This window comes from Bradyrhizobium sp. BRP20 (genome assembly GCF_020194215.1).
GTDB classification, from domain to species: Bacteria; Pseudomonadota; Alphaproteobacteria; order Rhizobiales; family Xanthobacteraceae; genus Bradyrhizobium; species Bradyrhizobium yuanmingense.
The window spans coordinates 1-52,744 of the sequence record NZ_JADYVY010000022.1 but is presented as its reverse complement, the minus strand read 5'-3'; the positions used below and the strand labels follow the sequence as shown (position 1 = coordinate 52,744).

65 protein-coding genes and 3 pseudogenes (1 of these 68 cut by a window edge) are annotated in these 52,744 nt (G+C 61.9%); 29 read left to right on the top strand and 39 right to left on the bottom strand.

Going from position 1 to position 52,744, the window contains the following annotated elements; translation table 11 throughout:
- The 3 genes from I6F33_RS33360 to I6F33_RS33350 form a co-directional block, all read right to left on the bottom strand.
- A protein-coding gene (locus I6F33_RS33360) for a flavin-dependent oxidoreductase (RefSeq protein WP_225145354.1) crosses the window boundary here: on the bottom strand, positions 1 to 396 show its 5' portion. The gene continues 855 nt to the left of window position 1, outside the view; the window shows 396 of its 1,251 coding nt (coding positions 1-396); the start codon lies at positions 394 to 396; its stop codon lies off the left edge, out of view.
- A 305-nt stretch (positions 397 to 701) separates the two neighbouring features.
- Positions 702 to 1,538 (bottom strand): enoyl-CoA hydratase family protein, encoded by an 837-nt coding sequence (locus tag I6F33_RS33355; protein ID WP_036028952.1) that lies wholly within the window; start codon positions 1,536 to 1,538, stop codon positions 702 to 704.
- A 41-nt stretch (positions 1,539 to 1,579) separates the two neighbouring features.
- Positions 1,580 to 2,341, bottom strand: a complete 762-nt coding sequence (locus I6F33_RS33350; RefSeq protein ID WP_225145353.1) for an SDR family NAD(P)-dependent oxidoreductase — start codon at positions 2,339 to 2,341, stop codon at positions 1,580 to 1,582.
- A 211-nt stretch (positions 2,342 to 2,552) separates the two neighbouring features.
- Between I6F33_RS33350 and I6F33_RS33345 the strand changes: the two genes are divergently transcribed.
- The 5 genes from I6F33_RS33345 to I6F33_RS33325 are packed head-to-tail and all read left to right on the top strand — an operon-like array spanning position 2,553 to position 8,286.
- A complete protein-coding gene (locus I6F33_RS33345) occupies positions 2,553 to 3,350 on the top strand; it encodes an alpha/beta fold hydrolase (RefSeq protein WP_225145352.1) in 798 nt (265 codons plus the stop codon).
- Between the two features lie 12 nt (positions 3,351 to 3,362).
- Positions 3,363 to 4,652, top strand: coding sequence for an acyl-CoA dehydrogenase family protein (locus tag I6F33_RS33340; protein ID WP_225145351.1), 1,290 nt, complete (start codon positions 3,363 to 3,365; stop codon positions 4,650 to 4,652).
- A 2-nt stretch (positions 4,653 to 4,654) separates the two neighbouring features.
- A complete protein-coding gene (locus I6F33_RS33335; protein WP_225145350.1) occupies positions 4,655 to 6,190 on the top strand; it encodes a long-chain fatty acid--CoA ligase in 1,536 nt (511 codons plus the stop codon).
- Positions 6,187 to 7,275 (top strand): NAD/NADP-dependent octopine/nopaline dehydrogenase family protein, encoded by a 1,089-nt coding sequence (locus I6F33_RS33330; RefSeq protein ID WP_225145349.1) that lies wholly within the window; start codon positions 6,187 to 6,189, stop codon positions 7,273 to 7,275. Before I6F33_RS33335 ends, I6F33_RS33330 begins: the two co-directional genes overlap by 4 nt.
- Positions 7,276 to 7,278: 3 nt before the next feature.
- A complete protein-coding gene (locus tag I6F33_RS33325; protein WP_036007580.1) occupies positions 7,279 to 8,286 on the top strand; it encodes a 3-hydroxybutyryl-CoA dehydrogenase in 1,008 nt (335 codons plus the stop codon).
- Here the strand turns inward: I6F33_RS33325 and I6F33_RS33320 are convergent.
- From I6F33_RS33320 to I6F33_RS33295, 6 genes are all read right to left on the bottom strand, one after another.
- Entirely contained in the window at positions 8,268 to 9,314 is a 1,047-nt protein-coding gene (locus I6F33_RS33320; RefSeq protein WP_225145348.1) for a peptidase M29, read from the bottom strand. The two genes, I6F33_RS33325 and I6F33_RS33320, sit on opposite strands and share 19 nt — an antisense overlap.
- Before the next feature lie 32 nt (positions 9,315 to 9,346).
- Positions 9,347 to 10,114: an ABC transporter permease gene (locus I6F33_RS33315; RefSeq protein WP_225145347.1), complete on the bottom strand. Its 768-nt coding sequence runs from the start codon at positions 10,112 to 10,114 to the stop codon at positions 9,347 to 9,349.
- On the bottom strand, positions 10,111 to 10,896 hold the full coding sequence (locus tag I6F33_RS33310) for an ABC transporter permease (RefSeq protein ID WP_036028933.1): 786 nt from the start codon (positions 10,894 to 10,896) through the stop codon (positions 10,111 to 10,113). Before I6F33_RS33310 ends, I6F33_RS33315 begins: the two co-directional genes overlap by 4 nt.
- The gene (locus I6F33_RS33305; protein ID WP_128263354.1) at positions 10,893 to 11,738 is read right to left on the bottom strand and encodes an ABC transporter ATP-binding protein; all 846 of its coding nucleotides are present in this window, start codon (positions 11,736 to 11,738) and stop codon (positions 10,893 to 10,895) included. The genes I6F33_RS33310 and I6F33_RS33305 overlap by 4 nt, the downstream gene beginning before the upstream one ends.
- 94 nt (positions 11,739 to 11,832) lie before the next feature.
- Positions 11,833 to 13,527, bottom strand: a complete 1,695-nt coding sequence (gene ilvD / locus I6F33_RS33300; protein ID WP_036007591.1) for a dihydroxy-acid dehydratase — start codon at positions 13,525 to 13,527, stop codon at positions 11,833 to 11,835.
- A 74-nt stretch (positions 13,528 to 13,601) separates the two neighbouring features.
- On the bottom strand, positions 13,602 to 14,588 hold the full coding sequence (locus I6F33_RS33295; protein WP_225145346.1) for an ABC transporter substrate-binding protein: 987 nt from the start codon (positions 14,586 to 14,588) through the stop codon (positions 13,602 to 13,604).
- 159 nt (positions 14,589 to 14,747) lie between these two features.
- On the opposite strand from I6F33_RS33295, the gene I6F33_RS33290 reads away from it, so the two are divergent.
- Positions 14,748 to 15,656, top strand: coding sequence for an NAD(P)-dependent oxidoreductase (locus tag I6F33_RS33290; protein ID WP_057028660.1), 909 nt, complete (start codon positions 14,748 to 14,750; stop codon positions 15,654 to 15,656).
- Positions 15,657 to 15,663: 7 nt separating this feature from the next.
- On the opposite strand, the gene I6F33_RS33285 is transcribed toward I6F33_RS33290, so the two are convergent.
- From I6F33_RS33285 to I6F33_RS33265, 5 genes are all read right to left on the bottom strand, one after another.
- On the bottom strand, positions 15,664 to 16,227 hold the full coding sequence (locus I6F33_RS33285) for a flavin reductase family protein (RefSeq protein ID WP_036007598.1): 564 nt from the start codon (positions 16,225 to 16,227) through the stop codon (positions 15,664 to 15,666).
- A gap of 9 nt (positions 16,228 to 16,236) precedes the next feature.
- Complete coding sequence (locus tag I6F33_RS33280; protein ID WP_225145345.1) at positions 16,237 to 17,466, bottom strand: acyl-CoA dehydrogenase family protein; 1,230 nt, start codon at positions 17,464 to 17,466, stop codon at positions 16,237 to 16,239.
- A gap of 65 nt (positions 17,467 to 17,531) precedes the next feature.
- Positions 17,532 to 18,800: a CaiB/BaiF CoA-transferase family protein gene (locus I6F33_RS33275; protein WP_225145344.1), complete on the bottom strand. Its 1,269-nt coding sequence runs from the start codon at positions 18,798 to 18,800 to the stop codon at positions 17,532 to 17,534.
- 213 nt (positions 18,801 to 19,013) lie between these two features.
- Positions 19,014 to 19,442, bottom strand: coding sequence for a GNAT family N-acetyltransferase (locus I6F33_RS33270; RefSeq protein WP_109142999.1), 429 nt, complete (start codon positions 19,440 to 19,442; stop codon positions 19,014 to 19,016).
- Positions 19,443 to 19,505: 63 nt separating this feature from the next.
- Positions 19,506 to 19,673 carry a hypothetical protein gene (locus I6F33_RS33265; protein ID WP_225145377.1) on the bottom strand — a complete coding sequence of 56 codons (168 nt, stop codon included), beginning with the start codon at positions 19,671 to 19,673 and terminating at the stop codon, positions 19,506 to 19,508.
- On the opposite strand from I6F33_RS33265, the pseudogene I6F33_RS33260 reads away from it, so the two are divergent.
- A pseudogene (locus I6F33_RS33260) lies at positions 19,635 to 20,561 on the top strand (FAD-dependent monooxygenase); the annotation flags it as partial. The gene I6F33_RS33265 and the pseudogene I6F33_RS33260 overlap by 39 nt on opposite strands.
- A 196-nt stretch (positions 20,562 to 20,757) precedes the next feature.
- A complete protein-coding gene (locus I6F33_RS33255; protein ID WP_225145343.1) occupies positions 20,758 to 21,393 on the top strand; it encodes a hypothetical protein in 636 nt (211 codons plus the stop codon).
- A gap of 279 nt (positions 21,394 to 21,672) precedes the next feature.
- Here I6F33_RS33255 and I6F33_RS33250 read toward each other — a convergent pair whose 3' ends face one another.
- Complete coding sequence (locus I6F33_RS33250) at positions 21,673 to 22,116, bottom strand: hypothetical protein (RefSeq protein ID WP_346657222.1); 444 nt, start codon at positions 22,114 to 22,116, stop codon at positions 21,673 to 21,675.
- Between the two features lie 454 nt (positions 22,117 to 22,570).
- Positions 22,571 to 22,930, bottom strand: coding sequence for a hypothetical protein (locus I6F33_RS33245; RefSeq protein WP_225145342.1), 360 nt, complete (start codon positions 22,928 to 22,930; stop codon positions 22,571 to 22,573).
- Between the two features lie 163 nt (positions 22,931 to 23,093).
- On the opposite strand from I6F33_RS33245, the gene I6F33_RS33240 reads away from it, so the two are divergent.
- Positions 23,094 to 23,315 carry a hypothetical protein gene (locus tag I6F33_RS33240; RefSeq protein ID WP_225145341.1) on the top strand — a complete coding sequence of 74 codons (222 nt, stop codon included), beginning with the start codon at positions 23,094 to 23,096 and terminating at the stop codon, positions 23,313 to 23,315.
- Positions 23,316 to 23,361: 46 nt separating this feature from the next.
- Here I6F33_RS33240 and I6F33_RS33235 read toward each other — a convergent pair whose 3' ends face one another.
- The gene (locus I6F33_RS33235; protein WP_225145340.1) at positions 23,362 to 23,550 is read right to left on the bottom strand and encodes a DUF3606 domain-containing protein; all 189 of its coding nucleotides are present in this window, start codon (positions 23,548 to 23,550) and stop codon (positions 23,362 to 23,364) included.
- 137 nt (positions 23,551 to 23,687) lie between these two features.
- Here I6F33_RS33235 and ligD point away from each other — a divergent pair, with 137 nt between their 5' ends.
- The 4 genes from ligD (at position 23,688) to I6F33_RS33215 (ending at position 26,259) form a co-directional block, all read left to right on the top strand.
- On the top strand, positions 23,688 to 24,611 hold the full coding sequence (gene ligD, locus I6F33_RS33230) for a non-homologous end-joining DNA ligase (protein WP_225145339.1): 924 nt from the start codon (positions 23,688 to 23,690) through the stop codon (positions 24,609 to 24,611).
- Between the two features lie 298 nt (positions 24,612 to 24,909).
- The gene (locus I6F33_RS33225; protein WP_225145338.1) at positions 24,910 to 25,323 is read left to right on the top strand and encodes a hypothetical protein; all 414 of its coding nucleotides are present in this window, start codon (positions 24,910 to 24,912) and stop codon (positions 25,321 to 25,323) included.
- A 15-nt stretch (positions 25,324 to 25,338) separates the two neighbouring features.
- Positions 25,339 to 25,998 (top strand): SOS response-associated peptidase, encoded by a 660-nt coding sequence (locus I6F33_RS33220; protein WP_225145337.1) that lies wholly within the window; start codon positions 25,339 to 25,341, stop codon positions 25,996 to 25,998.
- Between the two features lie 84 nt (positions 25,999 to 26,082).
- Positions 26,083 to 26,259 carry a hypothetical protein gene (locus I6F33_RS33215; RefSeq protein WP_225145336.1) on the top strand — a complete coding sequence of 59 codons (177 nt, stop codon included), beginning with the start codon at positions 26,083 to 26,085 and terminating at the stop codon, positions 26,257 to 26,259.
- On the opposite strand, the gene I6F33_RS33210 is transcribed toward I6F33_RS33215, so the two are convergent.
- A complete protein-coding gene (locus I6F33_RS33210; RefSeq protein WP_167361686.1) occupies positions 26,237 to 26,410 on the bottom strand; it encodes a hypothetical protein in 174 nt (57 codons plus the stop codon). The two genes, I6F33_RS33215 and I6F33_RS33210, sit on opposite strands and share 23 nt — an antisense overlap.
- A 329-nt stretch (positions 26,411 to 26,739) precedes the next feature.
- Between I6F33_RS33210 and I6F33_RS33205 the strand changes: the two genes are divergently transcribed.
- Complete coding sequence (locus I6F33_RS33205; RefSeq protein WP_036007627.1) at positions 26,740 to 26,940, top strand: hypothetical protein; 201 nt, start codon at positions 26,740 to 26,742, stop codon at positions 26,938 to 26,940.
- Positions 26,937 to 27,161, top strand: coding sequence for a hypothetical protein (locus I6F33_RS33200; RefSeq protein WP_036043971.1), 225 nt, complete (start codon positions 26,937 to 26,939; stop codon positions 27,159 to 27,161). Before I6F33_RS33205 ends, I6F33_RS33200 begins: the two co-directional genes overlap by 4 nt.
- Here I6F33_RS33200 and I6F33_RS33195 read toward each other — a convergent pair.
- The 5 genes from I6F33_RS33195 to I6F33_RS33175 all read right to left on the bottom strand — a co-directional run bounded on the left by I6F33_RS33195 (position 27,155) and on the right by I6F33_RS33175 (position 29,212).
- On the bottom strand, positions 27,155 to 27,424 hold the full coding sequence (locus tag I6F33_RS33195; RefSeq protein ID WP_225111966.1) for a hypothetical protein: 270 nt from the start codon (positions 27,422 to 27,424) through the stop codon (positions 27,155 to 27,157). The two genes, I6F33_RS33200 and I6F33_RS33195, sit on opposite strands and share 7 nt — an antisense overlap.
- Positions 27,425 to 27,546: 122 nt before the next feature.
- Positions 27,547 to 27,795, bottom strand: a complete 249-nt coding sequence (locus I6F33_RS33190) for a hypothetical protein (protein ID WP_225145335.1) — start codon at positions 27,793 to 27,795, stop codon at positions 27,547 to 27,549.
- A 274-nt stretch (positions 27,796 to 28,069) separates the two neighbouring features.
- The gene (locus I6F33_RS33185) at positions 28,070 to 28,261 is read right to left on the bottom strand and encodes a CsbD family protein (RefSeq protein WP_036043977.1); all 192 of its coding nucleotides are present in this window, start codon (positions 28,259 to 28,261) and stop codon (positions 28,070 to 28,072) included.
- A gap of 331 nt (positions 28,262 to 28,592) precedes the next feature.
- Positions 28,593 to 28,784 (bottom strand): SANT/Myb domain-containing protein, encoded by a 192-nt coding sequence (locus I6F33_RS33180; RefSeq protein WP_225145334.1) that lies wholly within the window; start codon positions 28,782 to 28,784, stop codon positions 28,593 to 28,595.
- Positions 28,785 to 28,984: 200 nt separating this feature from the next.
- Positions 28,985 to 29,212, bottom strand: a complete 228-nt coding sequence (locus tag I6F33_RS33175) for a hypothetical protein (protein WP_225145333.1) — start codon at positions 29,210 to 29,212, stop codon at positions 28,985 to 28,987.
- A gap of 129 nt (positions 29,213 to 29,341) precedes the next feature.
- Here I6F33_RS33175 and I6F33_RS33170 point away from each other — a divergent pair, with 129 nt between their 5' ends.
- From I6F33_RS33170 to I6F33_RS33145, 6 genes are all read left to right on the top strand, one after another.
- Positions 29,342 to 29,539, top strand: coding sequence for a hypothetical protein (locus I6F33_RS33170; RefSeq protein WP_036028871.1), 198 nt, complete (start codon positions 29,342 to 29,344; stop codon positions 29,537 to 29,539).
- Positions 29,540 to 29,699: 160 nt separating this feature from the next.
- The gene (locus tag I6F33_RS33165) at positions 29,700 to 30,020 is read left to right on the top strand and encodes a hypothetical protein (protein WP_036028868.1); all 321 of its coding nucleotides are present in this window, start codon (positions 29,700 to 29,702) and stop codon (positions 30,018 to 30,020) included.
- 50 nt (positions 30,021 to 30,070) lie between these two features.
- On the top strand, positions 30,071 to 30,697 hold the full coding sequence (locus tag I6F33_RS33160; protein WP_036028865.1) for a hypothetical protein: 627 nt from the start codon (positions 30,071 to 30,073) through the stop codon (positions 30,695 to 30,697).
- A 207-nt stretch (positions 30,698 to 30,904) separates the two neighbouring features.
- Positions 30,905 to 31,090: a hypothetical protein gene (locus tag I6F33_RS33155; RefSeq protein WP_036007759.1), complete on the top strand. Its 186-nt coding sequence runs from the start codon at positions 30,905 to 30,907 to the stop codon at positions 31,088 to 31,090.
- A gap of 150 nt (positions 31,091 to 31,240) precedes the next feature.
- The gene (locus tag I6F33_RS33150; protein WP_225145332.1) at positions 31,241 to 32,527 is read left to right on the top strand and encodes an NRAMP family divalent metal transporter; all 1,287 of its coding nucleotides are present in this window, start codon (positions 31,241 to 31,243) and stop codon (positions 32,525 to 32,527) included.
- A 138-nt stretch (positions 32,528 to 32,665) separates the two neighbouring features.
- A complete protein-coding gene (locus I6F33_RS33145; RefSeq protein WP_225145331.1) occupies positions 32,666 to 33,880 on the top strand; it encodes a mandelate racemase/muconate lactonizing enzyme family protein in 1,215 nt (404 codons plus the stop codon).
- Positions 33,881 to 33,973: 93 nt separating this feature from the next.
- Here the strand turns inward: I6F33_RS33145 and I6F33_RS33140 are convergent, their stop codons facing one another.
- Together I6F33_RS33140 and I6F33_RS33135 are read right to left on the bottom strand one after the other, a co-directional pair.
- Positions 33,974 to 34,252, bottom strand: a complete 279-nt coding sequence (locus I6F33_RS33140; RefSeq protein ID WP_036007648.1) for a hypothetical protein — start codon at positions 34,250 to 34,252, stop codon at positions 33,974 to 33,976.
- A 295-nt stretch (positions 34,253 to 34,547) separates the two neighbouring features.
- Positions 34,548 to 34,757, bottom strand: a complete 210-nt coding sequence (locus tag I6F33_RS33135; RefSeq protein ID WP_036043996.1) for a hypothetical protein — start codon at positions 34,755 to 34,757, stop codon at positions 34,548 to 34,550.
- Between the two features lie 333 nt (positions 34,758 to 35,090).
- On the opposite strand from I6F33_RS33135, the gene I6F33_RS33130 reads away from it, so the two are divergent.
- The gene (locus tag I6F33_RS33130) at positions 35,091 to 35,507 is read left to right on the top strand and encodes a hypothetical protein (protein ID WP_036007763.1); all 417 of its coding nucleotides are present in this window, start codon (positions 35,091 to 35,093) and stop codon (positions 35,505 to 35,507) included.
- A gap of 72 nt (positions 35,508 to 35,579) precedes the next feature.
- On the opposite strand, the gene rocF is transcribed toward I6F33_RS33130, so the two are convergent.
- The gene (gene rocF, locus I6F33_RS33125) at positions 35,580 to 36,557 is read right to left on the bottom strand and encodes an arginase (protein WP_225145330.1); all 978 of its coding nucleotides are present in this window, start codon (positions 36,555 to 36,557) and stop codon (positions 35,580 to 35,582) included.
- A 261-nt stretch (positions 36,558 to 36,818) separates the two neighbouring features.
- Here rocF and I6F33_RS33120 point away from each other — a divergent pair, with 261 nt between their 5' ends.
- The 3 genes from I6F33_RS33120 to I6F33_RS33115 all read left to right on the top strand — a co-directional run bounded on the left by I6F33_RS33120 (position 36,819) and on the right by I6F33_RS33115 (position 38,512).
- A complete protein-coding gene (locus I6F33_RS33120; protein WP_225145329.1) occupies positions 36,819 to 37,079 on the top strand; it encodes a hypothetical protein in 261 nt (86 codons plus the stop codon).
- Between the two features lie 328 nt (positions 37,080 to 37,407).
- Positions 37,408 to 37,542, top strand: a complete 135-nt coding sequence (locus I6F33_RS38410) for a hypothetical protein (RefSeq protein ID WP_260343353.1) — start codon at positions 37,408 to 37,410, stop codon at positions 37,540 to 37,542.
- Between the two features lie 754 nt (positions 37,543 to 38,296).
- Positions 38,297 to 38,512, top strand: a complete 216-nt coding sequence (locus I6F33_RS33115) for a hypothetical protein (RefSeq protein ID WP_225133192.1) — start codon at positions 38,297 to 38,299, stop codon at positions 38,510 to 38,512.
- A 612-nt stretch (positions 38,513 to 39,124) separates the two neighbouring features.
- Here I6F33_RS33115 and I6F33_RS33110 read toward each other — a convergent pair.
- A complete protein-coding gene (locus I6F33_RS33110; RefSeq protein WP_225145328.1) occupies positions 39,125 to 39,313 on the bottom strand; it encodes a hypothetical protein in 189 nt (62 codons plus the stop codon).
- A gap of 189 nt (positions 39,314 to 39,502) precedes the next feature.
- Here I6F33_RS33110 and I6F33_RS33105 point away from each other — a divergent pair, with 189 nt between their 5' ends.
- Positions 39,503 to 40,336, top strand: a complete 834-nt coding sequence (locus I6F33_RS33105; protein WP_050992072.1) for a metal-dependent hydrolase — start codon at positions 39,503 to 39,505, stop codon at positions 40,334 to 40,336.
- A 5-nt stretch (positions 40,337 to 40,341) separates the two neighbouring features.
- Here I6F33_RS33105 and I6F33_RS33100 read toward each other — a convergent pair whose 3' ends face one another.
- The 5 genes from I6F33_RS33100 to I6F33_RS33080 form a co-directional block, all read right to left on the bottom strand.
- Positions 40,342 to 42,279, bottom strand: coding sequence for an adenylate/guanylate cyclase domain-containing protein (locus tag I6F33_RS33100; RefSeq protein ID WP_036007663.1), 1,938 nt, complete (start codon positions 42,277 to 42,279; stop codon positions 40,342 to 40,344).
- 456 nt (positions 42,280 to 42,735) lie between these two features.
- Positions 42,736 to 44,076 (bottom strand): adenylate/guanylate cyclase domain-containing protein, encoded by a 1,341-nt coding sequence (locus tag I6F33_RS33095; RefSeq protein ID WP_225111977.1) that lies wholly within the window; start codon positions 44,074 to 44,076, stop codon positions 42,736 to 42,738.
- Between the two features lie 587 nt (positions 44,077 to 44,663).
- Complete coding sequence (locus I6F33_RS33090; RefSeq protein WP_109145698.1) at positions 44,664 to 46,460, bottom strand: vanadium-dependent haloperoxidase; 1,797 nt, start codon at positions 46,458 to 46,460, stop codon at positions 44,664 to 44,666.
- A 408-nt stretch (positions 46,461 to 46,868) separates the two neighbouring features.
- Positions 46,869 to 47,849 (bottom strand): ABC transporter substrate-binding protein, encoded by a 981-nt coding sequence (locus tag I6F33_RS33085; protein WP_225145327.1) that lies wholly within the window; start codon positions 47,847 to 47,849, stop codon positions 46,869 to 46,871.
- A gap of 152 nt (positions 47,850 to 48,001) precedes the next feature.
- Entirely contained in the window at positions 48,002 to 48,229 is a 228-nt protein-coding gene (locus I6F33_RS33080) for a hypothetical protein (RefSeq protein WP_225145326.1), read from the bottom strand.
- On the opposite strand from I6F33_RS33080, the gene I6F33_RS33075 reads away from it, so the two are divergent.
- Both I6F33_RS33075 and I6F33_RS33070 read left to right on the top strand, forming a co-directional pair.
- Positions 48,176 to 48,868: a hypothetical protein gene (locus I6F33_RS33075; RefSeq protein WP_346657223.1), complete on the top strand. Its 693-nt coding sequence runs from the start codon at positions 48,176 to 48,178 to the stop codon at positions 48,866 to 48,868. The genes I6F33_RS33080 and I6F33_RS33075 overlap by 54 nt on opposite strands.
- Positions 48,869 to 49,445: 577 nt before the next feature.
- Positions 49,446 to 49,748, top strand: coding sequence for a hypothetical protein (locus I6F33_RS33070; protein WP_225145324.1), 303 nt, complete (start codon positions 49,446 to 49,448; stop codon positions 49,746 to 49,748).
- Between the two features lie 325 nt (positions 49,749 to 50,073).
- Here I6F33_RS33070 and I6F33_RS33065 read toward each other — a convergent pair whose 3' ends face one another.
- From I6F33_RS33065 to I6F33_RS33055, 4 genes and pseudogenes are all read right to left on the bottom strand, one after another.
- Positions 50,074 to 50,334, bottom strand: coding sequence for a hypothetical protein (locus tag I6F33_RS33065; protein WP_225111980.1), 261 nt, complete (start codon positions 50,332 to 50,334; stop codon positions 50,074 to 50,076).
- On the bottom strand, positions 50,244 to 50,741 hold the full coding sequence (locus tag I6F33_RS38545) for a tyrosine-type recombinase/integrase (RefSeq protein WP_346657221.1): 498 nt from the start codon (positions 50,739 to 50,741) through the stop codon (positions 50,244 to 50,246). Before I6F33_RS38545 ends, I6F33_RS33065 begins: the two co-directional genes overlap by 91 nt.
- Positions 50,738 to 50,968 (bottom strand): hypothetical protein, encoded by a 231-nt coding sequence (locus I6F33_RS33060; protein ID WP_225145323.1) that lies wholly within the window; start codon positions 50,966 to 50,968, stop codon positions 50,738 to 50,740. Before I6F33_RS33060 ends, I6F33_RS38545 begins: the two co-directional genes overlap by 4 nt.
- Positions 50,969 to 51,297: 329 nt before the next feature.
- Positions 51,298 to 51,633: pseudogene (locus tag I6F33_RS33055) on the bottom strand (EAL domain-containing protein); the annotation flags it as partial.
- Between I6F33_RS33055 and I6F33_RS33050 the strand changes: the two are divergent.
- A pseudogene (locus tag I6F33_RS33050) lies at positions 51,627 to 51,806 on the top strand (SOS response-associated peptidase); the annotation flags it as partial. The pseudogenes I6F33_RS33055 and I6F33_RS33050 sit on opposite strands and share 7 nt — an antisense overlap.
- Before the next feature lie 163 nt (positions 51,807 to 51,969).
- Here the strand turns inward: I6F33_RS33050 and I6F33_RS33045 are convergent.
- The 3 genes from I6F33_RS33045 to I6F33_RS38540 all read right to left on the bottom strand — a co-directional run.
- Positions 51,970 to 52,347: a hypothetical protein gene (locus I6F33_RS33045; protein ID WP_225111983.1), complete on the bottom strand. Its 378-nt coding sequence runs from the start codon at positions 52,345 to 52,347 to the stop codon at positions 51,970 to 51,972.
- 30 nt (positions 52,348 to 52,377) lie between these two features.
- Positions 52,378 to 52,560 carry a hypothetical protein gene (locus I6F33_RS33040; RefSeq protein ID WP_225111984.1) on the bottom strand — a complete coding sequence of 61 codons (183 nt, stop codon included), beginning with the start codon at positions 52,558 to 52,560 and terminating at the stop codon, positions 52,378 to 52,380.
- An 85-nt stretch (positions 52,561 to 52,645) separates the two neighbouring features.
- On the bottom strand, positions 52,646 to 52,744 hold a 99-nt coding region (locus I6F33_RS38540; protein ID WP_346656715.1), incomplete at its 5' end, for an IS3 family transposase.

The following is a 52,744-nucleotide window of genomic DNA, read 5'->3' as shown; positions in this document are numbered from 1 at the left end:
CTGCGAGAAGGCGCCGAGCCGGCAGCCGGTGTGAATCGCCTCACGGCCCAACCGCTCCTCTACGGCACGGTGGATGACGCCCTGAAGGCGGCCGCGATGGATCGAGAATTGCGGCACGTCGTGGCCGGCGTCGATGCCGCGAGCTTCGCGCCAGACCTCCTGGCCATGGCGGCTGAGATAATAGAGCTGATCGGTGCGGATCGCGACCTCGTCGAGCTTCTGCAGCAGGCCAAGCCCGGCTAACTCCCGCATCGCGTGCGGTAGCGTGTTGATGCCGACGCCGAGCTCGCGAATTGTGTCGGCCTGCTCGAAGATCTCGCAATCCAGGCCGCGCGAGCGGAACATCAAAGCCGTCGTGAGACCACCGATACCGCCACCGACGATAATCGCCTTCATCGCCCTAACTCCACTCGAACCGCAGGCAATGGGTTAAGGTCGCACGGGCGGTCACTCCGCCGCAAGCGGCTTTGTCGCCTCCGCCTTGAGCTCCGCCCTGGTCTTGGGCTTAGCCTTAATTCTCAGCTCCTCAAGATCCTGCCGGTCGCGCACGCTGTTGCGGAACCCGAATACATGCGCATCGGCGACATCATCGCGCGATTGGCGAGCTTCATCTCACGCAGGCGGCAATGAAATTATTTTAAACCTAAAATAATCCCCCGCAAGTCCCCTCGCTGGATTGGCTGCAGATAATTACGACCGGCTCAGTCGCCCCTGAAGACCGGTTTGACCTTGCTGGCGAAAGCCTCGAAGGCGCGCTCGAAATCCGCCGTTGTCATGCACAGGGCTTGAGCCACGGCCTCCGCCTCGATCGCCTCCTCCACCGACATCGCCCATTCCATGGCCAGCATCCGCTTGGTCATGGTGTTGGCGAAGGTCGGGCCTTCCGCGACCTGCTTGGCCAGAACCTGCGCCTGGGGCAGCACCTGCTCTGGCGTGACGATGCGGCTGAAGAAGCCCCAGCGCTCGCCCTCTTCCGCCGTCATGAACCGGCCGGTGTAGAGCAGCTCGGAGGCGCGGGACTGCCCGATGATCCGCGGCAGGATGGCGCAAGCGCCCATGTCGCAGCCGGCCAACCCCACCTTGTTGAACAGGAACGCCACCTTGGCCCCGCTCGCCGCAAGGCGCATATCAGACGCCATCGCGATGATCGCTCCGGCCCCGGCACAGATACCTTCGACCGCGGCTACGATCGGCTGCGGACAGGCCCGCATCGCCTTGACGAGGTCGCCGGTCATGCGCGTGAAGGCGGTCAGACCCTTGGTGTCCATCTTCACCAGCGGGCCGATGATCTCGAACACGTCGCCGCCGGACGAGAAATTGCCGCCGGCACCCGTCACGACGATGGACTTGACCGCGTCGTCGAAGGCGCAGGCGCGGAAGAAGTCGGTCAGTTCCCGATAGCTCTCGAACGTCAGCGGATTCTTTCGTTCGGGACGGTTGAGCGTGACCGTCGCAACGCCGTCGACCGCGGCGAGCAGGAAATGCTGCGGTGAGTAATCCGCAAGCGGCACGGTAACGGGATTGGCTGGTCTGCTCATGGGATCTCCTTGGCTTTCTTTTTCCGCGCCTGCCAGGCAGGCTAGACTTCGCCACCGGCCACTGCGATCGCCTGTCCGGTGATCGAGCTCGCGCCCTCCCCGCACAGCCAGAGAACCGCGTCTGCGACCTCCTGAGGCGTAACCAGGCGCCCTTGCGGATTGTGCTTCGCGAGCTCGGCAATTGCCTGCTCGCGGGTCCGGCCCGTCTTCTTCACGATGTTGTCGATGCTCCCGGCGACGAGGTCGGTGTCGGTGAAGCCGGGACACACCGCGTTCACGGTGACGTTGCTTCCGGCCATCTCGAGAGCAAGGGAACGCACGAGGCCGATGACGGCGTGCTTGGCCGCTGCATATGCGCTGACATAGGCGTAGCCCTTGAGGCCTGCGGTGGACGCTACCGCGACGATGCGGCCGTAGGGACGATCCTTCATGCCCGGCAGCACGGCCTGGACGGCATGCACGACGCCCATGAAATTGACATCCATCATCCGGCTGAAGAGCGCGCTGTCCGATTTCGCGAACGGCGCCGATTCAGCGCTGCCCGAGTTGGCAATCAGGATGTCGATCGGCTTGCGCGCACTTGCCCCGGCGATCGCGGCTTTCAGAGACGCTTCGTTCGAGACATCAGCGACAGCCGCAAAGTGCGCGGCGCCTGCATTGACCGCCTCGTCGAGAACCGCCGCGTTCCGGCCAAGCACGGTCACGGTCGCACCGGCGCCGACGAGAGCGGACGCGATCGCGCGGCCGATGCCGCGCCCGCCTCCGGTGACCAGCGCGTGCGGCGAATGCGGCAATCCGGACATGCGCTGGCTCCCTCGGATATCGTGACCAGTGTTCGATATATTTTAACCTTCAAGTTTTTGCAACGAAAGCGGCGCTTGGTCGGGGAATGATGCAGCATGAGCGACGGCCCGAAAATTGCTTTAAGTATAAAATTATCGCTTTCCATCTCCGAAAGGCCTGTTAGCATCGAGGGGCCCAGCAGAAGGATGTCGCGTGTCGCAGCCTGTGCCAATGATAACAAAGGACGGACGCTTCGCCTATGAAGCCGCGGGCGATCCGGACGCGATACCGCTGATCTTCCTGCACGGCATCGGCGGCGCGGCGCGGGCGTGGCGGCGGCAGCTTGCGACATTTGGCGACCGCTTCCGCGCGATCGCATGGGACATGCCCGGTTATGGAGGATCGGCGCCGCTTGCGAGCGTCAGTATCGCTGCCCTGGCGGAGGCGCTCCAGCAGTTCATCGAGCAACTCGGCGTCAGCAGACCTGTTCTGGTCGGCCATTCCATCGGCGGCATGATCGTTCAGAAGTGGCTGGTTCAATCCCCCAAGCTGGCACGCGCAGTCGTGCTGGCGCAGACCAGCCCTGCGTTCGGAAAGGCGGACGGCGACTGGCAGAAATCATTCATCGCAGCGCGACTGGGACCGCTTGATCGCGGGGAGACGATGAAGTCGCTGGCCCCCTCCCTGGTGAAGGAGCTCGTCGGCGACGATCCCGATCCGAACGGGATGGAGGTTGCCCGCGAATGCATGGGGATCGTGCCCGAAGCGAGCTATCGCGCCATGATGCTGGCTCTCATCGGCTTCGATCAACGCAGCACGCTCGGAAATATCTCCGTTCCCACGCTGTTGCTGTCCGGCTCAAAGGACAACAACGCGCCCGCGCCGATGATGGCAAAGACGGCGACCTATATCCCGGGGGCCGAATATGTCGAGCTGCCTGGCGTCGGCCATCTCGCCAATCTCGAACGCCCCGAGGCCTTCGACGAAGCTCTCGGCCGGTTCCTGAACTCTCTCGCGACCAAAGCCTAAGGTAACTGCGCGATGACCATGCAAGTCAGCAAGACGATTGGCGCGACCAACAAGGTCGCGCTGGATGCGCCGATCTTCGATCCTGTCGCATTCAGCCTGAGCGACGAGCAGGCCGGCATCATCACCCGCGCGAGAGAGATCGGCCAGACCGTCTTTGCCGGTCGCGCCGCCACTTACGATCGCGAGGCGACCTTCCCGACCGAAAATTACTGCGATTTGCATCGCGTCGGCCTGCTCGGCATTGCCGTGCCAAAGAAGCACGGCGGCCTCGGCGCGAATTACCAGACCTATGCCCTGGCGGCGGCCGAGATCGGCCGCTATTGCGGCGCCACCGCGCTGACCTGGAACATGCATGTCTGCTCGACCCTGTGGTCGGGTCCGCTCGCCGACGATCTGGACATGGACGCGGACACCCGTGCCGAGCACGAGCGGCGGCGCGCGGTGCACTACAAGCGCATCGTCGAGGACGGGGCGATCTATTCGCAACCCTTCTCCGAAGGTGGAGCTGCCGCTGCGGGCGGCGTTGCTTTTGGCACCGAAGCAAGGCCGGTCGCGGGTGGCTGGATCGTCAACGGCAAGAAGATCTTTGCATCGCTCTCGGGCCACGCCGACTATTACGGCGTGCTTTGCACCGAGATGGAGCAAGGCGAGAAGGCGTCGCGCCGCAACACGCTTTACCTGGCGATATCAGCCAAATCAGAAGGCGTCTCGGTCGTCGGTGAATGGGATCCGCTGGGCATGCGCGGCACGGTTTCGCGGACGCTGCTGTTCAAGGATGTGTTCGTTCCGGAAGATTCGGCGCTGATGCCGCGCGGCGTGTATTTCCAGGCAGCTCAGCGCTGGCCGCACATGTTCCTGACGCTGTCGCCGACCTATATGGGCCTGGCGCAAGCCGCCTACGACTTCACCGTGCGTTACTTGCGCGGCGAGGTCCCGGGCATGCCGTCGGTCAAGCGGCGGATGTACCCGACCAAGCAGATCGCGGTGGCGCAGATGCAGATCAGGCTGGAGCAGATCAAGGCAATCTGGTTCCAGGCCGTGACCGAGGCGCGCGCCAATCCGGGCAAGGAGCAGGTGCTGCGCGCCTACGCCGCGCAATATTCGGTGATGGAGGGCGCCAATGAGCTCGCCACGCTCGCGATCCGCACCTGCGGCGGTCAGGCCATGCTTCGCTCGCTGCCGCTGGAGCGGATCTATCGGGACAGCCGCTGCGGCTCGCTGATGCTGCCCTGGACCGCTGAGCTCTGCCTCGACCGGATCGGGCGCGAAGCGCTGTACGAGGCCGGTGAAACGGACGACTGACCGTGGACCTCTGTAGCCTGATCGACCGCAACGCGGCGTTCGCGCCAGACAAGACGGCCATTGCCTTCGAAGGGACGGGGCTGAGTTATGCGGCATTCGCCGCACGCATCGAGCAAACGGCCACGGCCTTGAAACAGGCGCTTGGCGTCGGCCGCGGCGATCGCGTCGCGATTCTAAGCCTGAACCGGCCGGATTATCTGGTTCTGCTTTACGCCTGTGCGCGCCTCGGCGCGATGCTGGTGCCGCTGAACTGGCGACTGGCCGTCGCCGAGCAGCTGTTCATTCTCAGTGATGCCGGCGCCAAGGTCCTGGTGCTCGAGCAGGCGTTTTCCGGGGTGCTTGCCGAGCTGGGGCAGACCGCGGCAGGGACATCCGTCGTCGGCCTCGACTTCACGCCGCCTCGCGGCACGGTATTCGAAGATTTGCTGGTCCGCGGTGACGGCACGAGCCGAAATCCACACACCGACCTCTCCAGCCCGCTGCTCATCGTCTACACGTCAGGCACGACGGGACGGCCCAAGGGCGCGGTGCTACGCCAGGAGGCGCTGTTCTGGAACGGCGTCATGAGCCAGCACATGCACAACATGACATCCGACGACCACGTGCTGACCGTGCTGCCGTTCTTTCACGTCGGTGGCCTCAACATCCAGACGACGCCGGCGTTGCAGCTGGGCGCGACCGTCACGGTCCATGCGCGCTTCACGCCGGACGCCGCGCTTGCGGCCATTGAAGGGGAACGGCCGACACTCACGGTGATGGTTCCTGCGATCCTTCAGGCGGTGAGTGAGCATCCCGCCTGGGCGACCGCTGATCTTTCCTCACTCAAGGCCGTCGCCACCGGCTCGACCATCGTACCGCCGCACCTGATCGAGCGCTTCGTCGCGCGCGACGTCCCGGTGCTTCAGGTCTATGGCTCGACCGAAACCTGCCCGATCGCCGTCTACACGCGGCTTGGCGGCGATCTTTCGCGCGCGGGATCGACCGGCCTTGCCGGCCTGTGCTGCGAGGCAAAAGTGATCGACCAGGCCGGCGAAGAACTGCCCGCGGGCACGCCGGGCGAAATCGCGGTGCGCGGTCCCAACGTGTTCTTTGAATATTGGGGAAACGACGCCGCAACGCGCGAGGCGCTGCAGGATGGCTGGTATCGCACCGGTGATATCGGCCTGTGCGATGCCGACGGCTATTTCTGGGTCCGCGACCGAAAGAAGAACATGATCATTTCAGGCGGAGAAAACGTCTACCCGGCCGAGGTCGAGCGCGTCCTGCTCGAACACCCCGACGTCAGCGAATGCGCCGTGATCGGCCGGCCGGACCCGCGCTGGGACGAGGTGCCGGTCGCCTATGTCATTGCGAGATCCGGCTGCCGGCTCGAGGCGGACGAATTGAGGGCGCATCTTCAGGCGCAACTCGCGCGCTACAAAATTCCGCGCGAGATCGTCTTCGTCAACGACCTGCCGCGGACGGCCCTGGGCAAGGTCCAGCATTTCCTGCTGAAGCAGCTTGATGCGCAGTCACGGGCGCAAGGAGAAGCATCTTGAAGATCGCAGTTCTGGGTGGGGGAAACGGCTCTTTCGCGGCCGCGGGCGATTTTGCGCTGTCGGGGCACGAGGTGCGGCTCTGGCGCCGCGATGCCGATCAGGTCGCAGCGCATCGCGCCGCCGGCTCGCGCATCCTGGTCAAGGATCACAACGGCCGTCATGACGTGAAGCTGGCGCTGGTCACGACCGACATCGCGGACGCCGTCGATGGCACGGAGTTGATCCTGTGCCCGGCTCCGGCCTTCGCTCAAGCAGATATCGCTCGCCTGCTCGCGCCGCATTTGCGGGACGGTCAGGTCGTGTTCCTGCCGCCAGCGACGTTCGGCTCGATGATCTTCGCCCAGGCGGCCCGAGATGCCGGCAACAATGCCAAGGCCAGCTTTGCCGAAACGGGCACACTCCCGTGGCTGACCCGCAAGCACGGACCCTTCGAGGTCGCGATCACCATTCGCGCCAAGCGGCTCCCCGTCGGCGTGTTCCCGCTTGACCAAGCGCCTCACGCGCTCGCTGTGATCGGACGCGCTTTCCCAGACGCGATCGAGGCGTGCGGAGACGCGCTGTCGGGCGCCCTGATGAACGCAGGTCCGATCATTCACCCGCCGTTGATCGTGATGAACGCAGGGCCGATCGAACATTTCGAGCGCTGGGACATTCACAAGGAAGGTACGCAAGCCGCGATCCGCCGGGTCACTGACGCGCTCGACGCAGAACGCATCGCGGTGCGCGAGGCACTCGGCTACGGCGCGCCACATTTCCCGCTGGCTCACCATTACGCGAAGGAAGGCGAGATCTGGATGTATGGCCGCGGCTCGCACGACCGGTTGACCGATTCCGGTGATTGGCGCGAGCGGATCGTGCTGACAGAGCACCGTTACATGCGCGAGGATCTGCGGCTTGGGCTGTCGCTGCTGGTGTCCGTCGCGGGCCTCGCTGGCGTGGACACACCGCTGGCCGAAGCGTTTCTGTCAATCGGCGGCGCGGTCTGCGGCGAAGATTTTGCGCGAAGTGGCCGAACGCTCCAGACGCTGGGACTCGGCGAGCTCAGCAAGGCTGAATTGCAGACGCTGCTCCGCAATGGATTCTGATCAATGACCAGTCGCATCAATATCGCCTGTCTCGGCGCTGGCCGCATGGGCCGGGGCATTGCCGTTGCCTTCGCGTATGCAGGGCACAGGGTCACGATGATCGATATCAAGGCGCGTTCCGCGGAGGACTTCACCAAGCTGGAAACGGACGCGCTTGGCGAAGTCAGGAAGACCTTCGCCAGCCTGTCAAAACTGGGGCTGCTGACCGACGCGGATGTCGATCCGCTGATCGCGCGGGTCTCGGTGGTGCCGGCGAGCCGGAGCGGCGCAGCGTTGGCCGAAGCCGGAATGATCTTCGAAGGCGTTCCTGAGGTGGTCGAGCTCAAGCGCGAGGTGCTGGGGGCGGCGGCAAAGCAGGTCGGCCCTGAAACGATCATCGCGTCGACGACCTCGACCATCCTCGTCGACGATCTCTCGGGCGCGATCGTGAACCCGCGCCGCTTTCTAAACGTGCACTGGCTCAACCCGGCCTATCTCATCCCGCTGGTCGAGGTTTCGCCCGGCAAGGCGACAGACCCGGCCGTCATCGACGAGGTCAAGACGCTGCTCGAAGGCATCGGGAAGGTGCCGGTGGTCTGCGCCGCCACACCGGGTTTCATCGTCCCGCGCATCCAGGCGCTGGCAATGAACGAGGCCGCGCGCATGGTCGAGGAAGGCGTCGCCAGCGCCGAAGAGATCGACAAGGCGATCCGTTACGGCTTCGGCTTCCGCTATGCCGTGCTCGGGCTGCTCGAATTCATCGATTGGGGCGGCGGCGATATCCTATACTACGCCAGCCGTTACCTCGAAGGCGCGCTTGGTAGCGACCGCTATCGCGCGCCGGAGGTCATTTCCCGCAACATGCATGAAGGCCGGATCGGCCTGCGCACGGGCGCCGGCTTCCTGGATTACTCCGGGATGGACGTCGATGCTTATCGCGTGAAGCGGTTGCAGGCCATGGTCGACCTGCTCCGGCACTTCGACCTCGCCCGGCCGCCCGTGCTCGATCGCGGCTACCCGAAGACGTCCTGAAGCACGCCTTCGCGGACGACCGCAACGCCGTCGAGCTCGATCGTCGTTCCCATCATCGGCAGGTCGAAATGTCCGGCCGTGTAGCGCCCTGCAAATTCATTCGCACCGGTCGAGAACAGGAAATTGCCGGGAACGGCCCGAATCTCTGTGCCGTTGGTGTCGCTCTGGTCATACATGGATAGTGCCTCATAGCGCGCACCGGGATTCATGCCGAAGCCGACATGCGACACGGCATAGGCTTCGCGATCGCCCCAGGCGGCCAGATAAGCGCGCATCATCGCGGCATCCGTGCCCTCGCCTTCGAGTTCCACGACATAGTCGTCCTTCAGAGTCATCTTCACCGGCGAGGTCAGGTAGCGCTTGAAGGTCAGGTTGATGTCGCCGGGCGCCATCACCAGGGTGCCGTTGATGGTCCCGCTCTTGGGAAAGCTGACGACGATGCCGCCGGGCCAATGCGCGAGCGTGCCGGGCTTGTCGGTCCAGCCCCACACACCGACCGTCGACGCGCCGACCATATCGACATCGAGCGCCGTGCCGGCCTTCGAGGAGACACGCATGCGCTTCGTTCCGCGCAGCATTTTGGCCGCCGCACGAACACGCTTTTCGAGCGCGGAATCCGGCACCATGCGCTCCAGCGCTTCGGGATGCTCGTTAGAGATCACCAGGATCCGCGCGCCGGCTTTGAGAATCTCCGGCGTCTCCACCGCATGCATCAGTCCTTCGATGGTGCAATCCACGACGAAGCCGGCCTGCTGAAGCGCCGTGATCACTGGACCAAGCTTTTGGATCGCCTCGCTCGCCCCGGTGGAGCGGACCGGAACGATATGCCGGTTACGCGGCGTCGGAATCACCACATGAAACGGCCGCGCGCCCATCCGCAGCAGGGCCAGCTCCGCGAGATGGACGTTCAACGCGCGTGACTGGGTCTCCGACAGGATCGCCGCGGTATCGCCGGCCTTGACGGCGCATCGCTCAAAGATCTCGCAAAACGCATCGATCCATTTTGCCTCGATACGATCAGCCAGCATGGTTCTCTCCCGGTCTTCAGGATTCTTGTTAGTTACGCTTCGGGGAAGCCCCGGAGCAAGTACGAGCGCACGGCTCCCAGCAGGCCGTTCAAGATCAAGCCCAGCAGCGAGATCGTGATCAGCGGCACGAACATGTCCACGGCCTGGAAGGTTCTGGCCGCAGTCACGAGGGCGTGCCCCAATCCGTCCGTCGACGTGATCATTTCGGCCAGAAACACCACGATGCAGGAAATGACAAGGCCAATCCGGCACCCGGTCAGGATCGACGGCATCGCTGCCGGCAGCACTACCTTGAAGAGGATTTCGTGGCGTGACGATCCCGCAGCCATAGCCGACCAGATCAGCTTCTGCTCGACGGTCGAGGCACCGTAATAGGTCGACAGCAGGATCGGGAAAAGAGCGTCGGCAGCCACTAATGTGATCTTCGATCCGTGGCCAAATCCGAGCAGCAGCAGCAAGGCCGGATAGAGCGCGACCTTGGGCAAAGGCGCCAATACGCGCACGATGGGCCGAACCACGGCGTTGATCGCCGGATTGGCGGCGGCGGCAATGCCGATGCTGACACCGAGCACGACAGCAATCGCGAAGCCGGCAAACAGCCTGATCAGGGTCGCCGCGATCTCGTGCTGGAACGTCGAGGTTACGAGTTGCTGGAGCAGCCGGCCGAAGACGTAGCCAGGCGGCGGCAGCAGAACTGCCGGCGCGAAGCCGAAAGATACCAAGCCTTGCCACAGCGCGATCACCAGTGCGATCGGAGCAATTCCAAGAACGAAATTAGGGGCGAGAAGCCGCGACATCATGAGAAGCTCAGCGGCATGTCGAACTGCGGCTCGGACCAGCGCACGAGCCTGGCACGAACCTTCTCGAAAATCGCGTCGAGGCAGATTCCCATCGCTCCAACGATGATGATCATCGCAAAGACGGTTTCGTATTGGCCCATGTCGAGCGCGTTGAACAGGATGTTTCCGGCGCCGGACTGACGGGCAATCATCTCACTGGTGATCATCGTGATCAGCGCCAACACCAATCCTGTACGACACCCCGTCAGAATTTCCGGCAGCGCCGCCGGCAGCACGATACGCACCAGGCGTTGCACCGGCGAGAGCCCCATCGCAGCGCCCGACCACAGCATCTTCTCTTCGACCGCCTTGGCGCCTTCGAAGCTGTGATAAATCACGGGCAGGCTGACGCCGAGGAAGATCACGAGCGTCTTCGTGATGTCGCCGACGCCGAGCCAGAGCATGATGATCGGCATCAAGGCCGCCTTCGGCACCGGATAGATCACCATCAGCAGCGGATTGAAGAAGGCCGCAATCGCGGCGCTACGTCCCATCAACAGGCCAAGCGGAATCGACACGAGCACGGCCGCGCCAAATCCCATCGCCATGCGCCGGAGCGAGGCCAGAATGTTGATCAGGGATTCCCTGTCGCCAAGGATGTCCGGAATCGCTCTCATCGCTCCAATCGCGGTCGGAAAGCTGTCATTCTTCAGCGCCAGTGACGCGACCTGCCACACCACCAGCAATCCGATGCAGGCGAGCACCGGGGCAGCGCGCTTGGTCATGCCGGCCGCCGACATCACGCGGGCGCTCCGGCTTCGTCGCTCTCGTCGAACATGCGCTCGATGTCGACGACGTACTTCTGGTAACGCGGATCGAGCAACAGCTCGTTGCGGCGGCGCGGCCGCGGCAGGTCGATGTCGATGACCTGCCGGATTCGCCCGGGCGATTTCGACATCATGACGACCTTGTCCGAGAGGAAGACGGCTTCGTCGACCGAATGGGTGACGAAAAGCACCGTCTTGCGGTCACGCTCCCAGATGTTCAGAAGATCGTTCTGCAGGCGCGTCCTCGTGTGCGCGTCGAGTGCCCCGAACGGCTCGTCCATCAGCAGCACTTCGGGATGGTAGGCAAGCGTCCGCGCCAGCGCCACGCGCTGCTTCATGCCGCCCGACAGCTCCTTGGGATAGAAGTTCTCGTAGCCCTTGAGGCCGACCATCTCGATCAGGGCCCGGCTCTGCGCTTCGGCCTCGGTGCCGCGAATTCCTTGCTGACGCGGCCCATACATCACGTTGCCGAGCACAGTCTTCCAGGGAAAGAGCGCAAATTCCTGGAATACCGGTCCGCGATCCGGACCGGGCCCCGTGATCGCCTGTCCCTTCATCTTCGCCGCGCCGCTGGTTGGACTGACGAAGCCGCCGACAATGTAGAGCAGTGTCGACTTGCCGCAGCCGGACGGACCAAGGATGGAGACGAAAGCTCCTTCCTCGATCGTCAGCGAAATGTCCGAAAGCGCAACATGATCCTTGCGTGCCGAGGTCTTAAAGACCTGCGACACGCGGTCGATCTCGATGATCGCGGAAGCCGGGTCTTGTTGCGTCACCGGTCTCACCCATTCGCTCGATCTCGCAGATACTACCGTCATCCCGCCTTCCGTCCCACTCGCACGAGGATTCAGCGGCATCAGCTTTGCAAGAAGCCTGCCAGACAGGCTGTCACTTTCGCGCCCGTGCGGTGCGTCATTCGAACCACGGCCATTCTGCCGGGCCTTCATGCGTCACGGCTCCGCCCGGCGCCTGCCCAACCAGCCGCGCATATTTTGCCAGCGCACCTGCGCGGTGGCGAGGCGGGCGCGGCTTCCAATCGCGTCGCCGTGCGGCGAGCTCCTGTTCCTCGAGCAGGACATCCATCCGCCGATTTGCGGCATCAATCCGGATTCTGTCACCATTCCGGACGAGCGCCAGCGGACCGCCAACAAATGCCTCGGGGGACACGTAGCCGATGCACATCCCGCGGGTCGCGCCGGAGAACCGGCCATCGGTGATCAGCGCCACTTTTTCACCCATGCCCTGCCCGTAGATCAGTGCGGTGACGCCAAGCATCTCACGCATGCCAGGTCCGCCGACTGGCCCTTCATTGCGGATCACGAGAACCTCGCCCGCCTTGTAACTGCGGTCACGAACGGCTGCGACGCAGGCTTCTTCATCCTCGAAAACACGCGCGACGCCTTCGAAGAATTGGCTCTTCAAGCCCGCCACCTTGATCACCGCCCCATCGGGACAGAGGTTACCCTTCAGCACCGCGACGCCACCGTCAGGCATGATCGGCGCGCGAGCCGTGTACACAACCTCTCCGTCGGGCGCGTTGGCCACACCGTACTCTTCGGCAAGTGTGCGGCCTGTGATTGACAAGCAGCCGCCATCGATATGACCGCTCTGGATCAGCTCGCGAATGATGACCGCAGCGCCGCCGATATCGTAGACATCCTTCGCCGTATACTTGCCTCCGGGGCGCAGATTGCCGATCAACGGCGTCCTGGCAAAGACCTCCCCCACGTCATCGATGCTGAATGCAATTCCGGCCTCATTCGCGATCGCCGGCAGGTGCAGCGCGGCGTTGGTCGAGCCGCCCGTCGCTGCCACAATCGCCGCTCCGTTCTCCAGGGATTTCCGCGTCACGATGTCGCGCGGCAGCGGCCCGCCGCGGTCCAGCATCTCCATGATCAGTCGGCCGGCGCGTCGCGAAATCTGCGCACGCTCGGAATAGACACCGGGCACCATCGAGACGTTGGGAATGGTCAGCCCCATCGCCTCCGATACCATGCCCATGGTGTTCGCGGTGAACTGGCCGGCGCACGCACCGATCGTCGGCAGGCAGGCGCGCTCGATGCGCTCGAGCGTGGCGCCGTCGATCTCGCCAGTCATGAAGCTGCCGACAGCCTCATAGGAATCGAGCACCGTCAGCGTACGTCCATCCACGCGCCCGGGCAGCGAGCTGCCGCCATAGATGAAGATGGATGGCACGTTGCAGCGGACCATTCCCATCATCACGCCAGGAAGGGTCTTGTCGCACCCGCCGTATCCGATCAGCGCATCGTAGGCCAACCCATGGACCACGGCTTCGATCGAGTCGGCGATCAGCTCACGCGAGAACAGGGAGAACTTCATCCCCTCATGATTCATGCTGATGCCGTCGGACACCGAAACAGTCGAGAACTCACGCGGTGTACCGCCGGCCTCCTCGATCCCGGTCTTGGCTGCAGCTACCTGGAAGTCGTGGGTCATGTTGCAGGGCGTCTGCTCACCCTTCATGCTGACGATGCCCACCATCGGCTTCGCAATCGCAGCGTCGTCGAGCCCCATGGCGCGCATGAATGCACGATGCGGCGCTCGGTCGAGGCCGTCTGTGGTGACTCGGGATCGCAACTTCTTCATATATGCATCTTCTTCGTGCAGCGTCCCGGATGGTCCGGAACGCCACGATGTTGGTTCGGTAATTCGCCCCGCTTCTATTGCAGCGGCGCGACGATCGACGGATGCTTGAACTGTGCGACATCCAGCTTCGGCAGCATTCCTGTTTCTGCATAGATATCCAGCATCTTCTGGATCGCCGGGAAGTTCGGCGCAGCACCCGGATCGCGGCCGAAATCATTGTCCTTGAGCAAGTAGGTCTCGAGTACCGGAATGGGGGCTTTCAGCACTTCATTGACGACCTTGAGAGTCTCCTCGCGGTTCGCGAGTGCCTTCTTCATGCCCGAGGTAATATCGCGGACATAGGCCTTGACCAACTCAGGGTTCTTGTCGACGAAATCGGCACGGCAGGCTTCCAGGATGTGCACGATGTTCGGCATGGCCTGGGAGAGCGAGAACAGCTTCCTTGTGCCGCCCTTTGCCTCCGCGCGCGCAGCAAACGGCTGGTTCATATTGACCGCGTCAACGCGGCCTTGGCGCAGCGCGTCCTCGGAGACGGCAAAGCCAACCTCGACCAGCTTGATGTCCTTGGCCGGATCGACGCCATTCTGCTTCAAGAGCAGATTGAACGGCCCTTGCGTACCGCCACCGATCACGGAAATGCCGACGGTCTTGCCCTTGAGATCCGCGATTGTCTTGATGGGCGAGTCATCCTTGACGGCCCAGTAGACCGAGAAGCCGCCGGGCATCTCGAAAACATGCTGCGCGACGATATAGGCCTTGAGATTGCCGCCGACGACCCCATTGGAGAGGGAGAGCGGCGCCTGCGTCGCGCAGTCCAGCGCACCTGCCGCCAGGGCCTGCGTCATCGGCGCGGTGCCCTGGAATTGGGTCCATTCGATGTTGTAGGTCTTGCCGAGATTGGGAAACTCTGCCGGCCTGCGCATCATCCAGTACTTGGACTCCTCCGCAGGGATGGTCCAGCCGACGCGGATCGTCTGCTGCCCCCATGACGGGCTTGCGCCCGCGCTCACGGCGGCTGCCGCCGCCCCCAAAGCCAGGATCCACTTCGAAACGGTTCGCATCGTTCCACTCCGCTGCTCCGGCGCCGACTGGCGCCCCAACCCGACCGCCTCAAATGTTTCATGGTTCAAACAATCAGGCAAGCCATGCGACGTGGGCGATCTTGCCGGCAGGTACGCAATGTATGGTAAAGCGGCGTCTGCGACAGAAGGAGGCAACCTATGGCTGACGACAGCAAGAACGGCACCGAGAAGCTCGGCTATCTCGGCCTCGGACTCATGGGAACGCCGATGACCCGACGCCTGCTGAAGGCCGGCTATCAGGTCGCTGTCTGGAATCGCTCGGAGGGCAAGATGGCGCCGCTGGTCGAGGCTGGCGCCAAGCGCGCGGTCACGCCGCGTGATCTCCTGGGGAGCTCGGATATTGTCTTCTTGTGCGTTACGGATGCGGCGGCGGTGGAGGAGGTGATCTTCGGGCCCGAAGGTCTGGCAGCGGCCCCTGGCGCGGGCAAGCTTGTGGTCGACTTCTCATCGATCCATCCAGACGCAGCGCGCGACCTCGCAACGCGATTGAAGAACGCGAACGGTGCGGGCTGGATCGATGCGCCGGTGTCCGGGGGCACGAAGGGCGCCGAGGAAGGCACGCTCGCCATCATGGCAGGCGGAGAAGCTGGCGACATCGAGAGGGTGCGGCCCTATGTGCTGGCCATGGCACGCAGGTTCACGCACATGGGCCCGGTCGGCGCCGGCCAGACCACAAAGCTGTGCAACCAGGTGATCGTCGGATGCGCGATGGCCGTGCTCGCGGAAGCAACCCGCCTTGCCGTGAACGCCGGAATTGACGCCAACCGGTTGCCCGAAGCGCTCGCAGGCGGCTTTGCGGATTCCATCCCGCTCCAGCTGTTCGTGCCGCGAATGGTCAACGGCATTCACAGCCCGCCGCTCGGCCACATCGCCACGATGCTCAAGGATCTCGATACGGTCGCCGATGTTGCACAGGCGACTTCGACGCCAGTGCCGATGGCCGCGCTTGCCGGACAGCTTTTCAGGCTGGCGAAGGCCGCGCGAGGTGCGGACGCGGACGCGCTGGAGATCTACAAGCTTTCGGCGGCAGAGCGCAAAGCGCTCTAGGGGCGCATTACCGCCCGTTCTTGCGCTCATCGTCGGCCATGAAGCGACCGAACGCTCCTCGCGCAAAGAGCAGCGGCTCTTTCGCATTGTAGGTATATGCCTCGACCGCGCCGAGAAAGATCACATGGTCACCGCCATAATAGCGATTCACGGAGCGGCATTGAAAGTTGGCGACGCTCTCGGCGAGCACTGGAGCGTTGCCAAGGCCGGGGGTCCAGTCGACGCCGGTGAACTTGTCATCCGACGATTTTGCGAATTTGTTCGCAAGCGCTTGTTGTGAAGCGCCGAGAACGTTGACGCTGAAATGGCTGGCGTTCTGGAAGATGGTCAGGCTCGAGGAATAGACGACGAGGCTCCACAGAACCAGCGGCGGATTCAGCGAGACCGAGGCGAAGGAATTGCACGTCAGTCCGTACGGCTTGCCGTCGGGCGCTGCCGCTGTGATGATCGTCACGCCCGTTGCATAAGTTCCAAGCGCGTTGCGAAAGTCGCGAGGATCAATCTGCGAGCTGTCGCTCGCGAACTCATTGGCGGGATCCGGCGCGCGAGGCTGCTTCGGCAGGTCATTCATCGGCCGACCTCACAGCGTGAGATTCTCGGAGGGCAGGCCGAGGGCCACCCGTCCGTAGTTGGTCCCGGCCGCATCGAAGTTGAACGCGAGATGTGAGTTGATCGCGTGCGCATCGCGGAACTGCCGCTGTAACACGCCGCTCGTGAACAGCCCGCGCGCGCCGCTCGCGGCAAACAGCATCGAGACCGCGTCCGTGCACAAGTTCACGGAAAAGGATCCGTCGCGGCGATATCTGGTCTTGGTTGCCATGTCAGGAATATGGCCGCGCCGTGCGGCCTCCATGGCACCGAGACAGGCCGACCGCATGATCAGGCGCGCAGCGTCGATCTTGGCCGAGGCCTCCGCGATCTTGATCTGCGTGCTTTGAAAATCGCTCAGCTTGGCGCGGTTGTACGTCGAAATACGATGACGCGCGACCTCCGTATAGTCGTCGAGGCACGCCTGTGCATTCCCCAGCGCGACACCGGAGAGGACGTAAGGAAATAGCGAGAAGACAGGCAGCGTGTACAGAGGATTCGGATTGACCGCGCTTCCCGGCGTGGGGCCACCTGAGAGGTTCCCTACGGCGACCGTCATATGGTCAGCCACGAAGGCATCCCTGACCTCGACGTCGCACGACCCCGTCCCGCGCAATCCGGCGACGTTCCAAGTGTCCAGCACCTTGTAATCGCCGCTCGGCAGCAGAAAGATTCGATACTCGATGCCGTCGGCATCGTCGTCGGAATAGACCACGCTCGCAAGCATATTCCATTCGCAGGAGGCAACGCCCGAGGAGAATGGCCAACTGCCATGCAACTGGTATCCGCCCTTGACCCGCGTGGCGCGTCCGGCGGGGAAAATGAACGAGGACGCGATCAAAGTATCCGGATTGCGGCCCCAGACCAGATCCTGCGCCTTCGGCTGGAACATGCCGAGCATCCAGTGATGGCTCGCCAGATTGGCGAGATTCCAGGCAACCGACGCATCCGCCTGCCCAAGCAGCTCAGCGCAATCGACGAGGGCGACATAGTCGAGCTCAGCGCCACCAATCCGGGCCGGCTGCAGCATCCGGAACAGGCCGGCCTCATGAAGGTCCTTTTCGGTTTCCGCCGGAAGATGCCGCAGCTCCTCCGTCCGTGCCGCCCGCTCACGGAGTCGCGGCAGAAGCGCCCGGGCCCTCGCGATCATTGACGCATAGATCTCACCGCCGGCTTGCAAGCCTGCGGGCTGGATCATGCTCGGCTCCTGGCCAGGCGCCATTCGTGTCCCTCGCTTTCACACATTTATGCGGCGGGACCTTCGCCAAATCAAGCCGAGCCCGTGCCTCAAGTCGACCTTGGAGGCTTGACCGGGCCAAAGGCGCCCTTCTCGACAAAATCAGCGATCCGACGTTCGTTGTAGCCGAGCGTATCGCGCAGGATCTGCTTCGTATGCTCGCCCAACAGAGGTGCCGCGACCGGGTCGACCGCGGCTGTCAGGCTCATCGTAATCGGCGGCTCGATGTTGGGCACCCACTCGGCTGTCGGATGCGGAATCCGGTTCAAGCGATGGCGCTCGCGAGCCTCGGGGGCATTGAAGCCCTCCTCGACGGTCCGGAGATAGCCGACCGGGATATTGGCCAGCTTCATCTTCGCCATCCAGTTCTCGAGCGTATCGCTGGCGAAGACTTCGGCAATGGCTGCCCGCAGGAGCTCCTTGTTCTCCGAACGGGCTTTGCGCGTCGCAAACTGCGGATCGGTGATGAGATCGGGCCGATTCAGCACCTCGACCACAAGCCGGCGGTAGAGCCGGTCGTTGGCGCAGGCCATGTAGAGCGGCCCATCTGATGCCTCGTAGACGCCAACCGTGGGAGACCCGCTCGGCGAATTGCCGAACCGGCCGGGGTTTTCGCCGTTGATGAGATAGGCCATGCCGTAGAAACCGGTCATTCCCATCGCGACGTCGAACAGGGCAACTTCGACATGCTGCCCACGGCCGAGCCGCTCCCGCGCCAGCAGCGCCAGCAGGATGGCATTGCAGGCGGACATCCCCGTCGCCATGTCGACGATGGGCGGGCCGGTGCGAACCGCCGGGCCGTCGGCAAACCCGTTGAGCGACATGAAGCCGCTTTCCGCCTGCGTGATCGGATCGAAGCCTGGCCGGGAGGCAAATGGTCCGCTGCGTCCGTAGGCGGAGATCGAACAATAGACCAGCCGCGGGTTGAGCGGCGCAACCGATTCATAGTCGAGCCCGAACTTCTTCATGACCCCGCTCGAAAAATTCTCTACGACCACATCTGCCTTGCGGATCAGGTCCCGCGCGATCTCGCGCGCCTCCGGCACGGCAAGATCGAGCGCGATGCCGCGCTTGTTGCGGTTCAGGCTGAGAAAGGCGGCGCTCTCGCCTCCAATCTCCGCGTGCTCATAGGCGCGCGTGTCGTCGCCGCCATCGGGATTCTCGATCTTGATGACGTGCGCACCGTAGTCGGCGAGCGTCTGGGTGCAGGCCGGGCCAGCGACCACACGCGTGAAATCAACGACCAATAGGCCATCCAGCGCGGTCGGGCCTCCCGTCCCATGCGAGGCACGTACCGGCAATTGAGGCTTGGTGGGCATCGATCGCGTTCTCCCTTACATCGGCTTATGGCCGCCGAATTTCCTGCAAGAGCAAACTTAAAGCCCGGCGCCGCCGACTTCGCAAGTCCCACGCGGGCATCGCTTCAATACGCAAAAAGGACCCGGCAGCGCTCAGGCTGCCGGGTCCTCGGACGTTCCAGACGCGTACTGGCCGTTAGATAGACGGCGCGTTCCGTGCGGCGGCAAACCTGCTCAGTGCAGCCACTTCCGCCAATAGAGCGTATGCACCCAAGCCCAAGGGGTCTCGGGCTCGAACAGCCGATAGCCCGCCTGAATGAAGTTGTTCGCTGATACCGGGTTGTCCGTCGTATCGGAGACAATGCTGTCCCATCCGATACGCCGCGCCCTCGCCTCCACCGCACGCATCAATCTGCGCTGAAGGCCGCGTCCCCAATGCCGTTGTAACACGCCAACTCTGGAGAAATAGCCGCCATTTCGAACGTGAGTCGAGGGCACAATTCCGGCGAAGGCGACTGCTTCCTCGTCGTGATAAGCCATCCACCACGCGCCGAGGTCGAACGCGGGCATCGCCGCGGTATCGAAGAACGTGAGCCGATGCAGATCGGCGAGGGTCTCGGCAACGTCATCATCGGAGGCATCGACAATACGAATTCTATACATGAGCAACTCGTTGGCAGCAGATCATGATCGGGCGCGGAGCGACGTCACCGGCGCCATGAAGGCTCATTTGCCCAGCACGACCTTGACACCAAGCCAAACGGCCCCCATCAGGCCAGTGGCAAGCACGGTGATCACTGCCTTGAAGGTGTAGCTCTGGGCCTGCTCCACGCTCTTTCGCCACCTCCGCAGGTGCTGGAAATCGGCTCGCAGCCCCAATTCGGCCTGCGTCACGACGCGCTCGGCTTCCACGGCCTCAGCAAGACGGGAAGCGGGCGCGTGCTGGTCGTCGTGACGGAAGCCGAGCTCGCGCGCAGCGGCGAGCCGAGCTTGCGCGATCTCAGCGAGGCGCTCGAAGCCGTGTACGGCACCGATTTCGGCGTCAACAACCCCGCCTGGATCTCCCGCTTCACCGACGCGGCGCGGCAGGCCGCGTCCTATCGCAGAGGCCGCGTGCTGCTCGCCGGCGATGCCGCGCACATTCATCATTCCGTCGGCGGCCAGGGCCTCAACCTCGGTGTGCAGGACGCGGTCAACCTCGGCTGGAAGCTGGCGCAGGTGGTCAAGGGCATTTCGCCCGAGAGCCTGCTCGACACCTATCACAGGGAGCGCCATCCCGTCGCCGCGCGCGTCCTGAAGAACACCATGGCGCAGATCGCCCTGCTCCGCCGCGGCGACGACGGCCGCAAGGCCGCGCGCGAGGTGATCGCCGAGCTGCTCGCCATGGACGAGCCGCGACAGCGCCTTGGCGCGATGATGAGCGGGCTCGACATCGCTTACGATCTCGGCGAAGGCCACGCGCTGCTCGGCCGCCGCATGCCCGATCTCGATCTCGTGGCGGACGGGCAGCCGCTGAAATTGTTCACGCTGCTGCACGGCGCGCGCGGCGTGCTGATCAATTTCGGCAAACCGGGCGGCCTCGACATCGCCCCCTGGGCGGAGCGCATCGAGATCATCGATGCCGATTACGACGGCGCCTGGCAGCTTCCCGCCATCGGCGCGGTCGCCGCGCCGCGCGCGGTGCTGGTGCGGCCCGATGGTCATGTGGCCTGGGTGGGCGACGAGAGCGGCCGCGGACTTGCGGAGGCGCTGACGCGGTGGTTCGGGCCGGCAACGGCCTAAGAGCAATCCGTGACGCAACGGTTGTGCAAAACCTGCACAAATCAACACCGCGGACTACCATTGCGGGATTTAGGATATACTGGAATGGCTTTTCCTTCAGCGGCTTCGCTGGTGCCTTAGCGCCGATAGCGTCGCCTCAAAACGCTTGTTTACCTCCGCATCGTCAAACTCTGCTTCTTCATTCATAGGTGGCTTTATGACCAACGAACCTGTATCCGACATGAGCGAGCCGATTTCCTATCACTTCACTCCGAATGAGCGATCCGAGTTCGAGCCATTCTATCAAGCTATTGGAAAATTAGCTCGTTACTGGTCTGGATTAGAATACGCGATCAACGATTCGATATGGGAGCTATCAAACGTCGAACGCTTTGCCGGCACCTGCATGACGTCCCAGCCTATCGGACCAGGGCCTCGCTTTCGGTGCTTAATAGCTCTACTTGAGCTTCGTGACGTCAAGCCTGACCTAATCAAAGCCTTCAACTCATTTTCATCCGAAGTCGAAGGTCTTGGCAGACAGCGAAACCGCCTGTTGCACGACATGGTGGTGCTCAACGAATTGGATGGGCAGCTTTACAGGGTAGAAGCAACCGCCGACCGACATCTCAAGCATGACTTCATGCCTATTGATCTAAAACTCATTAACAAGCTCGTCCAAGACATCGACGATGCAGTGGATCGCTTTGATCTATTGTTCGACAGGGTAATTGCAGAGACGCCTCCATGGCCTCGTACACAGTACGCGCAATCGCACGGTATTCGTCGCGAGCGTAACGAACGTAGAGGTTCGAACAAGCCCCCTTCCACGCCTGAGAACCTGCCTCAACCATAGCAACGTGATTTCACACAGGGCGCGCCAGCCCCAGGCAAGTCAAAGGCGACCGCGCAGTACTAGGACGCGCCCTACGGAAAAGTCAGTCGTTCGGGACCCGCCTCAATATCCGAAAGTTGTGTCGCTCCTCCTGTTTTGATGGAATCGCTTCAGGCGGTGAGGCGATTGCCGGGGTAGGCTTCTCAAGTTTGTAAGCAAGCGCGTCCGCGATCCATCGCGGCCATTCGGGCTTCGGCGCTGGCTGAACGCGCGTTTGAAGCAACTTCTGAAGTATATCGCTCATGCCTGCTCCTGCGATTGCAACCAAAGCTCTTCGTGAGAAGCATCGCCATGGCGCACCGCGCCAAGGCTGCCGAGAACACTGATCGGTGCTGGCTGCACGGTCTCCTCGATATGCGCTTCCATGGTCACGTCGTCGCCGGGATGCACGATGACCCGCTCGATGCGGTGAACGAACCGAATGGGGTTGTCTTCTTCGCTCACAATCGGCTGCAAGGGCTTGCCCCATCCCCGGTCGAGGATGGCGTTGGCCGCCATCACGCGGGCATGGGCAGGAGCTTCCTTGTCGCGCATGATCTGCACGAGGGTCTTGATGGCGAGGTTCGTGTGCGTCCGCGCCAAGGATTTGATCTCAGTGAGCGTCCGCTGCTTCAGAGCGCGGCGAGCAGCCGCCCTGGCGAGAGCATTTTGGGAAAGAAGGTTGTAGTTCACCGCTTCGGTCATGGGGGAAATCCATCTGAAAATTACTCCGGTCAATTTTGGATCGAGACACAAAAAACCCGCGTCGGAAAACCGGCGCGGGCGCGAAACAAACTCGTCTCGATGATGCTATTCTGCCAGTGTTTTGCCCGACGGGTCAAGCTAATCGGCTCTTGCAAGCGTCTTCCTGCTTTACCGATGGAAGCAATCTGACGGGCTTAGGTCATCCGGCAACCGAACTGCCTTCCTCCGTCAACTCGAAGCGGTCGCCGCTCCTTAAAAGCAGGCCGGCGTCAACCATCTGCTCTGTCAAGGTCAGACTACAGGCCGGGTGTGAGCCTCCCGGGTGGAAGACTTGGCTCTCTCGCGCGACAAGATGACCGTAAAGTAGCGCAAGACGTAGCGGCCTAATCATTCCAGGTGAGACCTTCGCCATGTTCGGAAAGTGGCGGGAGCGCGTCGTCGTTCCTAAAGCGAGTCAAGCTGCTCCACGCAGGGGCAAAGCGAGTTGAAGGGCGAAAGGCCTGGTAGCGTTGGCTTCGATGAAAGCCTGTAAGGCGGGCGTAATCTCGGGATCTGTGGCGAAATGCTTTGCCAGCTCATCCGCGATCTCGCTGGTGGCGTCTCGTGCATACCCCTCGATAGCATTGAAGACGACGATCCGCACCGGATAGGCATATGGGCCGGAGAGCAAGTCGCGAATGATTGTGCGGCGATCCGTGTCTTGCTCGTCGGTCTCCCGCCAGGCGCAGCCGGCACGGGCACCGAAGTCTTCAAGCACCAGATATATGTCCCGGTCCAGGCGATCGGTGGGGACGATCGATGGCGATGAACGCATACGCTTACTCCGAAACAGGCGCTGCGGAGAGACGGCCCCGGCTTTCAGGGGGGCTTCGGGGTATGGCCGGGGCCGCTCCGCCGGCTCGGCGGCGAGCAGGCGTGACTCAATCCAGGGCAACTGCAGCGGTTCCTGAATAGCGAAGATTCTTGAGGGCTGGCTGATGTGGGAAAACGACGAGCTGACTTCAGAGGCCAGACGCGTCAGACAAAAGACGAAGTGGGAAAAAAGTGTTCACTTTGATACTTACGATCCGGCAACAGCGCGAGGTGATTCGATGCTGGAAATGATTCTGATCATGGCCGTCGTCGGGACCGCGCTGATCGGCGGGACCGTCATGCTCTTTGAGTGGCGTACGCTGGTCGAATACCTGCAAAAGCGCTGAGAGGCCAGTTTGTGACCTCTCCGAAAGCTTCGGTCTGACGCGAACCTTAGTCGCGCTTTAGTTTCCGCTCGACCTTCTTCCGGCTGCTGCCCACCTTCTTTACCGCCTTCTTCACCGCCGAGGCCGAGCGGCGGGTCTTCTTCGCCTCGTACTGCACCTCGTAATCCTGTCCGCCTGCCACGCGCGCGCGATCCTGCTTGCGACCGCGACCGCTCTGCTTCTTCGCTTTAGCCATATTGCACCTCCATGCCTTGCGAAAACGCATGGAGATTCAGTTAGTTCCTTGTACATCATTTGGTCGCGCCGCGAGGAGCCGGAACGAATCCCCGCACAAAGATTCGAATCAAATGAGTTGTTGCGTGGAGTGATTGAGTGGCGTCCCAGCGTCAGCGAAGGGCACCGGCGATCGGCGTCAAGGCGCCCTTCCCGGGCTTTATCGAACCGGCCTTGGCAACCTCCGTCCCGAGGGTGCCCTCCGGAGATCGGTGGATTCACGAAATCAAATTCGACGGCTATCGCGTCCAGGTGCATTTGGCGAACGAGGCCGTGACCATCTACACGCGCCGTGGGCACGATTGGACCCGGCGCTTCAAGAAGGTCGCCGAGGACGCGTGGCACATCAAGGCAGGTTCGGCGATCATCGACGGAGAGATAGTTGTTCCTGCTGCCGACGGCACGACCGATTTCTCGGTGCTTCAGAACGAGCTCAAGGGCACGTCCTCGAAAATCGTGCTCGTGGTCTTCGACCTCCTCTATCTCAATGGACGAGATCTCCGCAGTCTGCCGCTCGTTCAGCGCAAGGCCGAGCTGAAGAAGGTCGTCGCCGGCACCGACGTGCAGTTCAGCGAAAGTTTCGAGATGGACGGCCGCCAGATGTTCGCCCATGCCTGCAAGGTCGGGCTTGAGGGCGTCGTCTCCAAAGTCCGAGACAGCGTCTATACCAGCGGGCGGAATAACAATTGGGCCAAGACGACCTGCGCCCAGCGCGAGACCTTGACCATCGCCGGCTTCGCGCTCGATGAAGGCAAGTGGGACGGCGTGTATCTCGGTCGCCGCAAGGGCGATGATCTCATCTACGCCGGCAAGGTCGACCACGGTTTCGACAAGACATCAGCAGCCGAACTGCGCAAGCGCCTGGAGCCGCTGCGGCGCAAGACGCAGCCTTACGCCAAGCGTATCGCGCACAAGGGCATCTGGGTCGAGCCAAAGCTGCTTGCTGAAATCGAGTACCGCGCCAAGTCGGCCGAGGGAAAGGTACGGCATCCATTATTCAAGGGATTGCGGGAGGACCTGTGACTGAGATCTTGAACGGAGGGCACTACGAGTGAGGTATAATTTCAAGACAGAAGGATGGGAGCCTGCAAGTGAAGAAGAGCAGTTCATGACATGTCCGACCTGCGGGGAGCGAATTGATTGCCGGGACCTTGCCGAAGTGCTCGAACATCAGCACGGTCTACCCATTGAAGAAGAGCCGACCCGGCACTGATAGACACGGCTTTTCCACAGCCACGAGCGGCAGTAGCTCGGCGGCTCTGTCGCCTACTAGGAATCGATAATTTGCCAAACGCTGTTGGCTCATGCCTTTGATACCCGGATGTCCACGAAGTCGCGCCAATATCTCTTCGGCACCCAGATCAAGATGGCAGCCGAGCGCGCCAGAGAGGCGCGCAAGGAAGCTGACAAGCTGGCCTGCGTGGCGTGGAACAGCCGGATGCTCGGTTACAAGGGACCGGCGCAGCCCTCGCCGACCATCGGCGATGCGATCAATGGAGGATACCCATACCTCGAGGTCCGCTGTCATGGCTGCGATACCAACCAGACAATAGCGCTCGAGATCATTCGGCGGCCAAAAACGACTCCGATCCACGAGCTTGAACGGTACATGCGCTGCAAGGACTGTTCGCAGGTGCGAGGGCATCCCTACAAGCGCAGCGAGCTTGTGGCGCTGCGGCCAACAAAGATTTCAGCCAGCCAACCGCCTACGACCTGGTGGCCGGGCGAGCGATAAGAGACAATCCCACTCATGTGCAATCTCTATTCGATTACGACCAATCAGGCGGCCATCGCCGACCTCTTCCGTGTCGTCCGTCGCTACGAAGGCAACTTGCCGCCGATGCCCGGCGTCTTTCCTGACTTCCCCGCGCCCGTCATTCGCGACGCCGGCGGCGAGCGTGAGCTAGTAATGATGCGTTGGGGCATGCCGCCGCCGCCTCGCACCGGCGGGCCGCCTGTCACGAACATCCGCAACACCTCGTCGCCGCATTGGCGAGCCTGGCTCAAGCCCGAGCACCGCTGCCTCGTACCGGCGAATAGCTTTGCCGAGTACGCGCCGGAGCCCAACCCGGAGACGAAGAAGAAAGATGTCGTTTGGTTTGCGCTTGCGGAGGCGCGACCGCTGTACGCGTTCACCGGCATCTGGGCCACGTTCAACGGCGACCGCGGCACGAAGTCCAAACCCATTCCGGGACCGCATCAGGTCTACGGGTTTCTCACGACCAACCCGAATGCAGTCGTTGAACCGATCCATCCCAAGGCCATGCCGGTGATCCTGACGACCGCAGAGCAATGGGACGTCTGGCTGCGGGCACCTTGGGACGAAGCGAGTGCGTTGCAGCGGCCGCTTGCAGACGACGCCCTGAAGATCGTGGCGCGAGGGACTGAGAAGGAAGACGTGATCGCTTAGAACAGCTTTCGAGCGCCTCCACCAGGAACAAGCGGCAACACATCGCGTTCCCTCGCCATGCACGGATCAACGGACGATCCCCTGTTGGCGCGCGCCGATGCCGCCCTCCGCGAAGCCGAGCGGCTTCGCCTCGCCTTGATACGCGAGCGCGCGATCGCGCAAGCCATCTGTCACGGTGCCGCGCAAACCCGCACGCTGCAATCCGGCCTCTCGCCAACGATCGCGATCGCGCTGACGGTCAACGCTCCTCGTTCGGCGTAGCGTCGTCGTCGGCCTGGAGAGGCTCGTGCGTCCTGCGTCCCAGAAACGTATCGGGCGGCGGCTGCTTCAGCAGCTCGCGGCATTCGCGCACGATCTGGCGCATGTATTCGGCCTGCTCGTGGTCGGCAGGCAACGGCCGATAGACTTGCATCGCGGTGCTCCCCTTGCTTTGCAGGCGGGAGCACGCTCGGTCTCTCAGCCACCGACGCCCACGGACAAAGCCTTGGCCGGTGATGCAACATCAACTAACAGAGGTCGCCTTGGTTCAATATTGAACTTTAGGACTCGCGCGGTGCAAATTGAGTAAGCCGCTCAACACGCTCAAGCTTCTCGCGAAAATTAATCCGCGCAACATATCAAATGATGTGACTCCGCTGTGCCGGAGGCGTAAGGTAAATCATCACCGCAAGGCCCGTGGCAGAGATCGGTGATGAGAACGCCAGTTGCGCTCCCGCCCTACTCTCACGAGGGAGCACGCCCATGCAGAAGCGGCGTCGATTCAAACAGACCACCACATTGCGCGAGAGACTCGCGGACGAAGCGGAGCGCTGCCGCGAGGAAGCGCGCAAATTGGCCCCAGGCCCCCGCCGCGACATGCTGCTGCGCCAGGCGCGCCGCGACGAAACCGCGATGCAGATCGATTCCTGGCTGCGCTCGCCCGGCCTGAGGGCGCCGACATGATGCAATATCGCGCTTATCTCATCGGCGAGAACGGCGTCTTCCGCTCCGCCGAAGCGTTTGAAGCCCCGTCCGACTCCTCCGCGGTCGATTTTGCGAAGCGGTTCACACGGCTCGGCAAGGTCGAGGTTTGGCAGCTCGGCCGAAAGATCGCGGTGCTGGACTCCGAGCAGCTCTGCCCGCCCCTGCCCGAGCCGTCCCGGCCGACGCTGACGCGTCAATGACCGCGTGACTGCGGGCGCGACCTGAGATCTTCGATCTGGAAATTGAACTTCACCTGCATGACCGGGCCCGTCGCATCGCGCACCTCGATCGCCATTTCCTGCCGGTCGCCGGTGGGCGGCGCGCCGAGCATCGCATCGCGCGCAAAGTCGGCAACGGACTTGGCGGCCTCGGCCTGAACCGCACGCGCACTGGACAATTCCAGTCCCTCCTCGTCCAGCGCAATTCCCTTGTCGTCGCGAAGGTCAAAGTAATATCGCGTCATGACCGTAATCCTCTGCCCCCTATAGCGCAGAGGGCGAGCGAAGGTTGCAAAGAACCGCAAAAAATCACTTTGGAAATCAGCAGGTTCCGGGAACACCGGGCGGCACATCGGGCCGCGCCGGCTCACTCCTCCGCGAGCTTGCGCTCGATATAGCCGTCCACCGTCTCGGCGAACGAGCGCTGCACGCCGACCGCCACATCGTGCTGGTCCAGCGCATCGCGTTGAAGCACGCGCAGGCCCCGCCCGCGCATGCTCGCGGGTGCGGTGTTGAGGTACTGGTCGATGGCGCCCTTGGCAAGCGGGATGGCCTTGGGATCGCCCCTGGCGATCAGGAGCCTGAGCAGGCTCTGGCATTCGGCCAAACCGGGCATGGCGTCACTCACCCTTGCCGCGATTTCGGCTTCGGCCGCTCTGCCTTCTGGGTATGGGTGCCGAACAGCGCCAGCAGCAGCGCGACTTCTTCCTTCGAACCGATCTGGATCATGATTGTCTCTCCGTTTCGCTTTGTTGGTCGGCCCCGGCGGGCGCCGAGTTCAGGACGATCTGGTTTCAGCACTGTTTCAGGCGTGTTTCGTCATCGCCGTGGGCTTGGCGGAAAAGGAAAAGCCGCCCTGAGGCGGCCAGTTTCAGACTTCCCTTTTTTGGCTATTTCTTGAGGGCGTCAGAGGCGTCCCGCGCTGCGTCCTTCACATCTCCAGCGACGTTGTGGGCGGATCCCTTGGCCTTATCCATCTTGCCTTCGGCTTCGAGGTCCTTGTCCCCGGTAAGCTTGCCAGCCCCCTCCTTGATCGCGCCTTTTGCCTTGTCAGCGGCGCCCTTCACATGTTCACGGTCCATGATCGTTATCCTCTTTGTCTAGAAGACGAGCACAACGAAAACGCTGCGCTGTCGTTCCTGCGACACGCGCACCACACGAAGAACGGTCGATTGCGATGTCGATGAGCTGTTTACGCAGCTTGTACTTGTTGCTCGCCGCGAGTGTGCAAAAGTGGACAGACAGGGCCGTTGAGGTTTGGTTTAGCTCCTGCATTGGACTTGTAATTCTTACTTGCGATCGGCCCGGACGCTCACACTCCGGGTTTTTCGCTTGATGTCCCAATCCGCCTTGAGCGTGAAGCAGACATCGACCCGCTGACCGAGTGTCGACGAGTCCACGCGCGAGCACGCGCTATTTGCCGTGCTTCTGCGTGACGCTGCGCAGCGCAATGCCGTGCTGCCAGGCCCGCACCCGCACCGCCGCTTCGCTCCGGTTGAGCTCTGCTGCGATCTCGTCGGGCCGCCGGCCTGCTTCGGCCAGCGCTTTCAGCCGCTCATGCTCGTCCGCCGTCCACCTCTTCAACAAGGGATAGCGTGATTGCATGGTTGGAGCTGGCTCACCGTCGTTTATAGCGCTGGCGACAATCGGCCGGGACGGACCAAGTTCCTATCTGGCCGCGCGTGGCGGACCGACACTAACAGCGGCTTGGTAAGCTGAACTTTGCAAAAATTAAGCCCGCGACGGATCGCTCCGCGCGGGCATTGTTTCGAGCGCAGGCTCGGGTGAGACCTTCGCTCAGTGCATCAGTTCGAGGTGCAGACCTTGACGGTCTTCATGCCGGCCTCGGCTTCCGCCCTGGTCTTGTACACGGTATCGCCGCTGACGACCGTCGTTTCCGTGGTCGTCGGCTTCGACTCGGTGATGGTGCACTTCTTGGTCTTGACGTCCTGCACAACGTAGAACGATTGCGCAAAGGCGGGAGCCGCAACCGACGTCATCACGGCGGCAGCAATGATCGCTTTGATCTTCATCGTGTCCTCCTCCAGCAGCCCGGTCATCCAGGCGTGTGTTCTACAAACCCGACAAATTGCCACTTGTTCCCGGCCACCGCCTCGAACCAACTCCGGCGGATTGCGTTAGCACGCAAACAGGAGGCTTCGATGCTGGACGTGCGGCTGGTGACAACTTCCCTGGCGCTGCTGGTTGCACTGATGAGCGTGGCGCTGGCTGAGCCCGTCAAGGAACAGGCCGCACCTGTGGTTCAGGGCGCCACCGAAGCCCGCCCCATCCGCGTGATCCTTCCGGCGCCGTGGGAGCCCACCAAGGGCCAAGCCGAGTCTGTGCAATCTTCAAAGTAGCAGGTGGCGGACGCATGTCCCTGCGGCCGCGGCGGCAACTCGCTCGTCGTCGTGACCAAAGAGCCGCGGCCGAAGAGCCGCAGCAAACCCATCCAAACCAATAGCAACCAATCCGACTCTCACTTGTTGTCGCGCACAATCACTTGCAGGAGACAACAACATGAAACGTATGACAGTGCTGGCCGCAACCTTGGTGCTGCTCGGTTCGGTGCCCGCGGGCGCCCAGTCGCAGCCGGCTCAAAGCGGGCCGGGCAACAACGCCGTGAACAGCTCCGACCAGAACAACTCCAACGCACCGGTCGCGGGCCGCAACAGCTTCACCGAGGGACAGGCGAAATCGCGGATCGAGGGCGCGGGCTATTCCAACGTCTCCGGCCTGCAGAAGGACAACGAGGGCGTCTGGCGCGGCAAGGCCGACAAGGCCGGCACCAAGACCGACGTCAGCGTCGACTTCCAGGGCAACGTCAACCCCGCCAAGTAATTTCCGCCAAGTAATTCGCGCAAGTCATCCGCGAGCAAGGAGATCCAGACATGACGACCACCATCTCTCGCCTGTACGACAATTACGCCGATGCCGAGCGGGCCGTGACCCGGCTCGAAAGCGCCGGCGTGCCGCATTCCGACATCAGCCTCGTCGCCAACAATTCGGACAATTGGTACGGCTCACGCTCCGGCAAGGTCGATCGTGACCGCGACGGCACCGATGATCGCGCCGAAGGCGCCGGCACCGGTGCCGGCATCGGCGCTGGGCTCGGCGGCGCCGCCGGCCTGCTCGCAGGCCTTGGCTTATTAGCCATCCCCGGCCTCGGCCCGGTGGTCGCGGCCGGATGGCTCGCCTCGACCGCGGCCGGCGCGGCTGCCGGCGCGGCCACCGGCGGAATCATCGGCGCCCTGACCGAGGCCGGCGTCTCCAGGGAAGACGCATCGCGTTATGCCGAGGGCGTCCGCCGCGGCGGCACGCTGGTGTCCGCGAGGGTGCCGGACCAGGACCGCGCGCGCCTCGATGCGCTTCTGCACGAGCGATCGGTCAACCTTCAGGAGCGCAGCGCCGCATGGCAGAAGTCCGGCTGGACCGACTTCGACGCCGCAAGCCCGCCATTGTCGCCGGAGGATGTCGTCCGCGAGCGCGAACTCTACGGCGTAGGCTCGCGGCGATAGAGCGGCAGAGCTCCGACACGACAAAGGCCCCGCGATGCGGGGCCTTTTTGTCATCGCGACGCCGGCACTCGTTGATGATCTTGCCGGTGTTTTGCCCGACGGGTCAAACTTTATCTCAAATGCCGCAAAGCGGATTGGCCGAAGTGAAATCTCTTCGCCTCATGCTGGGACATGTCGCCTGGACGGGGCAAGCCGGAGAGACCTTCGATGTATTACGTCGCCGCTGCATTGCTGGTGCTGTCGGGACTGTTCTATTCCGCGAGCCGTCATGAGCTCGGCCAATTCGGCGCGGACGTGTGCAGGTATGGCGGCACGTTCTGCGACAACCCGGTGGTTCTCTTCACCGGCGCGGCGCTGGCCGCGGCCTGGGGCATGTTCGTCAGCATCAGGTAGGCCGATGATGGCAATATAGCCCTGTTTTGCCCGACGGAGCAAACTCGACTTAGCATTTTCGGAAATCAGCCGCCCGCTTCGGCAGCGGGAACTTATGGCATTCGATTCGCATTTGCTAAAGACGACGTCCGCACCCGTTCGAGCCCGTTCATGAGCGACAGCGCCCTCACCCCGACGAAATCCGCGCCGACGCTGTTGCAACGGCTGGGCCCCGGCCTCATCACCGGAGCTGCCGACGACGACCCGTCGGGTATCGCCACCTATTCGCAGGCCGGCGCGCAATTCGGCTTCGGTCTGTTGTGGACCGTGTTTCTGACCACGCCGTTCATGATCGCGATCCAGCTCGTCAGCGCGCAGATCGGCCGCGTCACCGGCAAGGGGCTCGCCGCCAACGTCATGCGCGTCGCGCCGCGCTGGGCGGTGCTGGCGCTGGTGTCAATGCTGGTCGCCGCGAACACGTTCAACATCGCCGCCGACATCGCCGCGATGGCCGAGGCGCTCTCGCTCGTCATCGGCGGCCTCAACCACGAGCACGCGCTGATCTTCGCGGCCGGCTCGACCCTGCTGCAGGTGTTCGTGCCCTATCGCCGCTATTCGCCGGTGCTGAAATTCCTCACGCTGGCGCTGTTCGCCTATGTCGCGACCGCCTTCACGGTGCAGATCCCCTGGAGCACGGCGCTGCTCGCCGCGGTGTGGCCGAAGCCGAACGTCAGCGCCGACTATCTCCTGATGGTCGTCGCCGTGCTCGGCACCACCATCAGCCCCTACCTGTTCTTCTGGCAGGCCTCGCAGGAGATCGAGGAGATGAACCAGGGCGAGCGCGACAAGCCGCTTCGCCAGCTCAAGCGCGGCGGCGATCACGAGCTCGACCGCATCAAGACGGACACCATCTCCGGCATGCTGCTCTCGAACGGCATCGCCTTCTTCATCATCCTGACCACCGCATCGGTCCTGCACGCCAACGGCATCACCAATATCGGCTCGGCGACGGAAGCGGCCGAAGCGCTGCGGCCGCTGGCCGGCGATTTCACCTTCGCCCTGTTCGCGACCGGCATCATCGGCACGGGCCTGCTCGCCATTCCCGTGCTGGCGGGCTCGGCGGCCTATGGCGTTGCCGAGATCTTCGGCTGGCGCGCCACGCTGGAGGCCAAGCCGGACGAGGCGGCCGGCTTCTACACCATCATCGCCGCGGCAACCCTGATCGGCTTCGGCCTCGGCTTCACCGGCATCGACTCGATCAACATGCTGGTGTGGAGCGCGGTGCTCAACGGCATCGTCGCCGTCCCCATCATGGCGATGATGATGCTGATCGTCTCGAACCGCACCATCATGGGCCGCTTCAGGGCCCGCTCCTGGCTGATCGCGCTGGGCTGGCTCGGCACCGCAGTCATGGCGCTCGCCGTTCTCGCCTTGCTCGGCTCGTCGGTGATCGGCTGACGCAAGGCCTGCTTCGGACGCGCTGCCGCGCCGCATCTCTGCATCTTCCCGCCGCCCCGCGCTTGGCTTAACAATGCGGTCGGGGCCCGGCTCAAGATCGGGCGACAAGAAAAGCCCGGCCGGGCGACAGGGAGCGACATGACCAAATCTTCAAAAGCAACGAGCCTCGAGATCCTCGCCTGCGATGCCGGCTGGAGAAACTATCATTTCGTCAAGCTGACGACCGAGGACGGCATCGTCGGCTGGAGCGAATTCGACGAAGGCTTTGGCTCGCCCGGCGTCGGCGCCGCGATCCAGCGCCTCTCGGCGCGGGTCATCGGGCAGAACGTCTTCCAGCACGAGCGCATCTTTGCCGAATTGTTCGCGGCGACGCGTCCTGCGGCCGGCGGCGTGGTGGCGCAGGCGTTAGGGGCGATCGAGAATGCGCTGCTCGATGCCAAGGCGAAATCGCTCGGCGTCCCCTGCTATGAGCTGCTCGGCGGCAAGATCCGCGACCGCGTCAGGGTCTACTGGTCGCATTGCGCCACGTGGCGCATCAACCACCCGTCCTGGTACAAGCCGGCGATCGAAACTCTCGACGGCGTCAAGGCGATGGGGCGCGAGGTGCGCGAGAAGAAGTTCACCGCGCTCAAGACCAACATCTTTTCCTATGACGAGGGCAAGCCGACCGGCTGGCGTCCCGGATTCGGCTCGCCCTTCGCGCCCGAGATCAACGTCGACCGCAAGATCCTGCGCGACCTGCACATGCATCTGGAAGCGATCCGCGACGGCGCCGGCCCCGACGTCGACATCCTGCTCGACTGCAACTTCAACGCCAAGACCGAAGGCTACTTGAAGATCCTGCGCACCATCGCCGACCTCGACATGTTCTGGGTCGAGATAGACAGCTTCAATCCGGAAGCGCTCGGCTATATCCGCAAGCAGAGCCCGCACCCGATCTCGTCGTGCGAGACGCTGCTCTCCTTGCGTGAATTCCTGCCCTACTTCCACGCGCAGGCCATGGATGTCGCGATCATCGACACGCCCTGGAACGGCGTCTGGCAGTCGATGAAGATCGCCGCGGCGGCCGAAGCCTTCGAGGTCAACGTCGCCCCGCACAATTTCTACGGGCATCTCTGCTCGATGATGAACGCGCATTTCTGCGCCGCGGTGCCGAACCTGCGCATCATGGAGATCGACATCGATCGTCTGTCCTGGGATCGCGAGCTGTTCACGCACGAGCCGGAGATCGAGAACGGCCATCTCATCATCCCGAACCGGCCCGGCTGGGGCACCGAGCCGAACGAGGAAGCCTTGCGGGCCCATCCGCCGAAGACGAGTGGCGGGCTCCTCAACTACGGCCGCAAGAGCTGAGAGGCTGAAGCATGATCCGGAAAAGTGTCTAGCGTTTTCCGAAAAGATCATGCTCAAACGATAACCTAAAGCGCGATGACGATTCATCGCGCTTTACGGCGTCACGGGATTGACGGTTGGAGACGTCTTCGGCCGCTGCGGCTCGATCGGCGATTTCGGATCGGTCGGGAGCACCAGGGCGCCAGCGGCCCGTGCCGCTTCACCCGTGGTCGCGTACATCGCGACGTGGGCCGGCTGTGTCTTGGCCCGGCTCCACGGGCCGTGGTCGACGATCAGCATGGCAGCAATCGTCACGCCCGCCACGATCAACGCCATCACGCCGGGGTGACGCAGGGCTCTGGACATGGAGTACGCGAAGCGACCGTTTGCCATCGAAGGGTCCGAAATTTTCCTATCGCAGGTTAATTCGGTCGAGCCCCCTCCGGTTCCCCTACTGTTGTGGCTCGTAGCGTTGGGCGATGCCGCGCCGGTCGTGGCCTCGCGCGAGGCGACGGGGTTGCTGGGTGGAGTTCCCGGCTCAGGCACTCGGGGCGCAAGCTCTATCCCTCGCACACGACGCGCAAAACCGTCACGATGGTCGCCGAGATGAGACATGAAATCGCAAGCAGGGTCCAACTCGGCCTCGTGCTCGTGCGGGCCACGCGGACAACGAGCATCTTCATGCACGTCAACATTCATCCCTGGGAAGGCGGTGCAGATAGGCTATCCCGAAAGAGGCGAGCTCTTCGGTATCGCTTGGGTGCTCTTCCCACCTCCTCTGCAGATGGCGTTCCAGCAGACAGCGCCTTGTGTCGTGCGCGGCGACCTCGGGGTGCCGCGCCCGGTACACCGTCCAGGCGGTGTCCGCGGCGTTCTTCAAGACCTTGTCGTCGTCCATGCCTGCTCTCCGGAAATCCGAACCTCGTGGCGTCCCAACTTAAGGACAGGCTCCAAAGTTTCCGGTTTTTCCCGGTATTCGACCCTTTAATGATTCAGGGGCGATTTGATCGGATTCTTTCGCGGCGCGCCGCGCGCCGCTCGGGGCAGTCCCGAACCTCTTGGAGGCATTTGGTCGAACTGATGGGAACGGCGGGCGTCGCCGTCCAGGCCCGAATTCTCGGTGACGCCGTCCCGACGCCGAGCACCCATTGGCTCTCGCCACCGGCCAGCAGCAACCATTGCTTATTCTTCCCGTTACTCCTTGGGGCAATGTGACGTGAGAGGTATGTTGATGAAGAAGATTGCAATGTCAGCCCTGATGGCCGGCGCTCTGGGCCTGAGCTCGATCGCAGCAACGTCTCCCGCCGAAGCCCATTGGCGAGGTTGGGGACCTGGCATCGCCGGCGGCCTGGTCGCAGGCGCCGTCATCGGTGGCCTTGCCTCCTCCGCCTACGGCTGGGGACCCGGCTATGGCTACTATGGCGGTCCCCGCTATTACAGTGCCGGTTACTACGGCGGCCCCTACGCCTACGACTACGGATACGACGAACCCTATCGATGGGGCGGTGGCTACACCACGACTTACTACACGGCGCCTGTATCCTACGGCTATCGCTATCGCCGCGTCGTGCGCCCCGCCTACGCCTATTACGGCGGGTCCTATCCGGTCGTTCGGCACCACTGGCATCGGCACCACCGCCATTGGTGAGAGCAGCCGATCAGGCGCCACGAGAGCCGCGCTCGACATGGGCGCGGCCTTTCGCTTGCAGGCCAGCGGCCATCACTCGCCTGGTGCGATGGCATTGCTCGGCGTCGGCCGGTCGGTGATCTGCTGACCGAACAGGCTGCCGATCAATTCGACCGCCGTGCGCGCGGTCCGACCGCGTTCGTCCAGGAACGGATTGAGCTCGACGATGTCGACCGATCCGACGACGCCGGAATCGTGCAGCAGCTCCATGATCAGGTGCGCCTCGCGATAAGTGGCGCCACCCGGTACGGTGGTGCCGACCCCCGGCGCCACGGAAGGGTCGAGGAAATCGACGTCGAAGCTGACATGCAGCACGCCATTGCTCGCCTTGACCCGTTCGATGACGCGGCGGATCAGGACGGCCACGCCGAACTCGTCGATCTGACGCATGTCGACGATCCTGATCCGGCGCGTGCGCATCAGCTCTTTCTCGAGCTTGTCGATCGAACGCGCGCCGAACAGATCGAGCTTGTCCGGGCCGATCGAGGCGCGTGGATCGTCGCCGAGCAGGCCGTCGAGCCCGGGCTCGCCGCACAGGAACGCGGCTGACATGCCGTGCATGTTCGCGGTGATCGTCGTCTCCGGCGTGTTGTAGTCGGCATGGGCGTCGAGCCAGAGAACGAACAGTTCGCGGCCGCGCTCCTGCCAATGCCGCGCCATCGCATTGACCGACCCCATCGACAGCGTGTGGTCGCCGCCGAGAAAGATCGGCAGCGCACCTGATGTCGCGATCTCATAGCCTTTGCGGCTGAGGACGCGCGTCCAGCGCTGGATCTCGCGGTAATGATTGGCCTGTTCGGGCGGCCTGTCGGTGAGGTCCCGGACTTCGGCTATGGACAGATCGCCATAATCGACGACCTCGAAATCAAGACTTTCCAGCAATGTCGCAAGGCCGGCGGTGCGCAGCGCCGCAGGCCCCATCAAGGTGCCGCGCTGCGAAGCCCCCATGTCGATGGGAGCGCCAAGCAAGGCGATGTGCCGGGCTCGATCCGTCATGGTCCGGTCGGTCACGGCTGTCTCCTGACGTCAGCAAGGTTCACCCAGCCTAACAGAGATTCGCACCCGTCGTTTCCCGGGGAGCGCGCAAGCCGCCGGCATATCATCCGGAACAAAATCCCCTGCGCTGAATTGCTCATCCAAGGCCGGCACCCGCCGTCAATCACGGCGCCTGTCGCGGATAGCCAAAGGTCACCAGACCCGCTGTTCAAAACGAGCGCTCGCGCGGATAGCCAAAGGTGCCGGCTTCGATCATCACGCCAGGAGGTCGCGTCCTTGAGCACGGAGATACCGCAATCCTCGTCCCAGCCCGGCATGGCCGAGCGTGCCATCGATACGGCCGCGGACGTCTCCCACACCATTGGTGAAGTCGCCGGAGGCCTGCACGCAGCGGTCGATCGCCTCACCTCCGCAGTCGAGGAATCGCGCAAGCCCGGCGGGGCACTCGCGACGGTTTCCGCGATCACGCGCGAAGCACCGCTTGCCAGCCTGTTCGTCGCCTTTCTGTTTGGCGTCGCGGTGGCGCGCCGGCGGTAGCTGTTCTGCGACCGCCCCCTCGGTGAGACCGTCCTGCGTCAGGCCTGGCTCGGCGCTGCGGTCCGGCCTCGGAGCCGATCTACGTCAGAGCCAAGCGGAGTGCTACTTTTACCAACGAAAGGTCAGCGCCACAGAGTGTGGCGCCAGCATCGCCTTATACGGTCGAGAACGGCTAATCTAGCTGATGCTTCACGAAAGCGGCACTTGCGTGAAGCTGCTCGCCCCCGACGAAAATCTCCTCGCTTTATAATAGGAACGTCTCCGTTCCGGATGCTTTCCGGAAAGCAACGAGCCGGAGCTCCGCCAACAGTGCCGTGCTGCTGTTCACTTGCAGGGCAAGCCCGACGGATCGGCCCGCTATGCCGAGCACGTCAATTGCTACGTCCGCAATGGCGCGGAATATCCCAGCCTTGCCGCCCTGCTCCGCGCGATCGAGGCCGAACACGCTTACAACGAGACGTGATATGTAGGTGGTCCTCAGAACAGTCCCTACGCTCTTCTTCACTGGCTCAGATCAGACCCACGATCATCAAGACTCCGATCTCAATCATGAGGAGCGTAGCCGTTGCCGCGGAGATGAGAAACAAATCACCTAATGACAGGTGCATGATTTGCCTCACAATTTGCCCTAGAAGCGGCCCTTACATCCTTGGAACGGGGCGACAGGGCGGGATGATGGGGCCGCTTCTAGGAGGTCCTTGACGCGTTCATCCGGCGCCAAGCGGCCCTCATTCTAATCCAAATTTAAATCTCGTCCAGCATTTAATTCATTTAAAATGGCGTATTATATTAATATTTAATTGCGCCAGGACTTGAACGATGCAGTCCGCTGGGGAATTAGTTTCTTTACGGCGAGCTATCTATCTGCCCGAGCATGCGAGGGACACAAGCTGTGGCTGGCGACAGCCGGCAAGCAAGCCTCCTCGGGCCTGACTGGATCCAAGACGATGACCGAATGCTGGCATGCGTGACAACGAGCGCGTGCGGCTGCTCTCTCTCGCAATGGCACCGAGGGACCAAGCGGTACCTGGATCGATGAGGCGGCTCTGAAGAATCGCCAGACAAAGGAACCAGCCCGGCGCCAGCGCAGTGCTCTGCGGGCACAAGCAGCTTTAATCTGCCCGGCGCATGAGATTGGCTTCGGCGAAAAGCGGTGGCGAGCGGGAACGTTGAGACGGAGCTGAGGTTGATCGAGAAAGAAGAGATTGGCGGCGCTGATGGACAAGACCTTCCTCTATGATGCGTTGAGGCAGGTCGAGCGCGATGTAGTTGAAGGAGAACGACGCCTTGCAGAGCAAGAGAGAGCGATCCATCAGTTGAAGCGGGAAGGAAAGGATACCGCTACCGCTGAAGCAGAGCTGGACACATTGCGCAGAGCCCAGCGTGTTCTTGATCAGGACCGACAACGCCTCCTTTCGCTGTTACAGCCTTGAACGGGTGACGGCATTCGACGCCTCTGTGCGTTAGAGCATGATCCGGAAAAGTGCGTAGCGGTTTTCCGATAAGATCATACTCAAACAATAACCTAAAGCGCGATGACGATTCATCCTAATCGCATCGCGCTTTGGTGCATCGTGAAAATCGCTGCGGAGCCAAAGCTGACGCGAACTAATGTCCCTCAACGCTGTTGTCTGCGACCGCCCCCTAGTGAGACCATCCTCCGTCAGGACTGGCTCGCGCTGCGGTTCGGTCCCGGAGCCGAGTACCGAAGGCACTATTCGTCGCATTGCCGCGGTGGCACCTGCCAACGGTAGACTTCACCTTGAAGGGTCGAATGCTGAGCGCGGCTCGCGCAAGCGTCCGCCGATTGCGTTCGCGATGTCGCCGTGCTTTAGGCAGCAGCACGGCCGCTTGAGCAACTTGCCAACGCGAACAGCCTAACGTCTGCCGTGGGGTCATAACCGCGCTTCACGCGCGAGCCGCCCCTTTCCTTGGCACGAATAGCCAGCGCAGGCAGATCATCGCCTTATGCGTAAACGCCGCGCAGTCGTTTGAGGGTGCGTTCTGTCAGAAAGCCGGAAAGCCGGGACGGGTCTGCTGGTGGATTAGTCTTCTTGTTTCTCGCCTGCGCTTCTTCCATCGGAGCTTTTCGAGCGCTCTTCGAAACGATCAGCGCCCTTAGCTAGATCCTGCCCCATCTTGCTCTCGGTTTTTTCTTCCTCCTTGGAAGCTGCTTCGCGCAAGCCTTCAGCGGCCCGTTCCCCTGTTTTTGATGATTTTCGTTCGTCGTCCATTTTGGCTCCTCCCTCATCAAGATGCTTGCCAAGAAACCGCTGGTCCTCAGCTGGGATGGACAACGTTCCAATTAGATCGCCTGAACATGGTTCCAAGTTCCGCGGGGCTCTCAGTCGGATCGCGTGCGACTCCGTCGAATACCGTGATAGAGTAATCACGAAAGCAGAAGCGGTTGTTCGGAGTTTCCAATGAAAGCCAAGTGGGCTCTCTTTGTGAGCTTCTTTCTCGTGATCGTCCCGGGCTATCCCGCAGCCCAACCGGTGGAAGTGCTTTGGCTTGGGCACGCAACGACCCGCATCACTAGTGTCGCCGGCAAAGTGATAGTGATTGATCCCTTCCTCACCAGAAACCCGAAGACGCCGCCTGAGTACCGGGACTTGAAGGCGATTGGAAAAGTGGACCTGATCCTAGTGACGCACGGCCACCAGGATCATATTTCCGATCTCCTCGATCTGGCACGTCTGACGGGCGCCAAGGTTCTTGCCAATTACGAGTTCGGACGAAATCTTGTCGCGCTGGGTCTCCTTGAAGAGAACAACGTCATTGCCATGAATAGGGGCGGCATGGCCGAGCCGCTCGGCCGGGGCGTCAAGATCCATATGGTGCCGGCCGATCACAGCTCGTCGCTCGACTACAATATTCTCGGCATAAGGAACCCTGACCAGTCAGCATCCATCCGGCAAGGCGGAGGGGCCGGAGTTTCCGTTGGCTACGTGATTGAGATGGAGAACGGCTTCAAGGTCTACCACACGGGCGACACCAGCGCCTTTGGCGACATGGCGCTCATTCGGGAGCTCCACAACCCGGACCTCGCGCTGGTGTGCATCGGGGGCTTTTTCACCATGGGGCCTGACGAAGCCGCTTACGCGGTTCGGGAGCTGATCAAGCCGAAAGCGGTGATACCAATACACTACGGCACCTTTCCGGTGCTGAACCGAACCCCGGCCGAATTCAAGAAAGCTTTAGGATCTACTAGTGTCCAGGTCTTGGACGTCGCCCCAGGTCAGGTAATGAGATTTTGAGGCCGCTAATCGGGCACGTTGGCGAGTCTAAGGCCCGTCGCCATGCGTTCCCAATCCGCTGAATCCTTGAAGGGATACCAGAAAGCAGTTCCTCGAATAGAGAGTGGGTCTAGTCCCTGTCGATTCTTCTCGGCCAACGAAAAGATCCGTTCAGCGTCCGCTTTCCGGCCCAAATGGCCGTAGGCGGCGAGAAGCACACGATAAGCCCATCGGTCGTCTGAATTGAGAGCGATAGCCCGCTCCAAGCTTGCCGCTGCACTTTGAAATTGCTCCAACCCGAATTGGGCCAATCCGAGTTCATAAAAGTAAGAAGGTGGGGAGAATGGATTGAGCCGCATGCCATGGAGGACGAGCTCAAGAGCCTTGGCGGGCTGACCGGCTAAGCTCAACGCTCCAGCGAGCGCGACGTAGGCGTTCGCGTCGTTGGGATCCATGCTGATTGCTCGCTCTCCCTCTTTGATCGCCTTCTCGTGCATTCCTTGCTGAGACAGAATGGCCGAAGCGACCTGATGATTGAGGGAAATCGGAGACTGTTGTGCTTTTGTGATGTACTCTTCAGCCTTCAAGCGCGCATCGTGCACCGATCTTAGCCCGAACCTCTCTTCCTGCCATTGTCTCCTTGCAATCTGCCAGTATGTGGCCGCGAGCGCAGCAAAAGCACGAGAGTAATTCGGCTCGATTTCGATCGCTCGCTCGAAGTGGCCGATCGCCTCGCGCGCGGCCTTCGGATTCTGCTGAAGGTACCTGTTCCAACCCTTCAGGAATTCGTCGTAGGCCACCGGGTTTTCGGTGCGCTTGGTGGCGATTTGCCCCTGCTCCTTGGATGTCAACTGAACCGCCAATGTTCGCGTGATCTTGCCGGCGATTTCGTCTTGCAGCCCGAAAACATCTCCCATCGCGCCCTCGTAGCGATCTGCCCAGAGCTGCCCGCCGCTCGCCGCATCGACCAGTCGAACGTTGATGCGAATCCGGTCCGCGGCTCGGCGCACGCTGCCTTCCACCACGTAGCGGACCCCGAGATCCGCAGCGGCCTTTCGCACGTCCACGGCAGTGTTCTTGAAGGTAAAGGTGGAGTTGCGGGCGACGACGAAGAGCCCGGCCACTTTGGAAAGCTCGTTGATCACATCATCGGTAATCCCATCCGAGAAGTATTCTTGGGCTTTGTCGTCGCTGAGATTGGAGAACGGCAGCACGGCAACTGAGGGTTTGTCGGACCGCACCGGGGTGCTGTCGCCCGCGTTCTGCACCCCGCCTCGCTGCTGGGCCCCCATCCACCACACGGCTCCGCCCGCGCTCGCAAGCACCAGGGAAGCGACGGCGATCGCAGCAAGGGCAATGCTTCGCGCCCGCTGCGACGCGCCATCGTGCGCGGTCGGGTCAGCGAAGCCCGTCCGCGCCGAACCCAGGCTCTCGCTCGAAACAGCGTAGGCCTGAACCGCTCGGTCGATGTTCTTGAGTTTTTTAAGACCCAGATTCTTGAAAGAGAATGGGAGCGCCTTGTGGACCTGCTCGTAGACGGCGCCCGAGATGCACACGCCCCCTGGCTCGGCGACTTCTTGGAGCCGCGCGCCGACATTGACCCCATCTCCAAGCAGATCTCGCCCGCGCGCTACGACATCCCCCACGTGAATACCGATCCGGAACTGGACACGCCGGTCTCGAGCGATCTCTCGTCCCATTTCTAGCAGTCGACCCTGGACCGCAACGCCGCATTGAACGGCATCGACCGCGCTCGGGAACTCCGCCAGGACGCTGTCCCCCGCAGTGTTGGCAATCCGGCCCCCATGCTCCTCAATGAGAGTGTCCATGACCTCACGCGCGCTGGCGAGGCTTTTCAAGGTGCCAAGTTCGTCCAGGCCTACCAATCGCGAGTAGCCCGCGACGTCCGCCGCAAAAATCGCGGCAAGGTGCCGCTCAACCCGTTGTTCCTGCCGCAGCGGCATCCATCGTCAGCCTTTGGGGTGCCTGGCAATTCTGCAGCTTGAGATGCAAGGTTTCAAGGCACAGCGGGGTACGAAGCGAGGCTTTGGTACGTGAGGGTCGGCTGTCCGGCGAGTCGACGCCCAGCGGACGCCACCGCTGACACTTGGACCGGCTTGAATCAGGACTGATGTACTCCGTCCGGACCCCAGTCGCTGACGTCCGACCGGTGATCCGTCGTCAGGCAGGAAAGCCTAGCCGGGTACGTTCGAGTAAGGCCGTGTTGGCTCGGGCAGCTCCTTGTCGTCTGCATTCATTCCATTGCGGCAGGTCGGCTTTGGGTCAAGGCTGCCCTCGGCGGCTCCGGCGACGGTTTCCCCTCAGCCCTCGGAAGCGGATGCTGCGAGCCTAAGAGGCGAAGTCAGCGGTGGGCCAAAAGCGGTCATCGGTGCGTTGACCGCATGGCGGGTGAAGACGTGCTAGGTCGTTACCGCACGGAACAGACGCCATTTGTCGGGCACGCCTTTGAGAATGTGGCGGCCGCGCTCCTCAAACGTCAATCCAGAGCCTGCCACGAGATCGCGAACCGTCTGTGAGACCAGAACTTCACCCGGGGCAGCTAGCGCCGCCACACGTGCACCAATATGCACGGCAATGCCAACAATATCGTGAGCGACGAATTCGCACTCGCCGGTATGCAAACCGCAACGGACCTTCAGATCGAGTGGGCGCACCGCGTCGCCGATTGCGCTTGCGCAACGCACAGCGCGCGCAGGGCCATCGAACGTGGCAAGGAAACCGTCGCCGGCGGTATTGACTTCGCGGCCGCGATACTGGCCGAGCACGCCCCGAGCTTTGGCATAGAACGCATCCAGCAGCACGCGCCAGGCGCCGTCGCCGAGAGCGGCCGCGCGCTCCGTCGATCCCGCAATGTCGACAAACAGCACAGTTGCAAGCACCCTGTCCGGCTCCGCTGCTTGCCGATGCCCCGTGACGAACTCTTCGACCTCATTGATAATTGCATCCTGATCGCCAGCCCAGACCATATGGTCCTGACCGCTGAGCTCAATCAGTTTGGCGCAAGGAATCTGCTGCGCCATGTAGCGCGCATGCTTCACGTCAATGACGCGCTCATCGGTGCGATGCAAAATCAAGGTCGGCACACGCGTCACGGGTAGGATGTCCCTGACATCGATCTCCCGGTTCATGCGCATGATCGCCGATGCCGCGCCTGGGCTTGCCGAGGCCCTGAAGTAGGCGGCGGTTTGCTCAAGTGCCTGCTTATTGCCAGCGAGGCTAGGCGCCCACATCAGCAAACTCATCGCATCTGCCGAACCCCAATGGTGCTCAATGTCATCGAGGAAAGCGCTCCACTGCGCATCGGTCCACGCGAATGCGTAGTCAGGGGCCCACGAGCGTCGCGCATAAGTGCCACAAAGCACCAGAGCTGACGTGCGTTCGGGATACGTAGCTGCATAGAGCAGCGACATCGGACCGCCCTCGGACACGCCAAACAAGGTGGCCCGCTGAGAACCAACCTGGTCCAGCACCGCCTGCACGTCGTGCATCCGCTGTTCAAGCGTGAAGATCTGGGAACCGCGATCGGACATTCCGGTGCCGCGCTTGTCGAACGTGATGACCCGCGCAAACGTTGCAAGCTTGCGGAAAAAGGAAGCGCGTGCCGGCGATTGCCAGAGCGCTTCGACATTGGAGACAAAACCTGGGACGAACAGCAGGTCGCGCGGACCGTCGCCCATCACCTGATAGGCAATATGGACGTCGTCACTTTTGACATAGTGAGTGGCCGGGATGTCAGCCATGGTGGCCTACTGCGTGACAAACCGCGGGCGCGAGTGTCGCACCTCATTCCGCGTCAGGCTAGCGAAATTCGGTGGAGAATTTGGCTGCCGCCCACCCGTAAGTACCGGGCGACTGGGGAACCAGGTGCGGCCGCGATGTGCGTTTCGGGTCAAACGCGACCGGTCCGGCCGATCTTGCTCACCCTTTGATGTCGGCTTCGTCCCGAAAGCTACCGAGTTGGTGCGGCGATGCAATGTGACACGATGGGCCAATTCCTGAAGTGGACTGTGCCTACTCGATCACCGCGTCGGCACAGTCGAGAAAGAATGCCGGAATCTCGATGCCGAGCAATTTCGCTGTCTTTAAGATTGTTGGTAAGCAAGCATTTGGTGGGCTGCTCCGGTCATTGAAAGTTTGCGGTTCACGGGTCAGGTCAACCACGCATCATAAGATGATCAGAACGAGAGTCGCCCCCGGCTTGGGTCCTCGTTGATTGAGCAGGCGCCGCGCTCAGCTCCCACCAATAGGCTATCGGGCATAAACGCTTCCACTACTCTGCACAGGACCGGGGCGGCGCCCCACGGCGGGGGGCGTCGCCCGACTGCTGTCAGATCGTCACGCGGCTGCCGTCGAAGCGCGTGAAGGAAAAGCCGTCGAAAGGTTCGCGGAGGGTCATGCGCTCGTCCCGCAGCATGCCGATAGCCACTTCTTCGCCGATCGCCATTGAGGCCGAAGCGTCGGAACGCCAGTGGATGCCCGCCCAATTCCGTCCGAAACCGAAATTCACCGCGAGCTTGTTCAACTCTCCACCAACCGTGAGTGGCGGGCCGTCATAGGGCATGAGCTTCGTCGGGTCAGCCGGATCGGGCTGTACCGGGTTGATGATGACGCGGCTCTCGTCGAAAAACGCCTTCAATATGGTAGCCGTAACGGCACCGACGCCCGTGGCACCGCCGGGATAGGTGGAGTGAAGGGGCGCGGCTTCCGGATAGGTTTGTGACAAGAGGTAGGTGCCGTATTTCGCTTTACTGCGATCGAGGGCTTCCGATTTCAGGAAGCTGTCATGCAACGGGTAGTCGCTCACGCCATTGGCGAGGCGATGGTGCGCCAGACCGCCATAGGCTTCCGGTCGCACGGCCCGGTGCACGAAATACTTCTGCCAGTAGGACGCGCGGACGGAGTTGCTGATCCCCGTGGTGAGTAGTGCCTGCACATAGGCCAATCCGAATGTGCCTCCTCCAGGGCCCTGTGTTTTCGATTTCCGATAGGGGCTAGACGGGTAGGATACGGGCTCCGTCACTGGATACATCCCGGAGTACCGTTGGTCCGTTCCGCCGCCGGGGGTTGCAAGCATCAGCGCTGCTGCCCACCCGAGTGCGGGACCAGCGCGGACATACTCCGCGAGATCTCTTCCTGTCGTGATGTATCGCGGTGTCGCCTCGAATTGCAACCGGCGTTTCGCCGCGGCGCCGTTCTGGATCGCCAGCCACTCTTCGTATTCGGTCAGGAATTCGCTCGCGGGCAACGCGGCGCGAATTTGAGCACTAATCCACTGTGCGGCATAGGGCACGTCCCGGAGCAGGAATTGCGAGATCAGCGGGCCGTCCAGAACGCCTGGAGGCGTGACGGAGCGGCCCTTCGGGTCAGCCGGGTCGAAGTAAAGCGCATTGGCACGAAACAGCGTACCGGGTGTGACCCGACCACCAGACTTCGGCCCGCGGAAATCCGCAAGCTTGTTGATTTCCTCGGTCGCTGCAAGCACGTCGCGGTTGGAGGTGTCGTCGCGCAACTCGGTAAGCGGAACATCACGAAGCAGGGATTGCCAGTATACCTCGACCGCCTCGCCGCCGCGCTCCGCACTTGCAAGGGTCGGCGCCGGCGGTAGCGCAATCTGAGTAGGGTTCATGCCGCTCAGGCTGACGGCCAGCGTGCCTACCGGATTGACCAGTTTGCGCGTGCCGCCGAGCGGGATTTTCTCGAAATCAGCGGGATCGCCCGACTGACAAGCAATATAGAAAGCCTGCCAAGCAGCTTGTTCCACTTCGCCGCGTTTGTCGTGCGGCAGGCCCCGCGTATCGGAACCGATCTTGTTGGTGTAGCGCGCCTCATCGCCGTTCGCCGGGTGGGGCGCGATGGGAATTTTCTCGTTATTGCTCGCGCAGGCCGCTCGGACTTCGAAGGCGCGGCGCTTGAGCGCCGCGTCGAGCGGTCGCGCCTCCGTGCCCACGCCCACGGTCTGCGCCGCGGCCGGGGCTACTCCGGACATACCCGGCGGAGACGCAAGCACGGCGGCGCCAACTGCGATGCCGGCCCCACCGAGGAGCGAGCGGCGAGTGACCGCCGTGGTCGGCAGGGTCGGCGATGCCAGGTCATATTCAGTCGAAATAGTGGGGTGGTCAGCCATGGAGATCTCCTCCCTCGCAGGCACGCTCTGGGGCCCGCGTTTCAGATTCAAAGCATCCGGGCGCGCCTTGTGCGCACCCGCGTTGGAATGCGAATGCTGAAGGACCGGCGAAAAAGGAAGTCGGTTTTTCGAGTGCAATGCTGCCGATGGCACGACTGCTGTCCGTTCAGTCCCGCGAGGAATTCGGCATTCCCGCCTGCGACGACAGCTATTTAAAGAGTACACGATCTCGTGCGTCCGGAAAAGACGCCTGAATCTTTGGACGACTTCCGCTTAGGGTCACAACGCGAAGAACTCAGGTTGAGCAACTCTGGTCCGCTCTGGCTCAACGAGCGGACTTCCGACCGCCAAGGCGCAACTTCGCAGAAGGGCCATGAACGGACTCATGCACCGCAGCAAACAACAGCTCTATTCGATCACTTCATCTGCGCGGGCAAGCATCGACGGCAGCAAAGCTAGGCCGAGGGCCTTGGCGGTCCTCAAGTTTACGACGAAGTCGAACTTGGCCGGCTGCTCCACCGGAAGATTAGCGGGTTTTGCTCCACGCAAAATCCTGTCGACGTATTCGGCAGCGCGGCGATACAAATCCGTAAAATTCGGCCCATAAGACATGAGGCCACCCGCTTCGACGTGCTCTCTGGCGTTGTAGATTGTTGGCAGTCGCGCTCCCATTGCTAAAGTCTGGATCCGATCGCGGTGGGTATTCACAAGCGGATCGGCAACTATATACAATGCCCCTGCACCATCTTTTAGCGCCTCGAAGGCAGACGGGATGTCCTCTGCTTGACGGATTGTGAGGATGTCGGTCTCAAGACCAAGCCTCGCCGCCGCCGCTTGCACTTCACTAAGCTCCAGTGCAGACAAGGAATTGCCAATGTTCCCAATAGCTGCCAAACGCCGAAGACTTGGAATGGCCTCGCGCAAAAGTTCTAGGCGCTTGCCGGCAAGATCGGTTGCTACCGTCGAGAGGCCCGTGACGTTGCCGCCAGGTTTCGCCAAACTCGCAACCAGTTTGTTTGCAACTGGGTCTCCCGCCACCGCGAACACGATCGGAATAACCGATGTTGCCTGCATCGCCGCGATAACGTTTGCGGTCCCCGAGGTTACAATGACATCGACTCTAAGCCGAACGAAATCCGTCGCAAATTTAGCGAAGCGTTCACTGTTTCCTTCGCCCCACGCATACTCAATCGCGACTGTTCGCCCCTCGATCCATCCGAGTTCACTCAGTCGCTTCAAGAATGCAGCAAGCCGTTGGCGCTCGACCGAAGGGGTGCTCTGACCCAAGAACCCGATGGTTGGCAATCGAGGGGATTGCTGCGCGCGGCCCGTTACCGGCCGCACGGCCACCAGACCAGCAAGAGCACCAAGCAAATCCCGGCGCCTCATACCTACCTCAACCGCAGACGACGGCATCATATGACTGAGGCCAGCGTTTTGGTAGGGATGAAACCGGCTTCGCCGCGGTCCCTGGACTTTATCGTCGACGTCGCAAAAGCCTACGGGAAGCACGTTGTGAAGGACCGATTGGGCGTTGATCTCTAGATTTCTGGAGTCCGATAAGAGCCCTTAGCGGACTCCAGCGACTTTCCGTTCAGATCATCAGCAGGAAGATCACGATCGATGGCGCCCCTACCGAAGCGATTTCTTACTTTTCCCGTTTTGATCGATGTCGCCGGCATGGTAGCGGCTTCTTCTATTCCGACGAAGCGAACCTGTTTCTGGTCAGCGCCAAACACGTCCTTTTTAAAAACAGCCTGGAAACGCATACCGCAGAGCTGCGACTCACTGCTCTCGACTTCGCGCTAAAGGATCGGGTTTACTTCCAGATTGACTGCACAACCCTTTTCGCAGACGGCAATTTGCTAAAGCACTCGAATGCGGACGTTGCCGTCGCGCGGATTGCGACCCTTGAAAAGATAGCAGAAGGCAAGCCGCACAGCGGAAAGTACGACATTCTCGAAATGCCGGGCTTAGCTGGAACTTGCCCAACGATCGAAAACTGGAATGTTGCGGGACTATTTAGGGAAGACACGAAACTGCTCAAGGACGTGCAGCTCGGCGATGATATTTTTCTCCTCGGCTATCCGACATCTTTAGCCGACCTCGATTTCTTCGAGAAGAGTACTCCGTTGCTGAGAACGGGCATCGTTGCAGGCATTGTCAACGACGCCCACGTTGTCATCGACTGCCCGGTCTATTTTGGTAACAGCGGCGGTTTTGTGCTCGAGAAGCGAGCCCAGGGCGAGGTGGCAATTGGTGTCGCGTCCCGCATGGTCCCCTTTCGGGAAAACCTTTTCAGCATGGAATTTCAACGTCAAGTGGGCACAAGGTACGAAAACTCGGGGTATTCCATTGTCGAGCCGATGGACAGAGTGTTTGACCTCATCAGCCAGCTAACTGGCTAACAGTGCAACTATCCCAAGAGTCCGATAACCGCCCTTAGTGGACTCCAGAGACCTTGTACGCGTTGGTTCACCCTGAGGAAGTGGACAGCTCAAAACGAACTCAGACCCCTCTTGACAGCTTCAGATGCTAGAACGAAAACTTACATTCAATCTCAACGAGATACTTTTTTGTGACGCAGCCTTTTATCCTACTGTCAGCACTTTCGATCGCGGCATTGCTCAACCAAGCTCACGCGGCAGATCTGAGGGCGTCACCGCCGCCACCTTCTCCAGCTTACGATTTCAGCATCCACGGAAGGATTCTCTCGTCAATCGGACCGGTAGCCTATCGAGTGTGCAGCAGGAAATCGCCCGCCAACGCCGTCTTCATGTGGGATCCAACCGATCCGACGATCTACGCTGAAGCATTCGAATCTTGCAGAGACATCCGCATCGCTAGACAGCTCGCTGTCAGGCAGAAGCCCATGTACGGCGGTTATCCAGAGTCCCTGCTTCAGGGCACATTTCAGTTGCTCCCCGTGCGGGCGAAACGACCAAGCCATCGCAGGCTATGATCTTCCTTGAGGAGACTGCTGCTGTGAACCCAAAAAAGCGCATCGTGCTTACCCTCAAGAGCGCACTAAATTATATCGCGCGCCAGCAAGAAGTGCTCTCAAAGCCAGAAGTGACGACGAGGGAAGTCCTACCGACGCTAATGTTGATGCTCGCCTCAATCTTCCTGTTCGACTGGATCGAGGAAAAGCTGTTCGGCCGCACGACTGGCATAGGCATCGCGGTCGGATGGATTGTCGGACTGTCGATCTGCTATGGAGCAAGTCAGTTCCGAAATTCAAAACTAGACTCACTCAAAGGGGGACGCCGGGAAGCCGGAGAGGAGTGAACGGCGGCCCTGAGAGGAGCGAACTCGGTGCCTGAGGGAGCGAACGATCAGCTTGCGCTGTAGTCCCTGAATCCGTTGTAAAGCATGTACGGCGTCCCGACAGGGACTTTACCCTTCTGCAAGCCCCACAGCGTCGAACCCTGCAACACGAGATGGGCGGGCGAGAACGAATGCACCTGTGCCCCGTAGTTCGGCATGGTCGGGTCAAGCCCCATAAACTGCTTGTAGTAAGTAGTGATTGTAAGCCTTGCGGCAGGACTATCTTTCCATGCCTCAATTGCCGCGTTGATGGATGCATTTGGACTCGTGCCGGTAACGCCAAGCGTCAGGAATCGCTCGTGGCGATACGGCTGAAACGGTAGGTGCCGGCCGCGACGATCATCACCGCCTTATTGCGCGCGCCGAGACTGTCGACCTGGAAGTATTGCCCAGCGTCGTCCCTCAAAAGGATATCGACCTGGACGTTCGGTCCGAGGTCAGGCCCTAACGTATCCTTCAGGCAGTAGGTAATGGGCGTGCTGGCGGTGACGACCTGGTCGGCCGAATTGGCTGCGCCAGTCCCAATCGCAAGAATTTCGGTCGGCATTGCCCAAGCCCTCTTCTAGAGAAAATCGCTGCGTTGTCGCGGCGGTCGTATATCGCGAGCGTGTCGAGCTGCACGTGGCGGCTCTGCTTCTTGATCATGAGCGGATCGGCACGGCGATCGAGCGCCTCGGTGACGAAGCCGGCGCGCATCGAATGGCCGGAGAAGGCCGCTTCATCCAGGCCGGCCGCGTTGATCGCCCGTTTCACGATCCGGGCGACGGATTGTCGGACAGCGCGCCGGCGCCGACGCGGCCGTATCGATCGACTTCGCGGAAGATGAGGGCGCTTGTCGGACGCCAGCCGTCGATTGCCAGAATGCCCGCGAGTGACCCAAGGAGGACGTCGCGTTGATGTAGGGGCAGTCCTTCGCCGATGCGATCTCAGCGCGCACAGCGTTGCCCGAGTCAATACTCAAGCGTGCCCTTGCCTTGAATGGCTCCTGATCTTGCGCAATGAACGGCACCTTCGGCAGAACGATGGTAAGCACGCGCACGATGGCTCCCCATTCTAATTCTTTCGCTCACCGGGGATCGTCGGGGGTCATCTTCTTCATTCTCTCCCAAAATGCCGGGATTGTGGTCCTCTAACAGCGCAATCGCTTCCTGGATCTGTTCGTCGGTATAGAACGTACCCACGAGGAAAACACCTGCCGGCTGTGGGGGACATCGTCACTTGAGGGTGCCGTCTCGCTTCATTGCCGACTTCATTTCGGCCATGGTTGCGCTTGCGGGGAGGCGCCTCTTGAGAACCCAAGCACCGCAGAGCCAAGGGGCGATCCGTACTCGGCCCATACCAAACGTTCCGACGAAAGGGCGACCTTCGCCCCGGTGAGGGCGTTGCAGAGTGCGCGCCCAAGCTGGGTAAGCCGCCATTTGGATTCATCTGGAAGAGCATCCGTTGAGCCGCAGCGCGAGCTGAAGCGTTCGCCGACGGTGCGGCGGACCTCCCACGACCAGCCGCCGTCTCAGGCAGCGCTGACGGCGGCGAGCTCAGCCGCCAGGAACTGTTTCTCAAACGCCTCGGCGGGCATCGGACGGCCGAAGAAATAGCCCTGCCCTTCCTCGCATCCCATGCTGACCAGGAAGTCGGCCGTTGCGCGGTTCTCGATACCTTCGGCCACGACGGTGAGACCGAGCTGCTTGCTGAGGCCGATGGTCGAGCCGACGATGGCGGCGTCGTCGGAATTCGACAGAAGACCGAAGACGAACGACCGGTCGATCTTGAGGCCGTCGAGCGGAAATTTCTTCAGATAGCTCAGGCTCGCATATCCGGTGCCGAAATCATCGAAAAGGATCCGGAGTCGTTGAACCGATCCATCCCAAGGCCATGGCGGCGATCCTGACGAGCGCGGAGGAATGGGACGTGTGGCTGCGGGCGCCTTGGGATGAAGCCGAGGCGTTGCAGCGGCCGCTTGAAGACAACATATTGAAAATCGTGGCGCGAGGGGCTCAAAAGAAAGACGTGATCGCCTAGCGCCAGATGATGCCATCCTGCCGGTGTTTTGCCCGACGTGTCAAATGATGGGTTAGCGCGTCTACTTATAAGAGCCGCCAGGTCCGCTTATGCCCCATGAGCGGCGCGGACGCTGACGTTGCGCGAGGTCCGAGAAGGGCCGGAACCGGAACTGCGCTGGGTCTCAGACTTGAGACCGCGACAAGTCCAGCGTGAGGGAGACCACCACCAGCGTAAGAAGGAACAGAGCAAAGATCGAAATTTTCACGCTTCGTCCCCAGTCGGTGACCACCCGCGCCAACCACAACATGGCAACGAGAGACGAGCATCCGGAGACACCGATGGCCAGGGCGTCCGCCTCGCGGGTAAGACCTAGCGGGAGTTTTAGTCCAATGTAGACCACGAACCCCGCCATAAAAATCGACCAAGCCACCCATCCAATCGAAACCGCTTCCTCTAGCGATAGCTTTCGGCCGAAGAACCACTGAGCGCGCGACACCATGAATGCAGAGGCGGCGAGCACGGCCGCAGAGACTGTCCCAAGGTGTTCAGCAGGGGTCATGGCGTTCCCGGTCGTAGGATTTTTGAGGTCTCAGATGAGGCCGAAAGTGATCGCGATTAAAAAGAACACGGTCAGCCCGATGGCGACCATCTTAAATATGTAAGCGGCCTCAACGTCGTGCCCAAGCCATTCGAAGTCCGGCCCCCATAGGACGGTCGCGACGAACCCCAGAACGAGCGTCGTGATCAGCAGGATCACGTAGACGGTGTCCATATGGAACGACCTTTATCGTCACTGCCACGACCACTCACCCATGACGCCGATAAACCATGATCTTCCCCCGAAAAAATGGACAGGGTTAAGCTGCTTTTAGCTCCATCTCGATCGGGCTGATATAGCCGATGGCGGAGTGACGACGCTTTCGATTGTAGAAGCCCTCGATGTAAGCAAAGATATC

What these genes read in the sequence shown, in the direction of transcription:
- I6F33_RS33045 (WP_225111983.1), bottom strand. Translation starts at nt 52,347, where the DNA reads ATGACCCCTGCTGAACACCTTGGGACAGTCTCTGCGGCCGTGCTCGCC.
- I6F33_RS33100 (WP_036007663.1), bottom strand. Translation starts at nt 42,279, where the DNA reads ATGCCGCTGCGGCAGGAACAACGGGTTGAGCGGCACCTTGCCGCGATT.
- I6F33_RS33160 (WP_036028865.1), top strand. Translation starts at nt 30,071, where the DNA reads ATGACGACCACCATCTCTCGCCTGTACGACAATTACGCCGATGCCGAG.
- I6F33_RS33320 (WP_225145348.1), bottom strand. Translation starts at nt 9,314, where the DNA reads ATGCTGGCTGATCGTATCGAGGCAAAATGGATCGATGCGTTTTGCGAG.
- I6F33_RS33170 (WP_036028871.1), top strand. Translation starts at nt 29,342, where the DNA reads ATGCTGGACGTGCGGCTGGTGACAACTTCCCTGGCGCTGCTGGTTGCA.
- I6F33_RS33280 (WP_225145345.1), bottom strand. Translation starts at nt 17,466, where the DNA reads ATGGCGCCTGGCCAGGAGCCGAGCATGATCCAGCCCGCAGGCTTGCAA.
- I6F33_RS33090 (WP_109145698.1), bottom strand. Translation starts at nt 46,460, where the DNA reads ATGGCTGACCACCCCACTATTTCGACTGAATATGACCTGGCATCGCCG.
- I6F33_RS33180 (WP_225145334.1), bottom strand. Translation starts at nt 28,784, where the DNA reads ATGCAATCACGCTATCCCTTGTTGAAGAGGTGGACGGCGGACGAGCAT.
- I6F33_RS33290 (WP_057028660.1), top strand. Translation starts at nt 14,748, where the DNA reads ATGGCTGACGACAGCAAGAACGGCACCGAGAAGCTCGGCTATCTCGGC.
- I6F33_RS33235 (WP_225145340.1), bottom strand. Translation starts at nt 23,550, where the DNA reads ATGGCTAAAGCGAAGAAGCAGAGCGGTCGCGGTCGCAAGCAGGATCGC.
- I6F33_RS33115 (WP_225133192.1), top strand. Translation starts at nt 38,297, where the DNA reads ATGGACAAGACCTTCCTCTATGATGCGTTGAGGCAGGTCGAGCGCGAT.
- I6F33_RS33175 (WP_225145333.1), bottom strand. Translation starts at nt 29,212, where the DNA reads ATGAAGATCAAAGCGATCATTGCTGCCGCCGTGATGACGTCGGTTGCG.
- I6F33_RS33345 (WP_225145352.1), top strand. Translation starts at nt 2,553, where the DNA reads ATGATAACAAAGGACGGACGCTTCGCCTATGAAGCCGCGGGCGATCCG.
- I6F33_RS33205 (WP_036007627.1), top strand. Translation starts at nt 26,740, where the DNA reads ATGCAGAAGCGGCGTCGATTCAAACAGACCACCACATTGCGCGAGAGA.
- I6F33_RS33185 (WP_036043977.1), bottom strand. Translation starts at nt 28,261, where the DNA reads ATGGACCGTGAACATGTGAAGGGCGCCGCTGACAAGGCAAAAGGCGCG.
- I6F33_RS33245 (WP_225145342.1), bottom strand. Translation starts at nt 22,930, where the DNA reads ATGCGTTCATCGCCATCGATCGTCCCCACCGATCGCCTGGACCGGGAC.
- I6F33_RS33105 (WP_050992072.1), top strand. Translation starts at nt 39,503, where the DNA reads ATGAAAGCCAAGTGGGCTCTCTTTGTGAGCTTCTTTCTCGTGATCGTC.
- I6F33_RS33275 (WP_225145344.1), bottom strand. Translation starts at nt 18,800, where the DNA reads ATGCCCACCAAGCCTCAATTGCCGGTACGTGCCTCGCATGGGACGGGA.
- I6F33_RS33240 (WP_225145341.1), top strand. Translation starts at nt 23,094, where the DNA reads ATGTGGGAAAACGACGAGCTGACTTCAGAGGCCAGACGCGTCAGACAA.
- I6F33_RS33325 (WP_036007580.1), top strand. Translation starts at nt 7,279, where the DNA reads ATGACCAGTCGCATCAATATCGCCTGTCTCGGCGCTGGCCGCATGGGC.
- I6F33_RS33110 (WP_225145328.1), bottom strand. Translation starts at nt 39,313, where the DNA reads ATGGACGACGAACGAAAATCATCAAAAACAGGGGAACGGGCCGCTGAA.
- I6F33_RS33130 (WP_036007763.1), top strand. Translation starts at nt 35,091, where the DNA reads ATGAAGAAGATTGCAATGTCAGCCCTGATGGCCGGCGCTCTGGGCCTG.
- I6F33_RS33095 (WP_225111977.1), bottom strand. Translation starts at nt 44,076, where the DNA reads ATGGCTGACATCCCGGCCACTCACTATGTCAAAAGTGACGACGTCCAT.
- I6F33_RS33255 (WP_225145343.1), top strand. Translation starts at nt 20,758, where the DNA reads ATGACCAACGAACCTGTATCCGACATGAGCGAGCCGATTTCCTATCAC.
- I6F33_RS33040 (WP_225111984.1), bottom strand. Translation starts at nt 52,560, where the DNA reads ATGGACACCGTCTACGTGATCCTGCTGATCACGACGCTCGTTCTGGGG.
- I6F33_RS33200 (WP_036043971.1), top strand. Translation starts at nt 26,937, where the DNA reads ATGATGCAATATCGCGCTTATCTCATCGGCGAGAACGGCGTCTTCCGC.
- I6F33_RS33295 (WP_225145346.1), bottom strand. Translation starts at nt 14,588, where the DNA reads ATGCGAACCGTTTCGAAGTGGATCCTGGCTTTGGGGGCGGCGGCAGCC.
- I6F33_RS33210 (WP_167361686.1), bottom strand. Translation starts at nt 26,410, where the DNA reads ATGCAAGTCTATCGGCCGTTGCCTGCCGACCACGAGCAGGCCGAATAC.
- I6F33_RS33140 (WP_036007648.1), bottom strand. Translation starts at nt 34,252, where the DNA reads ATGGCAAACGGTCGCTTCGCGTACTCCATGTCCAGAGCCCTGCGTCAC.
- I6F33_RS33355 (WP_036028952.1), bottom strand. Translation starts at nt 1,538, where the DNA reads ATGAGCAGACCAGCCAATCCCGTTACCGTGCCGCTTGCGGATTACTCA.
- I6F33_RS33270 (WP_109142999.1), bottom strand. Translation starts at nt 19,442, where the DNA reads ATGTATAGAATTCGTATTGTCGATGCCTCCGATGATGACGTTGCCGAG.
- I6F33_RS33305 (WP_128263354.1), bottom strand. Translation starts at nt 11,738, where the DNA reads ATGACGGTAGTATCTGCGAGATCGAGCGAATGGGTGAGACCGGTGACG.
- I6F33_RS33315 (WP_225145347.1), bottom strand. Translation starts at nt 10,114, where the DNA reads ATGATGTCGCGGCTTCTCGCCCCTAATTTCGTTCTTGGAATTGCTCCG.
- I6F33_RS33135 (WP_036043996.1), bottom strand. Translation starts at nt 34,757, where the DNA reads ATGGACGACGACAAGGTCTTGAAGAACGCCGCGGACACCGCCTGGACG.
- I6F33_RS33340 (WP_225145351.1), top strand. Translation starts at nt 3,363, where the DNA reads ATGACCATGCAAGTCAGCAAGACGATTGGCGCGACCAACAAGGTCGCG.
- ilvD (WP_036007591.1), bottom strand. Translation starts at nt 13,527, where the DNA reads ATGAAGAAGTTGCGATCCCGAGTCACCACAGACGGCCTCGACCGAGCG.
- I6F33_RS33145 (WP_225145331.1), top strand. Translation starts at nt 32,666, where the DNA reads ATGACCAAATCTTCAAAAGCAACGAGCCTCGAGATCCTCGCCTGCGAT.
- I6F33_RS33150 (WP_225145332.1), top strand. Translation starts at nt 31,241, where the DNA reads ATGAGCGACAGCGCCCTCACCCCGACGAAATCCGCGCCGACGCTGTTG.
- I6F33_RS33250 (WP_346657222.1), bottom strand. Translation starts at nt 22,116, where the DNA reads ATGACCGAAGCGGTGAACTACAACCTTCTTTCCCAAAATGCTCTCGCC.
- I6F33_RS33285 (WP_036007598.1), bottom strand. Translation starts at nt 16,227, where the DNA reads ATGAATGACCTGCCGAAGCAGCCTCGCGCGCCGGATCCCGCCAATGAG.
- I6F33_RS33155 (WP_036007759.1), top strand. Translation starts at nt 30,905, where the DNA reads ATGTATTACGTCGCCGCTGCATTGCTGGTGCTGTCGGGACTGTTCTAT.
- I6F33_RS33350 (WP_225145353.1), bottom strand. Translation starts at nt 2,341, where the DNA reads ATGTCCGGATTGCCGCATTCGCCGCACGCGCTGGTCACCGGAGGCGGG.
- I6F33_RS33165 (WP_036028868.1), top strand. Translation starts at nt 29,700, where the DNA reads ATGAAACGTATGACAGTGCTGGCCGCAACCTTGGTGCTGCTCGGTTCG.
- I6F33_RS33065 (WP_225111980.1), bottom strand. Translation starts at nt 50,334, where the DNA reads ATGCCGACCGAAATTCTTGCGATTGGGACTGGCGCAGCCAATTCGGCC.
- I6F33_RS33085 (WP_225145327.1), bottom strand. Translation starts at nt 47,849, where the DNA reads ATGAGGCGCCGGGATTTGCTTGGTGCTCTTGCTGGTCTGGTGGCCGTG.
- I6F33_RS33220 (WP_225145337.1), top strand. Translation starts at nt 25,339, where the DNA reads ATGTGCAATCTCTATTCGATTACGACCAATCAGGCGGCCATCGCCGAC.
- I6F33_RS33195 (WP_225111966.1), bottom strand. Translation starts at nt 27,424, where the DNA reads ATGACGCGATATTACTTTGACCTTCGCGACGACAAGGGAATTGCGCTG.
- I6F33_RS33190 (WP_225145335.1), bottom strand. Translation starts at nt 27,795, where the DNA reads ATGCCCGGTTTGGCCGAATGCCAGAGCCTGCTCAGGCTCCTGATCGCC.
- I6F33_RS33080 (WP_225145326.1), bottom strand. Translation starts at nt 48,229, where the DNA reads ATGCGTTTCCAGGCTGTTTTTAAAAAGGACGTGTTTGGCGCTGACCAG.
- I6F33_RS33225 (WP_225145338.1), top strand. Translation starts at nt 24,910, where the DNA reads ATGTCCACGAAGTCGCGCCAATATCTCTTCGGCACCCAGATCAAGATG.